Origin of the sequence: Virgibacillus sp. W0181, assembly GCF_051846915.1 — a bacterium.
Taxonomy (GTDB): Bacteria; Bacillota; Bacilli; order Bacillales; family Amphibacillaceae; genus JBPYCR01.
This window is the reverse complement of the sequence record NZ_JBPYCR010000015.1, coordinates 1-57,671: the sequence shown is the minus strand read 5'-3', so window position 1 is coordinate 57,671 and position 57,671 is coordinate 1. Positions and strand designations below refer to the sequence as shown.

The window sequence follows — 57,671 nt, the reverse complement described above, 5'->3', positions numbered from 1 at the left end:
TCAATTTCATCATGCTGACCTCCCTCATTTATTACTATAAAGTATAACGTTACGTTAGAGTCAATTGTAAAAAAATTTTAAGAAAAATTGTATGAATAGTAATCAAGCGCTTGTCCTAAATAAGATTAGTTCTATATTATGCAGGATGGAGAGTAGTTTTGGAGTGGCGAAAGAGTGCTAAAAATATGTTCACTTCTTGGGCTTTTCGCTAGAATAGAAAATGTGGGCGTTCTTGGTTTATCGAGTCAGATTGCTGAAAAAATCTTACGTTGTTGACCGCTAACGTGCAAAAAAGCTGGTGATTACCAGCTTTAATGTCATTTATTAATTTATACGGAGCAACATAATTATTATTTACCTTGATATGCTTCTTTTAATTTTTCGATGTCAAATTTTTTCATTTGGAGAAATGCCTTTGTTAATCGGTCCATTTGTTCTTTCGTCCCATTTGCCATCATTTCTCCCATAGCGGTTGGCCAGATTTGCCAAGAGACACCGTAAGGGTCTTTCAACCAGCCACACTGTTCAGCATTTGGGTCGGAGGATAGCTTTTTCCAGTAATAATCAATCTCTTCTTGATTTTCGCATCGAACTAATAGAGAAATGGCTTCATTAAACTGGAAGGCATGTGGCCCGGCACTGTCCATAGCGGCAAACCATTGCTTCTCAAGCGCGAAATCTGTAAACATCAACGTTCCTTCCTTGTCCGGTTTCATGCCAACAGGATAACGAGCGATTTCACCTCGACTTGAATCATTGAAAACAGAAAGATAAAAGTCACTGGCTTCTTCTGCTTTACCACACATATCTTGAACATACATCATTGAGGGTACGATAAATGGTCGTACCTCACCTTCTGGGTTTGTGAGAATCAGCTGCCATGTCAGACCATACTTATCCTGTATCCATCCGTAGCGTTTACTGAACGGATATTCTTGAAGGGGCATAAGGGCTGTACCGCCCTGCGACAGCCTTTCCCAGAGTTGATCTAATTTTTCTCGCGCGTTCTCATCTCTTGAAGGATCAAAATTGACAAAAAAAGAAATTGAAGGATTAAATTGAAAATGTGGCCCTCCATTTATAGCCATGAATGAATATCCCGCAAGATTAAACGTAACGATATCGCTATCTCCAGATGGTGTGTCTTGAACAGTTGCGAAATTGGTGACTTTTGAATCCGGAAAAATAGTTGTATAAAATTGTGCAGCCTCTTTTGCTTCTTGATCAAACCATAAATGCGGCATAATTTTTTGTTTCACCATTGGTATTTCCTCCTTTAAGCTATGAATAATATCCTACTTGAGCTGCTTCAATTGCTCTTCCAGACGGTTCCAAGTTTCGGAAATGCCTTGTAGCATACCCATGTCCATAACCTTTTTGAGTTCTTCCGCAGAGACATATTCAGCACGATTAACTAGTTTTGTCTGATCGCCCAGATCGATGAATTTCAACGTAATTTCAGCGGCTGGCATAGTCTCGTCAATATTTCCATCTGCATCCGTAAAATAATCAGTGTAAATAATCGTCTCTGGCTCAATAATATCGTTGTATATGACTTTTCCCCAAGACTCCATACCGTAATATTCCCCTTGATCCCGATCAGTACATTTCATACAGAAATGCCACATACCACCCGGTCGGAAATCAATATGACAAACCGGGAGTTCCCATCCAATAGGTCCCCACCAAACTTTTAGATGTTCAGGCTCTTTAAACATATTGAAAACGAGATCGCACGGTGCATCGAAAACACGTTCCAGTACTAGCACTTTGTCGCCTTCAACTCTAGAATTTAATTCGTTATTTGACATTTTACTCCTCCATTCGATTGTGTAACCTTTCTTTACTCTTAATTTTTTCCAAAGGTATAATCATCATCATCGTCTTAGGTGCATTCTCAAAGGTGAAGATAACTAATGTGCATTCATTAATTGGTTATTAATTCAGTGTTTTTTCTCCTGTAATACATTTAGATAATCGTCCAGGCGATCCATCCGCGCTTCCCACACCCGTCGATAAGAATCGAGCCATTTATCTAGCTCTTTAAACGTTTCCAGTCTTAACTTGTATATTCGACGGTTTGCTATTGGCTCAACTTCAACAAGGCCAGCTTCACTCAAAACACGAAGATGCTTTGAAGTTTGGGGCTGGTTTAGTTTTAATTTACTTGCAATTTCCCCCACTGGAAGCGGCTCTTCAAGAAGAAGATCAATGATATCAAGACGATTTGGTTCCGCCAGGGCACTAAATGTTTTCGCGTTCATGTTGATTCAACTCCAACCATTTTCATTTTACATAAATCCATTAACGTATGTTGTTACATGAAATTATCACATCCGATTCTTTGACTTAGTCACACGTTGTTGTTTACACAATTATTCCATATCGGGAATATTCCCGTCAAGTTATATTTATATTTTTCAAAAAACAATATAGTATTTTCCGAATCCTTAAAAACCCGCTTCAAAACAACCTAAGCTAGGTAGCTAATCCATAATCTTTATCAATCTTCTTTAAGATGTAATGATACCGGGGCTGACTTAAACAGAGCTATCATAAACGGAAAGAGGGGAAGTTTGTTCAAAAAAAAGCGCCACGATGTTCTCAATCGTAGCGCTTTCCATCTACTTCAAGTATCCTAGTTTTATATGATGTATTGCAGATTTCTTAAAAAACCATTAACGTTAATATAAAAATGATTGTAGAAAAAAATAAAACTAAGTAGCTGTTTTCAACCTTGTATTATAAAGTATTTTTTAATGAAAATTGATTTTCACAGAAGAAAACTTTTGCTCGGTCTTCTGATAAGCAATAAAGAAATAAAATCTATTTAATTTCTATTGCTTCATTGCTTAAGTATTCTCTAACAACATGAATAGGAATCCCTAAATCCCGAGCTTGAATTATTAAATCTACCCATTCTTTATCCAGTTCTTTTGCACTAATCACGATCGCCTCCTGAAAGGCAGCCCAGCTATCATCGTTGGAAAAACATTAGACCTGAGGCTTTGCGTCCCAATCTTTCGAGAGGTTTGCCTTTTTCTGAATAGTGTAATTAATTTGATAGTAATATATTACCACACTCCATTACCGAATTGTACTTTATAAAGAAAAGTTTATTAAATTATATTATTTATCCCCTTTTATAAAATTTACTTTATAAAAGGGCGTGTAACAATGGTTTCAGTTTAATATTTTGTATAGTTCCGGAAATCAAGTCTTTAAAAAATTCACATGCAAAATAGACTGTTATATATCCTCTATTTGAACGACTGATATCCAGATTATTAAAGAGTGTATGTTAAATATACGCGTTATTTTTTAGGCTCTAATTGTTAAAAGTAAAATATTATGAGGGTGGTTTATATGGGAGTTAAAACGCAAAAAATTGATAAAGTATTCGAACGAACTACAAATAAAAGCCAAATACATGAAGCCGTTCTACTTGTAGAAAACATGGAAGGAGATTTTTCATACAGCAAGGGGTACGGGGGGAAGGATGTTGATTCCCCAATCCTTATGGCAAGCATCACAAAGCTGTTTACCTCTACCTGTATTTTTATTTTGAAAGAGCGGGGTAAGCTGTCACTTGACGATGAAGTAACAAAATACTTTAAAGAAGAAACATTGGGTAACCTACATATTTACAAGAACCAAGATCATTCCACAAAGCTTACACTTTCACATTTATTACGTCAAACAAGCGGATTGCCGGATATCTTTGAAGAAGGTAGTAATAATGCAAAAAAACGTGCAATCCATCAGGACATGGAATATGATTTTGATGAAATGATAACGATGACCAAAGGTTTAAAACCGCATTTTGCACCTGACAGAGGAAAAAGAGCTCATTACGCTGATATAAACTTTGATATGCTCGGAAGAATAGTTGAAACAGTTGCTAATTCAACATTAGATGATGTATATAAGCAATTAATATTCGACCCTCTAAAGCTAACAAATACTTACCTTCCTAAGAGTGACCATGATTTTGTTCCTAAAGTTTATTATAAAGACAGTTCCTTTTACCGCCCAAAATACGTAAGAAGCTCTCGTGCCAGTGGAGGTGGTATTTCTACTGCTCGTGAATTAATGATATTTATCAAAGCTTTCTTTAGTGGAACGTTATTTAATAAAGCTGTTTTTCATGAACAAAATGTAATGAACAAGTTGCAAGCTTCCATGTTTCCGATTCATTACGGTGCTGGATATATGAGAATTCCACTAAATGGGATTGGGACATTTTTTATGGGGAGAGGGGAATTGGTTGGACATTCCGGTTCATCAGGTTCATTTGCATTTTATTACCCTTTAAAAGATTTGTTTTTTGTTGGAGATGTCAATCAAATGGCAAATCCTGCACTTCCCGTAAGATTAGTGATGCAACTTGCTCTTTCGATGAAATCATAAAGACACTAAATCAAAAATAGAGTAATTTTTATTGTTAAGTAATATTGAATGATTTAACATTGAATAAAGAGCGAATCTCAAAGCAAATCTATAAAGCGATTTCAATCAACGGCAATTTGGGCGAAATTGAGATTATAAAGGGGACGATTTCATTAAAAGATATATTATATTTTCTATTAGTTTTTTAACTTTGTTTGTATTATTTCAAGTTCTATCCGGGTATTTTATGACACTTTTTTATACTCCAGATATGACAAGTGCTTGGAGTAAGAGTGAAAGCTTACCTACCAGTGTTGTTATTAAAAGAAGTTCTTCTCTTTCAACCGTAATTTTAGCCTTTCTTGCAGCAACAATAGCTTATTTTGCTCCTAGGTTATTTATTAAAGGTAATAACAAATAACTATCCCCAATAGGGGGCACTAGCTGCACAAGGAAAGAGTATGCAAAGCGACTAAGATAAGAGCTTCTTTCTTTACTGCAATTATAACACTCGTTATTTTCATAGTTTTATCTTTAGCAGAATAGAGGATATCTTGCTTTTGGTCGAGTTTATTACTTGTTTTTTATTTTTACTATGGCCAAATATATCCATTCACGAAACAGTTATTTTGGTATTTCATCAAGGAAAAATAAATATATCTGAAAGGATGTCTTAAATGAAAGCTTTTGTATATGAGCGTGGAGAGTTTTTAGTTAAAGATGTTGGCGAACCGCAAGCCGGAGCTGGCGAGGTTGTTATTCGCATGCGAGTTGCTGGATTAAACCACCGAGATTTGTTTGCACACAACCAACGAGGAACAGGTGCCGAAACGCTTGCCATTGGTTCGGATGGCGCGGGAGTGGTTGAAAGTGTTGGCGAAGGTGTAAATCGGTTCCAAACCGGTGATGAAGTAATGATAAACCCGAGCCTTGGTTGGTACAACAATGCTGCCGCACAGCCGGATGATTATGGCCTTTTTGACGGGACCATTGCGGAAAAGGTTGTCATTAATGTCGAACAACTTGAACGTAAGCCCGCATACCTCACATGGGAAGAGGCTGGTGTCTTGACGCTCTCTGCTTTAACAGGATATCGGGCAATGTTTACAAAAGGGCAACTGAAAAAAGGAGAAACGGTATTTATTCCTGGTGCAGGAAGTGGAGTCGCAACCTACCTTATTCCTTTTGCGAAAAAGCAAGGTGCACGGGTCATTGTGACATCACGCAGTCCAGAAAAACGTCAGGCAGCCAAACAAATTGGTGCAGATGTTGTACTAGATACAGCAAGTGATTGGGTTGAGGCGTTGAAAAATGAAACTATAGATTTGGTTATCGACAGTGTCGGACAGGCCACATTCAATCGTTCACTAAAGGTGCTAAAAAAGGGTGGCAAAATGGTTATTTTTGGTTCATCGACTGATGATGTGTCCGAACTGAATTTACGAGAATTTTTCTACGGTCAGTACCAACTGTTGGGGTCCACTATGGGTAGCCAAGAAGAACTTCACGAGATGCTTGCGTTTATGAAAGACTCTCAATTACATCCTGTCGTCGATCGAACATTTACTTTGAACGAGGCTAAAGAAGCACTGACATATCTAGAAGACGGTAAGCAATTTGGGAAAATAGCCATCGATTTAAAGATAGATTAAACAATATGCAGACATGATTGAAGAATAAATTATTAGAAAACTTGGCTTATCGCCAACCCTTTATGGCGAAAGCCTTAGTTGCACTTATGCAGTAATAAAGTTATATACTTTCTTATCTGCTAAAAAAGGCTTAAAGACAGCATTTCTTTAAGCCATATGAAACTGTTGATATACATTACGTTTGGCCATTTTTCGATCTGTGGCAACTTGCTTAATTGCGTCCTTACTTGTTAATTTATTATTTTCCATATAATAGTATACATGATCTTGTACCGATAAGTGACTCCACCACAGACTGTCCTCATTTGATTGATCTTGATTAGACCCTTCTACAACAATGCAAAATTCACCTTTTAATTCCGTTTCCCGGGACCAGGAAAGTAGCTCGTCCATCGTTCCGCGTACATATTCTTCAAACCTTTTTGTCAGTTCACGGCCAATGACAGCTTGTCTGTTGCCAAATACCGCTTGTAACTGTCCCAACGTATCCGTCAAACGGTACGGCGATTCATAAAAAAGCAACGTTGCTTTCATTGTTTGTAAATTTTCCAACGCAGCTATTTTTTCTTTCTTTTTCCGTGGCAAAAATCCATGAAAAAGAAATTCTGTTGTTGAAAGGCCTGATGCTACCAAAGCACACAGTGCTGCATTTGCTCCGGGTAAGGAAATAACCGGTATCCGCTCGCTGATCGCTGCTTGAATGAGCTCATTGCCCGGATCGCTTATAGTTGGCATTCCTGCATCACTGACTAATGCTATGGACTCACCGTTCGCCAAGCGATCAAGTAAATCGTGTTCACGAGATGCTTTACTATGCTCATGATAACTTACGAGCGGTGTATGAATATCAAAATGCCGCAGTAAATTTTTTGTGTTTCTAGTATCCTCTGCAGCAATCCATTGTACCGTTTTTAACACAGTTAAAGCCCGGTACGTAATATCCTCCAGGTTCCCGATAGGTGTTGGCACGACATAGATCGTCCCTGTACTATTTTGTTGATCAAAGCTCTTCTGAATCTGCACGGTGAATCACATCTTTCAACATATTTCGAATCAGGTGTAGCTTTTCATTTCGGGAAAGACGTTTGATCTGATACTCCTTTTGCATAGCGGCTTCTTTTGTTGGAAATTTTTCTACATAAACAACTTGGAATGGCCCACGCCCTCGCGTGTACTTCGCCCCTTTTCCATGTTCGTGCATTTCGAGTCTTTTTTCGAGATCATTTGTATAACCCGTGTATAATGAATGATCTTTACACTTCAATATGTAAACAATATGTTCTTGATTAACCATATATTATGTCCCCAGCCTCTTTTGTATATGAGTCATTTTCATTATAAATTATTAGCGGTGGCAGCAATTTCAAGTCTGTTTTGCCGTCCCGTACAGCTTCGATTAGCATGGTGTTTGCTTCACGACCTTCCTTTGGGTAAACGAACCGCAACCGCTTAGGTTCTAAGTTGTATTTTCTAAATAACGTGATCATATCAACCAATCTTCCCGGCCGATGAACGATCGAAACTTTCCCGCCTGGCTTTACGTGCAGCTTGCATGCTTTTACTACATCTTCCAATGTACACAATACTTCATGCCTGGCGATCGTAAAATATTCATTCCGATTATGCTCGGTTTTAGCCGGGGAACGAAAATATGGTGGGTTACAGGTAATAACATCAAACGAGCTGTGCCCCAATACCGGCTTCATTTCCTTTAAATCGCCATGTACGAAGGTAATCTGTTCCGCTAATTTATTTAACCGCACACTGCGTTTTGCCATATCATTTAACCGCTCTTGAATTTCGACACCGGTTATGTGTGCATTTGTCCTGCGTGATAAAAAAAGAGGAACAGCGCCATTCCCACTACATAAATCCAATATCTTCCCTTTTTTAATTGGTATATTAGCAAAGTGCGCAAGTAAAACGGCATCAAGCGAAAAAGAAAAAACCGAGTCACTCTGAATAATTTTCATTGATTCATCGGCGACTAAATAATCCACTCGTTCATCATCCAGCAACTTTATTTGCGTTTTAAATCCTTTTTCACTGTTTTCGTTACCCTTCATTTATTTCATTCAACTCCGATTCCCCGATGTAGCGCTCGGGGACCTTATTGATTTTATTCCGTTAATGTAATCAAAAAAATGGCTCCATATACGTATGATCATACATGGAGACAGTCAGTCACAGCTTTCCATTATTTTGTTTTACTAATATTGAAAAACTCAAGACAGAATAAGCAATCAGCATCTCTACGCGGGCTGCCAAATTGCATATTGCAAATGTGAAAGCCTTCTTCATAAAGACGGGCTAAATTATCATATCCTTCTCCCGGTATATTAACTTGAGCATCCTCGTCTTGTTCTGCACCTACATTACCATTGGCCTCATCGCTTTTTAGATGATTGCGCAAATGAATGTTTTCCATGGATAGGCGGTGATTTTCTTCGAGCAAATCGCTTAATTTTCCTTTTAGGTCCCCCAATTGCTCGTATAATTCACCTATTTGGGTTTCCATGTCCGATACTTGATCAAATATTTCCCTCTTGCTCACTCTAACTCACCTCATTACTCTGTGGCTTGCGTCGAGATAACTTTTTCCTCTATCAACTCGTCTAACGTATATTCGATGACGCGTTCATTTTCCGTCATTTCTATTTGAATAATTTTTTGAAGAATATTCAAACCGACTACTTTTCCTTTTCCATAGGAAGTATAAATAAAATCTCCCAAATCCGGCAATTCCCTTTTTGCAGCTTCATAGTCGTCATTCTCATACTTTAAGCAACACATTAGACGTCCGCATAACCCTGAAATTTTGGCAGGATTTAACGAAAGATTCTGGTCTTTGGCCATCTTGATGGACACAGGTTCGAAATCTCCTAAAAAGGTGGAACAGCAGAGCATTCTACCACATGGACCAATTCCTCCAAGCAACTTCGCTTCATCCCGAACACCAATTTGTCGCAATTCAATTCTCGTTTTAAACATCGCTGCCAAGTCTTTCACAAGATTACGAAAGTCAACGCGTCCATCGGCGGTAAAATAAAAAATAACTTTATTCCGATCAAAAGTATATTCCACATCTACCAGATTCATATCTAGTTCATGTTTAATAATTTTCTCCTTACATACTTCCAATGCTGTCTTTGCTTTTTCCTGATTTTCCGCTACATCATGTTTATCCTGTTCTGTAGCTATTCGAATTACTTTCTTTAAAGGAAGAACAACATCTTCCTCATCAACCTGTCTATTTGCAATCACAACTTTCCCAAATTCCACACCACGTACCGTTTCTACAATTACGTAATCATTTAAGGAAATATTGTGATCAGCCGGATCAAAATAATAAATCTTGCCCGCTTTTTTAAAACGGACGCCAATTACTTCAATCACGATATAATCACCTCTATATATGAAGTGTAAGTTGTTCCATCACTAAGGTGGAATTTACACGTTGTTTTAATTTCTGTTTTGCTTTTAATAAAATGGTTAAAGCAGTAAGCAGTCTCTTTTCTGAGAAAATGGGAACCGCTTTGTGAAGCACTTCGTCTTGAGATGTAAAAACTACCATTGATTCTTCTTTTTCTATATGAAAATATAAAAGATCCTTAAAAGCGATCATTAATAAATCAAGTCCTTGCTGCAGCTGTTCTCTATCCTTAAAATGAGGAAGCCAATGCTGATGAAGAAATAAGTATATGTCATCAGTTCGAGTTGAGGATATTTCTATCCATTGTACCATTAATTTTCTCGCTTGAGCAAACCAGTCAGCTTTATTCCAACTAATTGCTTCTTCGAGATTATTTGTTAATGCACTAAAAAAAACAGCATCGTCCTTTGTAATTCCGGCATCCATCAGCTGCTGTTGAAATAAAGATGGGTTTAATGGTTGTAAATCAATCGCTTGACAACGGGATCTAATGGTCGGAATAATTGATTGGCTGTTTTCGGTCAATAGGATTGCCGTTGTTTTTTTATTTGGTTCTTCCAGAAACTTCAAAATACGATTAGCCGCTTGCAATGTTAGCGTATCCGCAGCCTTAATTACATAAACCTTTTGCACCGATTCTAACCCTGAATATTTAAACTCGGCTTTTAATGCATTTATTTGTTCGTTTCTTATAGCCATTGTTTCGGAAGGCTCGATCCAATGAACATCCGGATGATTTTTGGATGCAATGCGCTTGCAGTTTCTACATACTTGGCAAGGCTCTACTCCCTCTCGATCCAAACAGAATAACGTTTTGGCCAGCAGAAAGGCAATGGATTCTTTGCCTGTTCCTCGTCCCCCCTGAAGCAAGTAGGCGTGGGATATACGATCTTTTTTTATGCTATTTGTTAATATTTTTCCTGCCAGTTCTTGACTTACCATCATGTCCGACCAGGTTTTCATAGCTCAGTCACCGTTCCCATTCTTAACTGCAACTTTCTTACGTATATATATTAATCAACAGACCTTTAATTTCTCCAATAATCCCTAGAAGATCTACTGTCTTCTTTTCTTGATTCATCATTTCTTCCGTTAATTCTACTAATTTATCGTCTACTTCTTTTACAAGTGCCAGTTTATTCTGGCCATCCATTGTGAAACGGTGCGATTGCTCTAACTGCAGCCCTTTATATACCGTTTCTTGCAGAAAATCTTTAATCATACGCTTAAATTTAGCCAAATCCCGAAAAGATCGAAAACGAGCTAATTTTTCTCCTTGCACAGTTATATCTTTCATGAGGCCTTGCAATTCTTCTTGTTTTAATTGATACGTTTGGGACTGAACCATACGCATAAAGTCTTGTTTAGGATCTGTGACAGACCGTTGTTGCTTTGTATCCATTTGTGATCGCAGCTCTTGACTTATTTTCATGACGTTCAGTCCCTTCCTTACATAATTTCTATTATTAAAAGCGGAAAAACGATTCAATCGGAAGAATAAATACCGTTGCTCCACCGACTTCTACTTTTACGGGTTTTGGAATATATGAATCGGCATTTCCTCCCATTGGTGATATTGGTGCTACCATCTGTTCGCGCTGAGAACAATTATCTTTAATAACGGATAAAGCCTCATCAACGTACTCGTTTTGACAACCAATCATCAATGTTGTGTTCCCTTCCTTTAAAAACCCACCAGTAGTCGCCAGTTTTGTCGTTTGGAAATTCTCTCCGCTTAGTGCATTAATCAAACGATTTGAATCTTTGTCCTGTACAACAGCTATAATAAGCTTCACTATTTTTGCCTCCTTTTCTTTTTGTTACTTACTAATATATTCAACAATATTATTCCATGCGTCTGCAACTACTTTATCAAGTTGCTGATCTGCATTAATCGTTTTAATCCGTTCTGGGAATCGTTCCCGAAGCTTGCTGTACCCTTCATAAACCATCTGATGGAAAGAGAGGGTTTCCATATCCAAGCGGTTTCTTTCTCGGTTATTATTTGAAGCTATTCGTTGCAGCCCTTTTTCTGGTTTAATATCGAAGAACAGTGTTAATCCGGGCATGCATTGTTGAATGGCAAATTGATTAATTGTATATACCTCATCCATTCCAATCCCACGTGCATACCCTTGATATGCAAGGCTACTGTCAATAAATCGATCACATAAGACTATTTTACCATTTTCTAAAGCGGGTAATACCTTTTCAACCAAATGCTGTCTTCTCGCTGCTGCATATAACAATGCTTCTGTTCTTTTTTCCATCTCTGTATGAGATGTATCCAAAATAATATTTCTTATTTTCTCGGATATCTCAATCCCGCCGGGCTCTCGTGTTGTTAAAACGTCATAGCCAAGCGCTTGGAGTTTTTCGCTTAATAAATGGAGAATGGTTGTTTTACCGGCTCCTTCGCCACCTTCAAGTGTTATAAAATTGTTGCCCACTGATTCTTCTCCTTCAATTAAAAATCATATTTACTGTATTTTATGACCTTTTACGTTAAATAAAGATTAAAAAGTTTAGTGTGTTGAATTAACTTCATAAAGGTATGTACTTTCTATTATAGCATGGTTCGGCCAAACATTTAATTGTTCCCATTTCTTTTTCACAGTTTTTTTATAAGCTGGCTACGTCCGAGTAGTCCAAAATGGTAAAACACCTATTTCCTTTATTAATCAAAAAACCTTTGCAAGTTAGCTTACAAAGGTCAAAGGTGCTTATTTGATTTATCGGAACTGGATAAAACGGTTTATAAATATATGGATGGACCAAAAAAATAAAAGCTATGAATATAATGTTGGTTGATTCATATTTTTTAATTTACTCAAGTAATAGCGGTACTTTTCTTCTCTTGGCTCTGTATGAATCATATTTCTTTCACATTCACAGCAAATAAATAGTTTGTATAAATGAATGCCATTTTCTTTCTTTTCTTCACATATGCCGCAATATTCCATTTGCTTCCCCTCCTAATCGTTTAGTACATAGTTTTTCCTAAACGACTGGAGTCTATACATAAAATCTTGGAAACAACGAAAATTTTTATCTCCAATAAATAGATTGGATACGCTCAAGCATTTATACAAGGAAAATTTGAATAGCAGCAAGCGAGCTGACACCGAAGATTCCCAGGAACCCAGAGATTAATACAGTAAACAGATTAATAGGAATGTGCAATCCGATCGATCCAGCAAAAACGTTAAAGAAAAACAAAAATAATATTCCGATCCCGATCTTTACAGAACTGTGTGCAATAAACCGCATCGGCTTTACAGGCGCCCCGATAAATAATAATAGAATAATTAACCCGACCATAATAGATATGACGATAGTGGAATTCATAGCTTCAGCCTCCTTGAACTTGTCCGTTATCTAGTACATATGAACAAACGTTGCAAAAAAGAACCAAAAGCTAGAAAACTTCGAAAAACGATGCGGGTCTCAATATCGAATTGCACTTACTTTACGGTGTCGTGCTTCACGTAATAAAAACATATATTTTGCTTGTTCAAAACTCACGCGATGAAGACTACTGTCTACCGGATCAATGCTTTGGTCTATAATCGACTGCATTTTTTTCCATTCTGCTTCCACAGTAATAATGGCATACAATAATTGCTTATCGACATCCGTCTTTTTCACCTTTTTACTCATCGAATCACCAACTTATTAAGAAAAGCGCAAGCGCCCTGGTAAGCCCCGACAAGCTTAAGCAAGAAATCGGAGTGGCGGTTTTGCCACGAAGAGTTATTGCTTAAGACCTCGAGGGGCTGGGCGCTGGAGCTAGACAGCTATGCGCCAGAATTTTATACTTTCTAACCTTATTAGAAAACTTGGTTTTAGCCAATTTATGCGAAAGCTTCGAATGTTGTTTTGAATCCAAATTTTTCACCGATTCACAGGAGCGTCATTTTTTGAAACTCGGTATCCCTCTAAAAATAGTAATTGTTGAGTTGAAGCTGAAAGGCTGGCTTTGTTTCACTCGAACAGAGCAGCTATACATCCCGCCGTCCTTCAAGTGATTTCGCCAGCGTTACTTCATCTGCATATTCCAAGTCGCCGCCTACAGGCAATCCATGCGCAATTCTAGTTGTACGAATACCCGATGGTCTGACTAGACGAGAGATGTACATTGCCGTTGCTTCTCCTTCAATGTTCGGATTGGTTGCCAAAATAATTTCCTCGACCTTTTCGTCTTTTAGGCGATGAAGCAAGTCAGGAACATTTATATCATCGGGGCCAATTCCATCCATCGGTGATATGGATCCATGCAAAACATGGTATCTGCCGGTGAATTCTTTCATCTTCTCCATGGCAATGACGTCTTTTGGATCTTCCACTACACAAATAATCGATTCATCACGTGTCCCGTCCTGGCAGATGGAACAAACCTCCTGGTCAGTAATATGACCACAAATAGAACAGTGCGTGAGTTCACGCTTTGCACTTACGAGCGCTTTGGCAAATTCGAGCACATCGTCTTCTGCCATTTCAATTACAAAAAAAGCTAATCGGACAGCCGTTTTAGGGCCAATTCCCGGCAACTTCGTAAAGCTGTCGATTAGTTTGGAAATTGGTTCTGGATAGTACATCCTGTCTGCCTCCTAAAACATTCCAGGCATATTTAACCCTTTCGTATACTGCCCCATTGTTTCATTTGTTTTTTCGTCTATTTGTTTCATCACATCATTTACTGCTGCTAAAACCATATCTTGTAGCATATCAACATCATCTGGATCAACAGCTTCTTCATTTATATTCACATCGATAATTTCCTTCGCACCATTAGCAGTTACGGTAACCATTCCACCACCAACAGAAGCCTCAAAGTTCATTGCTTGCAACTCTTCCTGTGCCTTCATCATTTTTTTCTGCATTTTCTGCATCTGTTTCATCATGTTACCCATGTTTCCGCCTTTCATAGTACATCCTCCTTATATATTATGTTTTCCTTTTATAAATAATGCCCCATTATACTACAATGTGTATACATTATTGCTTTGGCTGCTTAGAACATACACAAATGTCTTCTTTCCAATTCATGAAAAACATCCTTCTCAACGAACGGACTATTGCAAATTTGATTAAAACGTCCGGTTGATACAACATTCCTTCTTAGTCGCGAATTTCTAATAAATCATCACCGACTAGCTTGCGGGCTTCATCGATAAGCGGGTTGCCTTCTTGTTCTTCATTTGTAGCACTCTCTTCTTGTCTGTTAATATATTCCGATCGTAACTGCTGCCAAGCGTTTTCGGGGATCGGAAAAATCGTTACACTCTTTCCAAGTACATTCCCGAGCACCGATTCAACCGTATTTCGATTATCCAAAAATAAAGAACAATGAATTTCATATTTGAACGCAACGACGAGCCCGCCCTCTGAAGCGGCTGCTGGTTTACTATCCTGTATAGTTGCATGTGCAGGAGCATTCGTCGATTTTAGCTGCGTTAAAAAGTTCGCCCAAACCGCGGTTACTTCTTGTAAGGCGGACTTTTCCGCTCCTTCTAAAACAGGTCTTATCCGCTCATAAGGGATCTTGTAGCTGTTTTTTGTCTGCTGTTTCGGTGGCTGCCTTCTCGGCTGCTGAACAGGTGTCGACTTTGGCGCTTGTTGTAATGTTTGAATTTCCTTTTCCAGCTGTGTTAGCCGATTTGTTAACCGTTCTACCACCTCTGGTTCTATCGCCACATTCGTTGATTGTTGCTCTTTATGCTGTTCTTCATATTGATTGGTGATCGTCAACAGTACGATTTCGATAAAAACTCTTGGGCTGTTCGTCCATTTTATTTCCTGCAAACATTCATTCAATTGAACAATCGCTTGCTGTATCCATGTAACCGAGATTTGTTCGGTTAACTTTTCAAACGTATCATCAAGCACGGCTCGTTCCAAATGTTCTGCTAATGCCGGCGCCGTTTTATAAAATAAAACATCACGCAAAAAGTAAATAAGATCATATACAAAACGGCTTGGATCTTTCCCGTTCTGAATGAGGTCATCAAACAATTGAAGCGTCCGCTGAACATCCTGTTCATACATCGCTTGTACAATATCTGTTAATACTTTTTGTGACACACCACCGGTTACGGCAAGGACATCTTCCAGTTCTATTCGATCCGTACTGTATGAAATTGCTTGATCCAGCACACTAAGTGAATCACGCATTCCACCTTCAGCTGCCAGAGCAACAGCTTCCAACGCATCGTTCGCTACTGATAAGCCCTCTGCTTCAACGATAACCTTTAATCGCTCAATAATCGTCTTATTCCCGATTGGCTTAAAGTCAAATCGCTGGCAGCGGGAAATAATCGTTAACGGAATTTTATGCGGCTCTGTCGTTGCCAAAATGAACACGACGTGTGCGGGCGGTTCTTCCAGTGTCTTTAATAATGCGTTAAAAGCATTGACGGATATCATATGTACCTCATCAATAATATACACTTTGTAAGGGACTGAACTGGATGCATATTTAACTTTATCCCGTATTTCCCGGATATCATCTACACTCGTATTCGATGCCGCATCAATTTCAATGACATCGGAAATTGAACCATCCAAAATCCCTCGACAAGCAGCACATTCGTTACAAGGCTCTTCTGTCGGCGCCTGTTCACAATTAATCGTTTGCGCAAATATTTTTGCCGCACTCGTTTTTCCGGTTCCGCGTGGCCCCGAAAACAAATACGCGTGGGAAAATTTGTTTTGCGATATGGCATTTTGCAGTGTTCGTGTTATATGTGATTGCCCAACAACGTCTGCAAATTTCCTTGGACGCCACACACGATATAAAGCTTGATAGCCCATATGACGTAATCCCCTTTTTTTGCAGCATCTACCCGATCAACGAGTAAGTATAGTACGAAATATAACTTACTCATCGACTATATCCAAGTGACCAAGCACCTGTTTATCATCTCTATTTGCTTTGCTTTTCATTTCTCTCTATTATATCCTATTTCAAGGGTGAATGTGAACCTTCACCCACACTTTCACAAAACAGTTATTAATAATACAATCGTCACGCCTCTGCTTTTCGTGACAAAAAAGGGTTAATGTATTTTGCCACCTTTGTTGTATGTTGTTCGAATGTAATAGTAACGTCCAAGCTGCATTTTATAAGAGGTGTTTAAATAGTCAAAGTTGTTTTCATTCTTGCGCCATTTAATTTAAAAACGTTTCCTCTTTTTCCGGCTTCTCATATAAATCAATTCGTTCCTGGACATCTTCATTTTTATCGGTGTCCCACCACTTAACAATCATGTAAATATTACTTACTTCTTCGAATGAAACAGGTTTTCCATCTTCACCTTCAATTGTTCCTGTCATCTGTTCCGAAATATTAGTTCTCCCTGATACGGAACCAGCATGAATTCGATTATCTACACCGTTTTTAACAACATGCGTATTAAAACTAAAGAAATCTGTGAAATATTCTTCCTCCTTCATGTTCAGTTTTCCATTTCCTATCTTCTTTCCATCTTGAGTGAACATTAATTCATAGCCGTTCAATTCCCACGTCTCACTTTCGCCTGTTAGTGATAAATAATAATTTGTTTTTGATTGCGGACTACTACAAGCCGATAATATGAACAATATAGGGATCAGAAGATATAGTTTTTTCAATTGAAGCACCTCTTTATTTGATTCTAATCTTTATCGCTAAAAAAAACATGTTCCGCATGAATGCCTTTTCCAATTGTTAAAATACCATACGAATAATAAGCTTGCCTTCTTCTATCCGTAGGGGAACCAGGATTAAAAATCAAAATATCGTTTTCATACTTCAAAACAGGGATATGTGAATGGCCAAAAATAATACAATCAACGTCCTGTTTTTCAAAAGCAGCCCTAGCTCTTTTTTCTGTTGTCAGCTTTTGGCCATGACCATGTGTAACACCAATCTTAAAGTCGTTTAAATGTAAAATCTCTTTTTCCTTGAAATGCTGCTGAATGTCTATACCGTCCACATTTCCGATAACACCTTCTACCTTCGCATACGTTGAAAGTTCTCGGTAAACATCCATCGTTTGCCAATCGCCTGCATGAATAATGAGATCAGTTGCTTTCAATTCCGTGATGAGCTGATTTGGGAGTTTTTTCGCTTTATTGGGCATGTGCGTATCAGCTATTACAACAATCTTCATAAAGTTAAAGCCACCTTTTTAAAAACGTGATAGGGGATTACTCTTTTGTTAAATTCAACACAAGACTGCTGTGCACTTTTATTCTAATACAGTTTTCGTTTTCGCATAAAATATAAAGCTCGCTAATTTAGCGTAAGCTAGCAGACAAAATCCAACATAGACAGCTACCCTATGGAAGGAAAAGTAACTTTGAAAATGATATAATAAACAAAGCGGAATCGTTTAACATATTATTGTACATGATACGACTAAACTTAAAAATAAAGAGGGATGGCTATGTGGATTAAAAATTTTTTCATCGGATTATCACAAAACCAAATGCTGAATAAAGCAGCCAAAAGATACGGCTTTAAATTAGGGGCGCAATCGGTTGTTGCTGGAACAAATGTGGAAGAAATGGTCGAAAGCGTCAAACAACTAAACGCACAAGGAATTTCAGCGACGATTGACAACCTTGGGGAATTTGTTTTTGAAAAAGATGAAGCAATCGAAGCGAAAAAACACATTCTATCTGTCATCGAATCGATTAATCAAAACAATATCGATGCTCATATTTCGCTGAAGCCAACACAGCTTGGTCTTGATATTGATTTTGGCTTCTGCTTACAAAACTTGCGGGAGATTGTTTCTAAAGCGCATGAATATAATATCTTCATTAATTTTGATATGGAGGATTACGACCATTTGCAGCCGTCCTTTGATTTAATCGACGAGCTTGCCCAAACGTATGATAATATCGGAACAGTCATTCAGGCGTATTTTTTCCGGGCGATAAATGATATTAAGCAATATAAACACTTCCGACTACGGATTGTAAAAGGCGCCTATAAAGAATCACCTGAAGTTGCCTATCAAGATAAAAAAGAAATCGATGAAAACTTTCTTCGCTTAATCGAATATCATTTATTAAACGGGAAATTTACTTCCATTGCAACCCATGATCATCATATTATTAACCATGTGAAAAAATTCGTTGAAGAAAACCAGATCCCAAGAGAAAAATTTGAATTTCAAATGTTGTACGGTTTTAGAAAGGACATGCAGCTGGATCTCGCCAAGGAGGGGTACAATTTTTGTACGTATGTACCATTTGGCACGGATTGGTATGGCTATTTTATGCGTCGGCTTGCCGAACGTCCGCAAAACCTCAATCTCTTTTTTAAACAAGTATTCAATAAAAAGACGAATACCATGATCGGGATAGGACTTGGAGCATTTTTACTTGGTCGGCTAAGCAAGAGGAACAAATAAAAAGACGACCGAATGCAGCTTAAGGATAGAAACAACCTATACTAGGTGAATCCGCTACTTAATTGGAATGCTTATGACATTGTTAATAGCACAGAATGATGTACACCCCTGAATTTCTGCCTCAGGGGTGTTTTTTATAGTTATAACTTTGTAACCATTTCTAGTAAAATATTAGGCAAACAGTAGTCCAAACACAAACGAAATCACAGTTCTTTTCAGACAAAGATTCTTCCTATGTTTTATGTTAAAAAAACAATCCAAACTTCTACTGTTATCACACCGGTTAATAGCAGCATGTTTTTATTGATTTAAAAGTCTTGTAATAAAACCAAAACCATCTTTATCTTTCACTAGAAAGTCAAAGCCAAAATATGCTGCACTACCAAGTAAAATTGCCCAAAATGCGATGCTTGCCGTCATTAATACTGAAGTTTTTGAACGTGTTCCACCAAATGAGACAGCCAAAATTGCCGTTACATGACTACCTACAAAAAACGGGCCAATGAATGCTAAACCTGCCAAACCATATTTTCCCCAAATTTTCTTAGCACGTTGATGGCCTTTGGATTCTGACTTTTCATCACTAGCTTTTTTCTTTCTACGCCAATTACGAACCCAATCTATAAATACAATCACTAAACCTACCGTTAATAAATTCCCTAAAAAGGCAATAACAATAACTGGGACTGCTGGAATGCCGCCAATAATTGCGACAGGTACGATCATTGCTACTTCAAAAAAAGGAATTGCAGCTAATAAAAAAATAATAAAATACGTCCAAATCAATTTCCCATATCCTCCTTATGACTATCAACACATCTACTTGCAAAGTCCATTGATTTTTAAAAATTAGCGTTTTTTCATGATTATGGCCTAACCGTACATGAAAAACCATCTACCTTTATTTGTTTACAACCTAGTTTGTTAATACACTCTCATTTTTTACCAGCATTGATTTTTCAATACGGAGGAAATAAAATTTACCTTTCTCTACTCCCAGCTAGACTTGTAATTGTCCGACTCCAATCGTTTCCTGAACTCCTCTGCAGCACTGTACCCTTGTTGTTGTAAGTACCAATTATTCGCCGCTGCTTCAATTAACCCGGCCACATCTCGACCTGGCTGCAGCTGAATTTGAATATGCGGAACTTGAACATCCATATATTCCGTAAATTTTGTTTCCATTTCAAGCCCATTATTTAATGTATTGCTCTTCCACGTAGTCAGTTCAATATCCAAAGCAATGCGAGTTTCATCCTGAAATGCTTTTCTTCCATATTGACGGACTACATTTAACAGTCCAACACTGCGCAAAGCAAGAAACTCCCTATTTTTTCCATTATGTGTACCAAGTAATGTTTGGGGGCTTAACTTTTTAATAACAACGATATCATCGGCAACAAGGCGATGTCCTCTACCGATTAACGTATGTGCCGTTTCACTTTTCCCTAGTCCCGATTTTCCTCGTAGAAGAATACCGATACCGAAAACATTGATACAGACCCCATGAACCGCTATCTCGGGTGCCATATTTTTAATCAAATAAGCATCAATTTTTTTAATAAATTCATAGTTATGTTCATCCGTCCGCAATAATGGTATGTTATTTTTCGTACAATATTTTGTTAAATAAACAAGACCACTTTGGTCATCTGTAACAATAATACATGGGGGATGATATTTCACTATATTACTAACGCGCCGTTCACATTGTTCATCCGTTAGATTATCCAAATAACGAATTTCATCTTCACCAAGAACGTGAACATGTTCCTTCGGCAAAAAATCCATATATTCAATAAACTCCAACCCCGGCCTGCGTGTTTGTGGTTGCATAATAACATCATCTAGTTCATTTTTAGCTGTTAACACTTCCAGAGAAAAAGTTTTTACTAAATCGTTAATTGTAATTTGTTTCATATCTTGCACGCTCCATCCTGTTCGCTCACTATTAATGTAACATAATAAGCAAGAAACCGCTTGCCTATTTAATTGTTTTATTGTCGAATATTTCTTTTAGATAATATAGGATATGAATATAAGGAAAAAATTTTGAACAATTGGAGACAAACATTATTCTTTTTAAAATACGTGATAAAATAAGGTAAACAGCAAATTAAAGGAGTTTATCATTAATGAAAAAATTATTGATTCTATTAGGTATAATCATCCTAGTATTTACAGCTGCTTGCTCTTCAGAAGAAAGCGAAGAACAAAACCATCCTGCTACGGAAGTAACAGGGGATACGCGTGAGGAAACATCTTCCCTAAAAGAACTGCCGCCATTTCTAGATGCAAAGTCGGAGGAAATGCAAATATTGTACCAAGCCGTCGCTCAGAATCAAAAACTGTTGGAGTCCATTCCTTGTTATTGCGGATGTGGCGACGAATCCATTGGACATAAAGATAATTATGACTGCTTTATCCATGAAAATAACGACGATGGTTCACTCGTTTGGGATGACCATGCTACAAGATGCCAGGCTTGTCTCGACATTGCAGCAGAGTCCATTATCGAATCCAGTAACGGAAAATCTGTGAAGGTAATCAGAAACATGATTGAAGAAAAGTATAAAGAAGGATACGCGGAACCTACACCAACTCCAGAGGTTTAATTGCTTTTTATAAAATAGTAAAATCCTTGCCGGAATATACCCGACAAGGATTTTATACATTTATGTAACCGTGCACCCATCTCTGATGTGACGTCCCTAAGCGTTACTTAAGTTCATGGCTCGATTCAGGGAGCCCTGCGGCACACAAGAATAACCACTTACTGCTGCTTCCTTCCGGACCTGACAGAATTCATGGGTTCCTGTTGCGCAAGATCTGAACGTCAACACCAATCCCTTAAGGCAGCCTTAAGGTCGCCTCACCTCGGATGGGAATTCAACCTTGCTATAGCGGATTGCAAGTTATAGGGCACCGCTAATTCCCCATCTAGCACGGCAAGACCCATTATAACGATTTTTAAAGCAGATTGCAATTGTAAATAAAGGGAAATCCGGTTAATCTTATGTAATTCACTTCCAGATTACAAAATGTGAAAATAAACGCAAATATGAACATCAAATTGCAACTGAATTTGGTGTTCCTTTTTTATTGTTATAATGGTGTTTATGGGGGGGTGTTGTTGAAATTGCATATGTAATTCATTTAAAATAACAAGTGTTCAAAAAATATTGAATGACTGTTATTAAGGGTTTTAATTATGTGTAATCTAACTGACATTATAAGATGCAATTTCCTATGAAATTTAATGAACAATTAGTAATAATTAAACGTACACAAAAGAAAAAGAGCTTGAGAATACCCAAGCCCTAAACTATAATTTCTTATTAAACAATCGCGTCCGTTAGTTTAACTGCTTAATGGGTGACAATTTATATTTTTAATTCACGAAAATGAATTATGTAGAAAAAGCTGAATGTTTTTCATGAATGTTAAAACACTAAAAACAAGAACCCATATACGTACAGGCCAAGAAAGACACCCCAAATTAGTTCTCTGTCTCACTATCGAAACTACAGTGGAAATTAATATAATTAAATTGGGTAACAACAAAATAAGGTTAAAAAACTCGCGTGCTGCATCTTCGTCCATATTGCTTAACAAGTAGAATGCTGGTGCAATAAATGTGAACCAGAAGAAGAAAAACGAACCCAACATACCATCATCACCACTAGACGAGCTAGAATAACCAGAGCCTGACATTGGCATATCCCCGCAATTATAACAAACCTCATAACCACGAGGCACACGACTATCACAAGTTGGACACACAAATCCTTTTACTTGTTGTATGTTACGAGCTGCTTCTGCGTTCTTTTTATAATGACTCAATTTCTCACCTCCTGATATCTAATTATTCAATTCAACTAACCTGCCCTGTTTATTTAAGCGTAAAGCGTCATGAACCTTATATTAACTCTATTTTCATCTTTACGCATTAATCAAAATACCTTTGTTTCTTATAGCAATTCACAGGAAAATCACAAAACTGAAATATTTATAACTGTTACTGTGAAAAAGAGTGTTATTTACTATGTGAATTTGAAACCAAACGGCGACAATACCAAATATACCAATAAAAATATCGCAGTGGATTCTATTGCGAATATCACTGCGATATCATTTGCGGAAGACTAGTTTGCACCTCTGAAGTAAACCCGTTAATATATAGGCCTAGTGGTTTTTTTAGATAAATACTAAAAATCGCATAGATTAACACGGCTATTATAACTCCAACAGAGACATAAGTCATCCAGTTCGTAAAAATCATTTTAACCTCCCTTTCCTCAACATAATGGCTCGATTGTTGAACATTCTTTTTAACACTTTAAATACAGTTCCCTTTCCGCTCGCGCAATTGTTTAAAAAAGTCCTTCAACAAAAAACTGCATTCCTCTAACAATACGTCTTTTGTTACTTCCACTTGATGGTTAAAGCGATTCTCATTCAGTAAGTTCATTAATGTCCCGGCGCAACCTGCTTTTGGATCAGGTGCCCCGTAAACAACACGTTTGATACGAGATTGAACAATCGCACCGGCACACATTGGACACGGCTCCAATGTGACATAAAGTGTACAATCCTCCAACCGCCAACTTCCAACTTTCCCATTAGCCTCTTCAATAGCGATTAATTCAGCATGGGATAACGTTCGTTGCGTACATTCACGTACATTGTATCCCGAAGCAATTTTTTCACCGTTATATACAATGACAGCTCCAATTGGAACTTCGCCTATGGAACGTGCTTTTTTTGCCTCTTCTATAGCCGCTTGCATCCATTGCTCATCCATTTATATCACAACTTTATCTAATAATTTTGATTCGTATACATGATTAAACTACATGACTAGAGGAACAAAATCAATCGTTTAGGAATATCCTATCAACGAGACTCATAAATTTTAAGTAGAAGACTATTCATAAGGAGGGATTTATATGCAAATTCACGTTATAGAACGAGGCGATACATTATTTGCCATTGCCAATACATATGGCTCTTCTATTGATGCAATTACAGAAGCGAACGAATTAAGTACGCCGAATTTAGTCGTCGGGCAAACACTTGTCATTCCAATCGTTGGCCAATTTTATTTTGTGCAGCCTGGAGATCGTCTATATTCCATCGGTCTGCAATTTAATATAACTGCCGAGCAACTCGCTCAAATAAATAATATTCAACTGAATGCGCCTCTTTCACCCGGACTACGGTTATACATCCCCCCTCAACCGAAACGAGCGATTACTTCTTTAGGATATATAGAACCGCTGGGAGGCAGTGTTTCTACTACTTTAGAAAATGCTGCCGAAAAAAATACGCCATTCCTGACTTATTTAACGGCATTCAGTTATCGCGTTAATCGAGACGGAAGTTTAACCCCTCCTCCATTAAATCGCTTCAAACAAATTGCAGAGGCAAATAACACTGCATTATCCTTAGCTGTCAGTAATCTGGAAGAAGGGGCTTTCAGCACGGAATTAGCCCATATTATTTTAACGGTTCAAGCCGTGCAAAACAACTTGCTCGACAATATTGTAAATACTGCGGTATCGGTTGGTTTTGATGAAGTGCATTTTGATTTAGAATTTATCCCACCGGATGACAGGGAAGCATACAATAACTTTTTACGTAAAGCAAAAAAACGGCTACACCAAGCAGGATTAAAAATGTCAACCGCGTTAGCACCAAAAACAAGTGCAACTCAGCAAGGCATCCTTTATGAAGCACACGATTACCAAGCACATGGGGAAATTGCCGATTTTGTTGTATTAATGACATATGAATGGGGTTATAGCGCGGGGCCTCCTCTCGCTGTATCACCGATTAACGAAGTACGAAAGGTCGTTAACTACGCATTGACAGAGATACCTGCGGAAAAAATCTTATTAGGCCAAAATTTATATGGCTATGACTGGACGCTGCCATTTGTTAAAGGTGGCGAATTGGCTAAAGCATTAAGTCCGCAACAGGCAATTGCTCTAGCTCGCCAGCAAAATGCAGCAATTGAGTACGATCCTGTTTCCCAAGCACCTTTCTTTACGTATTACGACGCTGAGGGGAAGCAGCATGAAGTATGGTTTGAAGATGCTCGTTCCATTCAGGCAAAATTCAACTTAATCAAAGAATTGGACCTGCTTGGTATTGCTTATTGGAAGCTCGGTCTCGCCTTTCCGCAAAACTGGTTGTTGTTAAGTGATAATTTTAATATTACGAATTCAAAATAAGGAATGTGAAACATTTGATTGAATAAATAAGATTGGAAAAGGCAACTGTTTTCATCCAGCAGTTGCCTTTGTTCATTTTACAACAATTAACATCGTAAATTTTACCACAACGGATCTTCATGTTTACTTAACTGTATAATGTAAGGATAAATGAGAGCCAAAACCAAAATTATGTTTGCTCCCAACCCTAAAATCCATGGAAAAGATACGTTAAATAAGATCATTATAGGAATCGGGAGCAAACTAAACAGCGCATCTCGCATTCTAACCTTTTTTGATAAGTAATTTTTTTGCTGACAATACGGACATCTTAACTGAAGCATGTTCTTCAATGTATCCGTATATGTCCAAGGTGTATGACAATGTTGGCAAGTCGGCAACATGAGCACCTCCACGATTCTTTATTCCTTTCCTAGCTCAATGGAACGGTCTCTTGCACTTTTTACACATTCGATAATCGTTTGGTGAAAATCATATTTATCCAACGTTTTAATTCCCGCTTCGGTCGTTCCTTTCGGGCTCGTAATATTTTCCCGCAATTCTTCTACCGGCTCTTTCACCTGCTGTAGCATTTCACCCGCACCGACTACTGTTTGTGTGATCAAGGCCTTTGCTGTTTTTTGATCCAAACCGGACTCTATAGCCGCCTTTTCCATTGCTTCCACTAAATAATAAATATATGCCGGCCCACTGCCGGAAATACCGGTTACAATATGCATATCTTTCTCAGCAACGGTTGTAGCTGTCCCAATGGCTGTAAATAACGCATTTGCTTTTTCCAAGTGATCATCTGTTGCATATTTCCCTTTGGTTACCGCTGTTGCAGAATGACCAATCGTAGCTGATGTATTCGGCATCGCTCGAATTACCGGTACATCTTGATCAAATAAGGATGCAATGTAATCCGTTGATATACCTGCGATAACAGAAATAATGAGCTGGTTTGGTTGAACATATGCTTTAATCGATTGTACCGCTTCTTGTAAATCATACGGCTTCGTTGATAGTATAATCGTATCTGCACCCATAATAACTTCTTCTTTATTCATCGTGCCATATATATTGTATCGTTTTTTTAGCCCGTCAAGTCGCTCTTCATTATCTTTATTTGTAACAAAAATTCGTTCCTTCTGAATAAACTCCTTGTTTAACAATCCTGCAATGATCGATTCGGCCATGGAACCAGCGCCAATGAAAGAAATTTTATCAAACATGTTTACATATCCTCTCTTCATATAAAAAAGTTAATTTTTTTGTAATCTAAAAAACCTCACTCCATCCTTCATAAAAAGGACGGAATGAGGTTAACATCCGCGGTACCACCTAAATTGACATCATGATCATGATGTCCACTTTAAATTTGTTAACGCAGTTCGCTGCGGTTAGTGTTTATCTAACGGCTCCCAGGTAGGTTCAATCATGTGTTCACAAAGGGATCTTTCAGCCGATGAATCCCATTCTCTTTTGCTATGACATAATTTACTGGCCCGTTCATTACCTGCTTTTAAAATTTAATTATAGTAATTTGAATATATGCTGTTGAAGTAACTTTGTCAAGTCATTTCAAATGATGAATAATTGTAAATTTGTTTGTATTCGCTGTTCATCTCGCTTTTTTGTGTTTTTTACAATTTTTATTAATTATAACAAAACCCTAGATGAAGAAACAATGTCTTGTCTTCTATCCAGGGTAAACGTATGTAATAGTATGTTGTTTTAAATGGAGGAGGTAGAGGGATTCGAACCCCCGCGGGCTTTGACACCCCTGTCGGTTTTCAAGACCGATCCCTTCAGCCGAACTTGGGTATACCTCCGTAGCAACATTTTATAATATACATTAATATTTTTTTGTTGTCAATCATTTTGAGGAAGAATAGCGTAAGCGTGCTAATTAGAATTGGAACGCCTACGCTTATCCCCTCAAATGGATATCGAGTCCCCTTTTTCCACCCGAGATATTCCGTAAATTACTTGATGACTTCTTTTCCGCCCATATATGGACGCAGCACATCGGGAATGACGACCGATCCATCCTCTTGCTGGTAATTTTCTAAAATTGCTGTTACCGTACGACCAACAGCCAAGCCGGATCCATTCAACGTGTGAACATATTCCAGTTTTCCATTGTCTTCTCTGCGGTAACGAATACCCGCTCTTCTCGCCTGAAAATCCTCAAAATTTGAACAAGAAGATATTTCTCGGTATGTTTCCTGTGTCGGAATCCATACTTCAATATCATACTTTTTCGCTGCTGTGAAGCCTAAATCTCCTGTACACATACTCATCACCCGGTAAGGTAGCTTTAACAGCTGTAACACCTTTTCTGCTGTTTTTGTGAGTTGTTCCAGCGTGTCATAGGAATTTTCCGGCTTAGAAAAGTGTACAAGCTCTACTTTGTTAAACTGATGCTGGCGAATAAGCCCGCGAGTATCTCGTCCGGCTGATCCCGCCTCAGACCGGAAACAGGCGCTATACGCAGCATATTTCTTCGGCAATTGCACTTCTTTAAAAATTTCGTCACGATGGAAATTAGTTACCGGAACCTCCGCTGTCGGAATTAAAAAATAATCCCAATCCGCTATTCGAAAAGCATCTTCCTCAAACTTTGGCAACTGACCTGTACCAGTCATACTCGTGCGGTTCACAATATAAGGCGGCAACATTTCCTCATAACCGTGCTCATCAACGTGTAAATTTAGCATAAAATTGATGAGCGCGCGCTCCAATCTTGCCCCTAAACCTTTATAAAAAACAAAACGACTACCAGTTACTTTTGCCGCCCGTTCAAAATCAAGAATATCCAAGTCAGAAGCAACGTCCCAATGTGGCTTTGCATCGAATGTAAAGGCAGGGATATTCCCCCAGTTCCGTACTTCTACATTATCTTCTTCGTCCTCTCCAATTGGTACACTCTCATGCGGAATGTTTGGAATGGAATACATCATTTTGTCCAGTTTTTCCTGTACTTCGGTAAGCTCTGTATCGAGTTGTTTAATCTTTTCACCAACGCTACGCATTTCCTTAATCGCTTCGGTTGCATCCTGTTTTTCTTTTTTTAACATGGATATTTGCTTTGAAGCTTCATTACGACGCGCTTTCAAGCTCTCCGTTTCCGCGATCAAACTTCTTCTTCTTTCATCATATGCACTGAATTTATCCAGTTCCGACAAGTCTTCCCCTCTGTGGGCTAATTTTTTAGTTACTTCATCAAAATTATTACGTAAAAATTTCATATCCAGCATATAAAAACTCCTCCTCATTATGATTACTTATCCCGTTTTTAAAATACGTTTCTAAAAACACAAAAACTCCCGCCCTGAAAATAGGGACGAGAGTTGTTTTCCCGCGTTGCCACCCTGATTGAAGATTACTCTTCCGGCTCATAGTTGGTAACGGTACATCACCGGGTTTATTTACTCGCCTTCCATAAACCAGTTCAGGGACGGATTCGTCGTATACTCCTGTCGATTTTCACCTGCCATCGACTCGCTGAAAGAAATAATACGAGTACTGTTTCCCTTCAATACTTTTCATCTGTCATTATAATAGCCAATTTACATCAAAGTTTCAAATGGAAGCTGTAAATATAAGAAAAGCGCAAGCGCCCTGGTCAGCCTCAGGCATAGCCTAAGCAAGAAATCGTAGTGGCGGTTTTTGCCACGAAGAGTTATTGCTTAAGACCTCGAGGGGCTGGGCGCTTAAGCTAGACAGCTATGCACAAAAATTTATACTTTCTTACCTTTTAAATACATCAAGACTTCCAGAGTTAAAACCAACCTTTTACCATATCGATAATGCTAGAAAACAATCCCCCAAAAAAACTACCGATGGAACCAAGCATTAGCATGAACCAATTTTTCTTATCAACTGCTTGATTTGTAACAATATCAATTTTATTGTTATTTGGTTTGTCGATAATATACCCGTTACCTGCTTCTCCTGCATATGCTAGCGTTGCTTCGCCGACTTTCTCTCCCTTTTTAATCGGCGCTTGCAGTTCACCTTCCGCATTTAGCTTGTCTTCATTATAGTTATAATTTAACGAATAATTTTCTTCTTCACCTTTTTTAATTGGAGTTTGATATGCATCTTTTAAAGTAATTTCTACCTGATCTGCTTTTCCTTTTGCAACCGGAAGCGATGCATGATCTTTTAATTGATAGCCTGCCGGAAATAATTCCTTCGACTCAAAATTGTCAAAGCCATAATCCATTAATTTTACAGTTTCCTTAAAACGTTCTTCTTCACTTCCTGTTTTCATAACAACAGATATTAGACGTTTTCCGTTACGTTCTGCTGTCCCGGTAAAACAATAACCAGCTTTTTCTGTAAAACCTGTCTTCAAGCCATCAATACCTTCATAAAAATGAGGTTTTAAAAAAGTAGCATCATGAGGAAGCATCCAATTCCAGTTGCGAATGGTGCGACCATCGAATTCGATTTCAGGAATACTGGATATTTCCAATGACTCCGGATAATCATTAACTAAATGATAGCCAAGAAGTGCTGCTGATTCTGCTGATAAAAGATTCGTATCATCCGGTTTTGTCCCTTCCGGATAATGTTCACCGAGCGATTCATTATCCAACCCGGTAGAATTTACAAATTTGTAATCAGGCAAGCCCATTTCTTCCGCTTTCGCATTCATCATCTTGACAAACTCGCCTTCCGACCCTGCAATCAGCTCGGCAAGTGCCATCGTCGTTGCGTTGTCAGAATTAATAGCCATGGCATTATATAAATCTTTAACTGTATAATCAATATCCTGACGCAATCCAATACCTGAAAATGCGTTGTTTCCGGATATTTTATGTAACACATCACTGATTTCCGTCGTCGTCTCCCACGTAATAGTACCTTCTTCAATTGCTTCCCATACGAGATATTCTGTCATCATTTTCGTCATGCTTGCTGGAGGTAATGCTTCATCGGCATTTTTTTCGTATAAAATTTTCCCACTATTTGCATCTACTAAAATAGCTGATTCAGCATTTAAATCAAGTGTTTCTGCAGCTTGAACAATGGTTGGCTGAACGATGAATGAAGTTAAAAGTAATATTAAAAAACTTGCGTATACACTTTTTAATATATTATGTTTCAATCTATTTACCTCCGCTTATTTCCTTATTGAATGTCTTTCTAAAATTTTTCTTATTCTTTTTAATACACACTTTGATATTTTACCACAAAATTGTCATTTAAAAAATCTTCTTTTTTATGAAGGTAATTTTTCCCATTTAATATTTATGGCGTTCTGATCGTGCAAATAGAATACAATCGTCTAGGAATCACCATTTAAAAGAAGATATATAAATGTATTTTGTGCAAAAAGATAGGGATTAGCCGCTCCTAATCCCTTACCTTCTGGAATGTTGTCCAATTTTCAACAATTATATTCGATAGTTTGGTGCTTCTTTCGTTATTTGTACTTCATGCGGATGACTTTCGCGCAATCCTGCATTAGTAATGCGGATAAATTTAGCATCGTTTCGTAAGCTCTCAAGCGTCGGTGTTCCACAATATCCCATGCCTGCCCGTAGGCCGCCAATCAGTTGATTAATCGTGTTTGCCAAGGAGCCTTTATAAGCAACTCTGCCTTCAATTCCTTCAGGTACAAGCTTTTTCACATCATCGGTTTCCTGGAAATAGCGATCTTTAGAGCCTGCCTTCATCGCCCCAAGGGAACCCATGCCACGATAAACTTTGTACTGTCTTCCTTGAAATATTTCCATTTCGCCCGGACTTTCACTAACACCGGCAAATATACTTCCAAGCATAACTGCGTGAGCGCCTGCTGCTAACGCCTTTACAATATCCCCGGAATACTTAATTCCACCATCAGCAATGATTGGGACTCCGTACGGTGCTGCAGCCTCAGCACAATCATGAACAGCTGTAATTTGTGGCACGCCAATGCCAGCGACTACGCGGGTTGTACAAATTGAACCAGGACCGATTCCTACTTTGACGATGGAAGCCCCTGCCTCAATTAAATCCTTCGTTGCTTCAGCTGTTGCCACATTACCGGCAACAATAGTCAATTCCGGATACAATTCTCGAACATGCTTCACCTGGTCCAGTACACCTTTGGAATGCCCGTGAGCGGTGTCGATGACAATGACATCCACACCTGCTTCAACAAGTTTTTCAATTCGTTTTAATGAATCTCCGGATACGCCTACTGCTGCTCCAACAATTAATCGACCTTGGTGATCTTTTGCAGCATGTGGAAATTCAATTACCTTTTCTATATCTTTAATTGTAATTAATCCTCTTAGCACATTTTCATCGTCAACAAGCGGCAATTTTTCAATACGATACTTTTGTAAAATCTTTTGTGCCTCATCCAGCGTTGTTCCAACTTCTGCTGTCACGAGGTCTTCACTTGTCATTACTTCCGATATTAAAATCGAATAATTCTCAATAAAACGTAAATCACGATTTGTCAAAATACCAACGAGCTTTTTATCCTCAATATTATTGACAATTGGAACACCTGAAATACGAAATTTCCCCATTAAATGTTCAGCATCGAATACTTGGTGTTCCGGAGTGAGGAAAAATGGATTCGTAATTACGCCACTTTCCGATCTTTTGACACGATCGACCATTTCCGCTTGTTCCTCAATTAGCATATTTTTATGAATAACACCGAATCCGCCCTGCCTTGCCATGGAAATTGCCATATCCGCTTCCGTTACTGTATCCATTCCTGCGCTAATAAAAGGAGCACTTAATTTTAAATTCGGTGCCAAATCTGTACTCACACTGACATCTTTTGGCAACACCTCTGATTTTGCAGGTAAAAGCAGAACGTCATCAAATGTTAATCCTTCTTTGGCAAACTTCCCCTCCATATTCATCCTCCTTGTATTTTGATTATGTGCTAAAAGTGATAGATTTCTTCTATTTTGGCTAAACTAATACTATTGGTTATTCATTTTAACATGTATTGTATTGTAAATTACAATACGTCATCATGTCCTTTTTTTCAACTAGTGAAGCGCTTCCGTCAAAAAGAAAGTGGATTCAAAATATTGTAAAATTAAGAAGGTTGTTTATGGAGAAAGAGAAAATAAATGCATTTATTACGTATTTACAATCACAGCAGACATCCCGGCAATATTTATTTCACTGTTACCGAAATCGCGACCGCAAAGATGCGGAAATAAAAAGTTATGAAAACAGCAGTGCATTTATGTATTATTTACAACACGGTATGCAATTTTATGAAACGGGGAAAAAGATGGATCCGCTCATTCAGCCGATTTTGTTTTTTTACGGGCTGACTCATTTAATTAAGGCGCTATTGTTATCAACACGCCCGGATTATCCCGAATCCACCTCTATTCTGGCGCATGGGGTTTCCACTCGAAAGCGAAAAAAGAAGCAATACACTTTTTTGCAAGATGAAGTAAAAACACAACAGAACGGGTTGTTTCCTTACTTCACCAAGCATTTATATAACGGAAACCAGCAACTGCACGGTAAATGGAAGATGGAAAGCCTATTTGCTGTCATTCCCGAAATGAATCCAATGATGCAATTTGCAAACCGTGAAAAAACAATGATTTCCACTGGAAAAATTGGCGCGGAGGTCTTGGAATTTCCATTAACGATTCTTGACCAATATCATTTAACCGAAGAGGCGTTTATAATGCGCATAAGGCCTTTTCTACCGACCATTAAACAGCAATCGGTTACAAAAGATGCGATACAAATCGTACTAGCATCACCGATTAACTATCTAAAAGGTCCTTTTAAAATTAACATCGACGATGAATTCGTCTGTTTTCCATTTACGCGCAACGTGTATTTTACCGGTCCAGAAACAATGATCCATTATTTATTACTATACAATTTAAGTATGATTTGCCGTTATGAAACAGAATGGTGGGGGGATCTTCTCAATACAAAACCGGAAATGGATTATCCGTTTATCACACAATTTCTTCGTATAACCGGAGAAAAAATGCCTCTTTTACTCGGCGAAGAACTACTGGAACAGTATAATTTTGATTAAAAGTAGGAAGTGCCTTTATTCTTCCAGTACTTCTTCAATGTATATATCCTTCTCTTTTTCCAACATGATAATTTCTTTATTATCAGCAAGTTGTACCATTGGCCTTGTCGGTTGTTTTTGATTAATAAATACGATTTCCCCCTGTCTATGATCAGACAGTTTCACTGGAGTGCCAACGGTTAAGTTTGTTAAGTTTTCAATGAAGAGCAAAACAACTTTCGGGTCAAGTTTGGAAAATTGTTTTCTTTGCAATTGTTCAATTACCTGAAAAGATGACTTTTTACCCTTATATACCCGTTCACTCGTCATTGCATGATAGATATCGCAAACCGCAATAATTTGTGCATATACGTGAATTTTATCGGCTTTTAATCCATGAGGATAGCCGCTTCCATCATATTTTTCGTGGTGCTGCAAAATAGCTAGCTTTGCTTGAGTGGAAAGAGTTGGGATCTTTTCAACGAGCCGGAATGAATAAACTGGGTGATTTTTAATTTCTGCATATTCCTGTTCTGTTAAAGAACGATCTTCTTGATAATAGTTGTTTATTTTTGCCATGCCGCTATCACTTAAAAGTCCGGCTAGGCCAATTTGAATACACTCATTTTTAGGAAGGTTCATTTTTTTTCCGATATAGGCTGAAAGCAAACTTACCGCTACACAATGATGATAAACGTAATCCGCTTTTGTGGAATAATGCTGTAAACGAAAAACAGCTGATCCTAATTCGTCCAAACGATTGAGTAATGGAACCATTATTTTTCGGATAGCGGGCATATCAATCGGCAAATTGTTTTGCCAATGGTGGAAGTTGTCTTTAAATTCTTGTACAGCAAATAAATAGTGTTCTAGAGCAGAGTTGCCTTCCACCTTCTTTGGGCTTTTTTCCGCTTCTTTTATTTCTATTACATCATCTGGCGTAAAAACTTCCCCGTTTGCTAATTTTGAAGATACATGTGCGGTTTTAATTAAAAATTTATGTAGTACTTTAATATGTTGTTCGGTTAGAACTGTGTTTTTAGGGACAATTGGTCGGCTTGATGGGCCAATTACATCTTTTAATAAAATACAGCTGGGAATTAATTGACTTGTTTTTACTTGCAAGTGGCATCCCCCCTTTAAATATTGTAAATAATAAAATTGCTACTCATGGAGTATACTCGTGTTCCTTTAGTAAAGTAATGAGCCTTCGATAAACAAATCTTTTCGGTGGACGAGCTTTACTGTAAAAACTTAATTAACCGTTTTGTAGTCTTGCATATACCATTCATTAGTGTGGTGTATCATTTCAGTTGTTCGCATGATAATTCAATACCCTAATTTTAAAAAAGAAGATGATCCTGGAGTCAGTAAATATTTCTGCTACAGAATCACCTTGTTGTCATTAACTTCTGTTATTCTTCTGTTTCATCAGTTTCCTGTATTTCTTCTGTTTTGTCAGTTTCTAGCTCTTCTACGGCTTCTATTTCTTGCTCTTCTTCTTCACTTGCAACTTTCGCTACAGTTGCGACCTCTTCATCTTCTTGTAGACGAATAAGACGAACCCCTTGCGTATTGCGACCAGTTTGGGAAATGCTGCTGACCGGAATTCGAATTAATACACCGGCTACAGTAATTAACATCATGTCTTCTTCTCCGGTTACCGCCTTTACGGCAACGACATAACCCGTCTCCTCTGTTAATTTACACGTGAAAATACCTTTTCCGCCTCGGTTCGTTCTACGGTATTGGTCTTCCGGCGTTCGTTTCCCTACCCCTTTATTCGTAACATGAAGGACTTGCATATCCTGTTTCAGGATTTCCATAGAAACTACTTCATCATCTTTACGCAGTGAAATACCGCGCACACCGGCAGCTGTACGTCCCATTGAACGCACTTGGTCCTCTTCAAAACGAATTAAGTATCCTTGCTTTGTCGCGATCATTATATCTTTATTTCCATCTGTTAATCGAACGGAAATTAATTCATCATCTTCGCGCAATCCGACAGCAATTAAACCGCCTTTACGTATATTGGCAAATTGTGAAAGAGCCGATCGTTTGGAAATACCGTGCTTCGTTGTAAAAAACAAATACCAATCATCTACAAAGTCTCTGACTGTAATTACGGCATTAATCCACTCTTCTCTTTCAACTTGTAATAAATTAATGATCGGCAACCCTTTTGCTGTACGGCCAAATTCCGGTATTTCGTAACCTTTTGCTCGGTATACTTTACCTTTATTCGTAAAGAACAATACCGTATCATGCGTGGTGGTGGAGACCAAATGTTCCACAAAATCATCATCATTTGTTCCCATTCCCTGGATTCCCCGGCCACCGCGATTTTGGGTCCGATACGTCGATGAAGGCAATCGTTTAATATAGCCATGATGGGTTAACGTAATAACAATATTTTCTTCTGGTATTAAATCTTCATCTTCAAAGAAGTCGGCACCGCCCATAACAATTTCCGAACGACGGTCATCATTAAATCGTTCTTTGATTTCTGCCAATTCTTCCCGGATGATTTCTAGTATTTTTTCTTCATCTGCCAAAATAGCTTTTAATTCTTGAATTAGTGCTTTTAATTCGCTATATTCCGTTTCTATTTTCTCACGTTCTAATCCAGTTAAACGTTGGAGACGCATATCTAAAATGGCTTGTGCTTGCTTTTCACTTAACTGAAAACGTTCGATCAAACCATTTCTGGCAATATCCGTCGTTTTGGAATTTCGAATAAGAGAAATTACTTCGTCCAAATGATCTAAAGCAATCCGCAGCCCTTCCAATATGTGAGCGCGTGCTTCTGCCTTGCGCAACTCAAATTCGGTCCTTCTTCTAATAATTACTTTTTGGTGATCGAGGTAATGCTGCAAACACTTTTGAATTGTTAGCACCTTTGGCTCACCATCTACAAGTGCAAGCATATTAATACCGAACGTCGTTTGCAGGGCTGTATATTTATATAAATTATTTAGCACGACATTTGCATTTACGTCCCGTCGTAATTCCATAACAATTCGCATGCCTGTCCGATCTGATTCATCGCGTAAGTCAGTTATGCCGTCAATTCTTTTTTCACGGACATGTTCTGCAATTTTTTCAATCAGTTTTGCTTTGTTTACTTGATAAGGCAATTCAGAAACAATAATTGTCGATGTACCGTTTTTATTTTCTTCGACATGCACTTTTGCACGGATCGTAATAGAACCGCGACCTGTTTCGTAAGCTTTTCGTATCCCACTTCTTCCTAGAATAAGTCCCGCTGTTGGAAAGTCCGGTCCATGAATATAATTTTCCATTAATTCATCAACAGAAATATCCGGGTTTTTACTCAACGCAAGAACGGCATCAATTGTCTCTCCTAAATTATGCGGCGGAATGTTCGTAGCCATTCCGACTGCAATACCAGAGGAACCATTGACAAGCAAATTCGGAAAACGTGCTGGGAATACGATCGGTTCTCTTTCCGCTCCATCATAATTATCTTGATAATCGATTGTATCTTTATTTATATCACGCAATAATTCCATGGACAGTTTAGACATTTTTGCCTCTGTATACCGCATTGCTGCAGCTGAATCACCGTCAACGGAACCAAAATTTCCATGTCCGTCAACAAGCAAATAACGATGACTAAAATCTTGTGCCATTCGAACCATCGCTTCATAGACGGCTGAATCCCCATGCGGATGATACTTACCGATAACTTCACCGACAATTCGGGCTGACTTTTTATACGCTTTATCTGCATGCATACCAAGATCATTCATTGCATATAATATTCTCCGGTGTACAGGCTTTAACCCATCACGTACATCAGGAAGTGCACGGGACACGATCACACTCATCGCATAATCGAGAAAGGAAGTCCGCATTTCTTCACTTATATTTATTTCTTCTACATTTGGTCGTTCTTGCTTCACTATGAGATTACCTCCTAATCAACGTCAGTAATTGAATGTGAGACGTTAACTTTTTCATCACTTCCATGGATAAGCCGGCCCAATGTTCTCACATGTACCAACTTTTACACATCAAGATTTTGGACATATTGAGCATTGCCTTCAATAAAATCTCTGCGCGGCTCCACTTTATCACCCATTAAAATATTGAACACTTCATCAGCGTCAATTGCATCTTTCAATTTTACTTGCAGCAATGTTCTCGTTTCGGGATCCATCGTTGTTTCCCATAATTGCTCGGCATTCATTTCCCCTAGACCTTTATACCGCTGAATCCCCGGTTTTGGGTTCTTGGGCAGCTGCTCGAGAATTTCTTCCATCCCTGCTTCATCATAAGCATAATGGGCTGCTTTTCCTTGTTGTATTTTATACAAAGGTGGTTGCGCAATATATATATATCCGTGTTCAATTAACGGTTTCATATAACGATAGAAAAACGTCAGCAGTAATGTACGTATATGTGCACCGTCCACATCCGCATCTGTCATAATAACAATTTTATGGTAACGGGCTTTTGTAATATCAAAATCTTCGGCTATCCCTGTTCCAAGTGCTGTAATCATCATTCGAACTTCATTATTTGATAGAATCCGATCAAGCCGAGCTTTTTCCACATTTAGTATCTTACCGCGCAACGGTAGGATCGCCTGAAAATGGCGGGATCGACCTTGTTTAGCTGAACCACCAGCCGAGTCACCTTCCACAATATACAGTTCACTTATTTCAGCATCTTTTGATGAACAGTCGGCTAGTTTCCCAGGAAGATTAGATATTTCCAACGCACTTTTCCTTCGCGTTAACTCACGCGCCTTGCGAGCCGCCATTCTGGCACGGGAGGCCATCATTCCTTTTTCTACGATTGTTTTGCCAATCGACGGATTTTCCAGTAAAAACTTAGAAAATTCTTCGCTGAACACTTGATCCGTTACTGTTCGGGCATCACTATTCCCAAGCTTCGTTTTTGTCTGACCTTCGAATTGCGGATCGGTATGTTTAACAGAAACGATCGCAGTCATTCCTTCTCGGACATCATCACCTGTTAAATTTTGGTCATCTTCTTTAAATAAATTACTTTTACGAGCGTAATCATTAATAACCCGTGTTAGTGCAGTCCTGAAGCCAAATTCATGTGTTCCACCCTCATACGTATGAATATTGTTGGCAAAGGAATATAAATTGCTCGCATACCCAGCGTTATATTGTATCGCTACTTCCACTGAAATATCTTGTGCTTCTCCTTCTGCATAAATCGGTTCATGCAGCACATCCTTCGTTCGATTCATATACTCGACGTAAGATCGAATGCCGCCTTCATAATAATAATGAACGATTTCTTTATCTGTTCGCTTATCTTCGAATGTAATCGTCAATTTTTTATTTAAAAAGGCCAATTCTCTTAATCGATTAGCTAAAATATCATAGTCATATTCTGTTGATTCCGTAAAAATTTCTGGATCCGGTTTAAAGTGGATAGCCGTTCCAGTATGATCGGTTTCTCCGATAACTTCCAAATCGCCTTTTACAATTCCTTTTTCAAAAAGAAGATGATGAATTTTTCCATCCCGATGGACAAATACTTCCAATTCAGATGACAAGGCATTTACTACTGATGCACCAACACCATGCAAACCACCGGATACTTTATACCCGCCACCGCCAAATTTACCACCTGCATGCAGTACCGTCATAATGACTTCTACTGCTGGTTTACCACTATCTTCATGTGTGTTTATTGGAATTCCGCGTCCATTATCTTTTACGGTAATACTATTATCTTCTTCGACTGTAACGTGAATGTGATCACAATAGCCTGCCAGGGCTTCATCAATACTGTTATCGGTAATTTCCCATACGAGATGGTGCAGTCCTTTTTCATTTGTTGTACCGATATACATGCTTGGACGTTTTCGTACCGCTTCCAACCCTTCTAATACTTGTATCTGATCGGCATCATATGTTTGTTCGACTATTTTATCTTCCATTATGAATAATCACCTGCATTTCTTTTAAACTTAAATAATAAGATTTGCTCCCTTTCCGTAGAGCAATTAAAACCCTCTAATCATAATAGTCTGGTGTGCTAAGCGTTAAAATCGTGTTTGATCTTTTCTTTAATGTCGGAACAGATAACGTACTGTAATAAAAAAAATCATCTGTAATTACGACGGATTTTGCATCTTTTTTAGCTCCTTTAATTTGTTTTCGTTCCTTCGCAGTATCCATCATTTCTTTAATGATCGATGAGGATTGAATCAGATTACGATCTATGATCGATATAATATTTTTTGATTGCAATACGTAATCATTACCGATATGAACAAACATGACTTCCCTCCTGACATGTGTGGGCTTACGTCTTAACAGTACCGTTGTCTACATGGAATAACTCCGCTTTTTCTAAAGTTTCATGATGGATTCCATCCACACTTGTCGTTGAAACAAACGTTTGCACCTTCCCTTGAATCGTACTTAGCAAATGTGATTGTCTATAATCATCAAGTTCACTTAATACATCATCCAATAGCAATACGGGGTATTCACCAACTTCATTGTAAATAAGTTCTATCTCTGCCAATTTAACTGATAAGGCTGTTGTTCTTTGTTGACCTTGAGAGCCATAAATTTTTACATTTTTGTTATTAACCAAAAATGTAAGATCATCTCGATGCGGGCCGATCAATGTTGTCCCGCGATCAATTTCACTTTGCTGTATGGATTGAAATTTATTTATGTAAGCTGTTACTATTTTCTCCTTATTTGCCTCTTCTGATACTTCAATCGTCGGGTTGTATTGGATTTCCAATTGTTCAAGTTGTCGACTTATTTGCAAATGGATGGGACACGCCCATTTTCGTAACAGTTTTAAAAAAGTAAATCGTCTGTCCAGTAAAATGACAGCTTGGTCAATGAGTTGTTCAGTTAAGATATGCAGCATCGTCGTATCCGTATCCCTCTGCCGTTGTAACTGTTTCAACAAATGATTCCGCTGTTTTAAAATTTTTTGATATTGTCCTAAATGATAAATATATGTCGGCTGTATTTGTCCCAGCTCCATATCAATAAAACGCCTACGAAGCTGTGGAGAACCTTTTACCAACGTTAAGTCTTCCGGTGCAAACATAACAATATTCAATGCACCTATATATTCGCTCAATCGTTTTTGTTCAATTCGATTGCGCTTTGCTTTCTTTCCTTTATCATGAAAAATCATCTCAAGTGGAAAAGTACGTTCCCTTTTACTGATGGTTCCTTCAATTTTGGCAAATTCCTTTTCCCATTGGATCAACTCTTTATCTCTTGGTGTTCGGTACGAACGAGTAAAAGCCAATACATAAATTGCTTCCATCAAATTTGTTTTACCTTGTGCATTTTCACCGATGATGACGTTTATTTTATCATCAAAAGTAATGTCGAGCTTTTCATAATTTCGGTAGTTGCGTAATTTTAATTGATCTATGTGCATGCAGATTCCTCATTTTTGCACCTATTTATCGTATGCATGTTGTTATTCTTCTTTTACAACAATGAATTTGCCGGCTTCTCCGATATCAACCACATCGTTGGGGTATAGTTTCCTTCCACGACGTTGTTCTAATTCCCCATTCACATGTACGCCATGATCGTGTAAAAACCCTTTAATCATGCCGCCGGATTCAAAGATATTTACTAACTTTATTAATTGACCCAACGTGATATATGCAGTATCTATAGGGACTCTTTCCATTTTATCACCATATTCCTTACAGAGATTGTTCAAAACATCTGGTTAAAATCGCTTTGATCTTCAGTAGTGGACTGAAGATTTCCGTATAGTTAATGCTCCATCTGAGATGGGATTATTTAAACCCGTTAATAAGTGATAAAAAAACGATACATAGGTTAAATCATCTATATTCCTATTTTACTAAAGTTTTGTCGTTTAGGAAAGGTAATACCCTTATTTATTAAATTATCGCTTAAATTGCCTATAAACTGCTTTTTTGAATAAAGATCAAATAAGAAAAAAGCAGTTCTTCGCTATATCTCCAAAGAACTGCTTTTCTTTATTGAAAAGGTCAGAAAGTATAAAATTTTGTTCATAGCTGTCTAGCTTAAGCGCCCATCCCCTCGAGGTCTTAAGCAATAACTCTTCGTGGCAAAAACCGCCACTACGATTTCTTGCTTAAGCTTGTCGGGGCTGACCAGGGCGCTTGCGCTTTTCTTAATTATTCCCCGCTTTAAAATGTTCGTACTGGGAGAATCAACTGGAGAACGGTGGTATCCTCTTGTGCCGGTGTAATGATAAATGGTCGCATCGCTCCGGTAAAGTTAATTTTTACTTCTTCGCATTCAATTGCCTTCAACGCATCGAGCATATATTTTGAGCTAAACGAAATTTTTAAATCTTCACCATCAATCGATTGGGCTTTAACTTCTTCAGAGACGTTTCCAATCTCCGGTGACTGACTCGTAATTTCGATAATGGAGTTGTCTTTTGTTTCCAATTGAACGACATTATTCTCGTCCTTGGAAAGTAACGAAGCCCTGTCAATTGTGCTTAATAATTCTTTCGTATGTACATGAATAACTGTTTTACTTTCATTTGGAATCAATCGGGATGTTTCCGGATAATTACCGTCGAGTAATCTGGAAAGAAAATATAAGTTCTTTGTATGAAATAGTATTTGATTGTTCATCAAACTTATTTCGACAATTTCTTCGGAATCATGCAATATTTTATTCAATTCATTAACGCTCTTTCCAGGTACAACAATACTTGAAAACTGCAGGTCTGTTTCCTGAATAGGCACGTTTCTTGAAGCGAGTCGATGACTATCCGTTGCAGTAAAGCTTAAATTATTTTCACTCAGCTTAATGTTTATTCCTGTAAGAATAGGCCTGGTTTCCATTGTTGAAACAGCAAAGGCAGTTTGTTTAATTAAATGTTTTAATAAATCCGCTTGAATTTCAAAGCTTTCTTCTGTTTGAAATTTTGGCAGCTGTGGATACTCCTCACTGTGCTGACCATTCAATGTAAATACAGCTTTTCCGGAGCGAATCGTTACTATTAATTGGTTGTCAACTTCTATTTCCACCATAGATTCAGGAAGTTTGCGCACAATTTCGGGAAAGTAAGGCACTTGTAAAACAACGCTACCTTCTTCTATTTTATCAACGATAATTTCTCCATTTTCTTCAGCTGGAATAATCGATTGAATAGAAATATCAGAGTCGCTACCTGTTAATGTTATACCTTGTTGTTTAGCTTCTATTTTCATGCCAGTCAAGATTGGGATGACAGTTCTTGTTGAAATAGCTTTTGTAACGTCCTGAATACTTTTTTGTAAATAGGACCGTTGAATAATGAATTTCATGAATGAATCCTCCTTATTTGGAATTCATATATTATATTATTATTATTAATATAGTAGTAATAGTACTAGGGCCTGTGTGTATGTGGATAACGGTATTAAACGACTCTTACATAAAGTTTTCCACATGTAGATAAGTTGTGTGTAACTTTGCTGTGTTTTTCACGTTATTCACATGTTGATATTTATAGACTATTTAACTTTTCTTTTATTTCTTCAAGTTCGATAGACAATGTTTCATCACTATCAAGCGTTTTGCTTATCTTTGTATGGGCATGAATGACAGTTGTATGATCACGACCGCCGAACTCTTCTCCTATTTTAGGCAATGATAGATCCGTTAGTTCTCTTGCTAAATACATCGCTATTTGTCTTGGAAAGGCGATTGATTTTGTTCGTTTTTTTGCTAAGAAATCTTCAAGCTTTACCGCATATTTTTCCCCAACAGCTTCCTGTATATCGATGACCGTAATCTTTTTTGGACGGTTGTTTGGAATAATATCCTTTAACGCATCAACCGCAAGCGCCGTGTCAATATCTTGATTAATAAGGGAAGAATAGGCAACGACACGAATTAAGGCGCCCTCCAGCTCGCGAATATTTGTATCTATTTGATTCGCAATATAAAGCATTACTTCGTTTGGGATGTCGATGAGCCCTTCTGCTTTTGCTTTTTTTGTTAAAATAGCGATTCTTGTTTCTAAATCAGGAGGCGTTATATCCGTTATCAATCCCCACTCAAATCGAGAGCGCAGACGATCTTCCAACGTTGGTATTTCTTTTGGTGGCCGGTCACTGGAAATAATAATTTGTTTGCTTTCTTCATGTAGTGTGTTAAAAGTATGAAAGAATTCTTCCTGAGTTTGTTCTTTTCCCGCTAGAAACTGGATATCATCAATAAGTAATACGTCTACATTTCGATATTTATTGCGAAAATTTCCTGCTCTATTATCCATAATGGAATTAATAAATTCATTTGTAAATTTTTCCGATGATAAATAAACAACATTTGCACGTGGATTGTGTTCTTGAACATAATGTCCGATCGCATGCATTAAATGGGTTTTTCCAAGTCCTACTCCACCGTATATAAAAAGAGGGTTGTATGACTTAGCGGGTGCTTCGGCAACTGCTAGAGATGCTGCGTGAGCAAAACGGTTCCCAGTACCGATAACGAATGTGTCGAAAGTATACTTCGGGTTTAACATCGTGCGCTGTGATTGAGTTTCCTGTTGTGACTGTTTCCTTGCTTCATCTTTTGCTTCCTTTGTACTTTCTTTTTCCTTTATTTCTCCTGTTTCTGGAATAACAAATTTGGCGTTTAAATGAGCGCCTGTTAATTCGTATAATATATCGGAGATTAGTTCGGTATATCTCCCTTCCAACCAGTCTTTTGCGAATTCATTTGGTACAGATACAATAAGGGTATCCCCTTCAAGGTTGGAAGCCTTTGTATTTTTTAACCATGTTTCAAAGCTCGGTTTACTTATTTTTTTTTCTACTTTTTTGAGTGCTTCCAACCACAACTCTTCAATATTTTGCAAAGTGATTCCACCTTTTTATCATAATCAATAAAATGAAAGGTATAAAAAGCCTCTCTCAATCTTTCATAATTGTTTGCTTATGAGGAAGATGAAATGGCTATGAATGTACACGTGACGGTATATGTTCATGGACTTATTATAATTACTATTTATATTATCTTACCTGGATTTTAAATAAACAAAAGGGTAATAGATTTGAAAATAACCTGTGTATAAAAATAATAAGGGACAAACAAGGTTAAAGCGAATTATTAACATTATCCACGAAAATGGGGATAAGTGTTTCAACAAGAGGTGAATAATTACTAACAGTTTATCCACAGGCTGTGGGTAATTACAAAATTAAACAGACTTATTAACACACTAAAACATAATAATAATACCAAATAAACCGCGGTATTGCAATTGTATTTTACACTTGTCCACATAATTCGCGGAATGTAGACATTTTTTATCAACAGCCTATGATTTTGTGCAAAACTTGTCGATAATTACTGTGAATAATTCTAAAGGCAGAATCATATACTAATTAGGTTGTTGATAAATTTTAGATTGAAACGAAGTTCGGACTGTTGATAAAATGGGAGTTGACAGTTGCTATGTATTTTACGTATAATTATCAAGAATGTTTACGTCGTATATATTTTATTTATTTTATAAAGTATAATATGATATAGAAAGGCTTAATGATTAAGGAAAATGAGGGTTTATTTATATAGAGCAACTGCATTTTCTATGTTTTAATCCTTAGGGAGGTGCATGATCAATGAAAAGAACATTTCAACCGAATACTCGCAAAAGGAAAAAAGTACACGGTTTTCGCTCTCGAATGAGTACGAAAAACGGGCGCAAAGTTTTGGCTCGTCGTCGTAGCAAGGGACGAAAAGTATTATCAGCATAGGCCACTGAATAGTTTTCTCAGTGGTCTTTTTCCACTTTATTTTACTTTCCATATCGTTTTAACATTTAGAAAGTAAAATAAAAGGGTAAAATAGTAGAAAAACGAACGAGCAAGGATGTACATGGAAATTGTTGGTGATATAGTTGAAAAAAACGTATCGAATTAAGCGAAATGAAGAATTCCAATATGTTTTACAGCATGGAAATTCGTTTGCCAATCGGCAACTCGTGATTTATTATATGGATAAGCCTGATCAGGATCATTTCCGCATTGGTCTGTCTGTAGGGAAAAAATTAGGGAATGCGGTTACAAGAAATCGAATAAAACGCTATTTACGACAGGCCTTTCATGAATTAGAGGACGAAATTAAACCAACAGTCAATATTGTAATTATTGCTCGTCACCCTACAGTAGATATGAACTTTCATCACATAAAAAAGAGCCTTTCGCATCTATTATTTAAAACTAGGTTAAAAAATAAATAATAATTTACATATAAAGAGTATGTTTAAAGAGGAAGATAAGATTTATAAAGATATTCAATCCAAAAAAGGTCAAAGCGATTTTTGTCGGATTTTTGAATACTATCTTTAAATAAAATTACGATTTCGATTTACGATGGCAAAATGTTGCCAATGTTAGGAGGAAGTTGGTTTGCGTAAAAAGGTCTTTTTTATTTTGACCTTAATTGGTTTACTAGTCCTGCTTTCCGGATGTATGGACATTAATGAACCAATTAATAGCGAAAGTACCGGAATTTGGAATACGTATTTTGTGTATCCCATGTCGCAAGTGATACTTTATTTTGCGGATTTATTTAATGATGATTTTGGTTTATCGATTGTTGTTGTAACAATAATGGCACGTCTTCTGCTTTTACCATTGAATATAAAGCAGTTGAAAAGTTCAAAAGCGATGCAGGATATTCAACCAGAGTTAAAAGAAATTCAAAAGAAATATAGCTCCAAAGATGCGAATACTCAACAAAAATTACAGCAAGAGACAATGGCTTTATTTAAGCATCACGGTGTTAATCCGCTTGCTGGTTGTTTGCCGATATTTGTGCAAATGCCGATTTTAATAGCGATGTATCATGCAATTATGCGTACAGATGAAATATCTGGCCATACCTTTTTATGGTTTGCACTTGACTCACCGGATTATATACTCCCAATCATTGCGGGAGCTGCTACATTTTTACAGCAGAAGCTTATGATGGCGGGCAGTCCTGCTGCACAGAATCCTCAAATGGTAGCCATGCTTTATGTCATGCCGATTATGATCACTGTTTTTGCATTTTTCTTCCCTGCAGCTTTAGCATTATATTGGGTTGTAGGTAATATATTTATGGTTGGCCAAACGATGTTAATTCGTAAACCAATGATGAAGAATGCCGGTACAGGAGGAGACGAAAAGTGAGAGAAGTAACTGCTAGTGGACAAACGTTGGAAGAAGCAGTCCAGTCAGCATTAGAGCAGTTAAACACAACGAGAGACCAAGTAGATATTCAAGTTATTGATGGCGGGAAAAAGGGTTTTTTGGGCTTATTCGGATCACGTGCAGTAGTGAAAGTAAAACTTGCAAAAAATAGTATAGAAGAAACAGAAGCTTATATTACAAATGTAGCAAAAAATATGGGTGTAACTGTAGAAATAAAAACAACTGTTAAAGAGAAACAAGTGACATTTGAATTAAGTGGAGATAAAATTGCTTTACTCATTGGTAAGCGAGGACAGACACTTAATGCCTTGCAGTATTTGGTGCACCTCGTAGTGAATAAAGATGCAAAACAATTTTATACAGTCACGTTGGATGCAGAAGGTTACCGTAAACGGAGAAGGGAAACGTTAGAAACATTAGCGGGGAAAATGGCGGAAAAAGCAACCCGTTTAAATAATAAAGTTGCGCTGGAGCCCATGCCGGCTTTTGAAAGAAAAATAATTCATAGCGCACTGCAAACTAATAAAGCTGTTTCCACATATTCCGATGGTAAAGAACCGCATCGTCATATTGTAATAAAACCATCATAAATAATTTACTTTTTGTTAAACCTTGGGAAACCAAGGTTTTTTATTTATTTTTCTATACGAGGGGTTATGTGTATAAAAGTAGATATTATAGGAGATATAATGATTCACATGTGGATAATGCAGCATGATACAACAATTAAATAATTAATCATTCACATTGTGGATAACTTTATTTTTTTGTTGAATTATGATATTCTTGTTTGTTAGTGACTGGAAAAATAATTGATTTAATAAGATAAAACAATCTTAGACAAATTACCTTATATATAGGTTAGAAAGTATAAAGTTTTGTGCATAGCTGTCTAGCTTCGACGTACAAATGTTTTCGGTGGGACGAAAGCGTAGCTACAGTCCCAGGACCTGGCATTGTAAGCCTGCCAGTCCAGCCCCTCGATGTCTTAAGCAATAATTCATCGTGGCAATAACGCCACTACGATTTTTTGCTTAAGCTATGCCTGAGGCTGACCGGGCCGCTTGCGCTTTTCTTAAAAGATAAGAATGTATAAAATTTTTCGTGTAGCTGTCTAGCTTAAGCGCCCAGAAACTAGGCGACTTCCTGCAGCGCCTTGCGATAAAGAAGACTTGCCGATTGGCTTTAGACAGAGGCTTAGTCGCCCTTATGCCCTCGGGTGAAAGTCATCATCTATTCGGTAAGACAAAGGAGGGCCGACTAAACACGGCCTCCCGCGCCAACGTCGGCATACCCCTTTTGCAGGGGCATGATTCCTTTATCTTAGGGTATGGGAATGTTCGATTAAAACCGCCACTTTGCGTGGCGACATCGAACCACCAGCTTTGAGCTGGCGCAGTCGCTACGTTTCTAGGCAGGGCGCTTGCGCTTTTCTTTATGGAGGTGAAAGGAATGGATACTGATACGATTGCTGCGATATCAACACCGTTGGGGGAAGGGGCAATAGCGATTGTTCGGCTGAGTGGTGAAAGAGCAATTGCTATTGCGAATGACATTTTTCAAGGACAAGATTTAACCAATGCTCCTTCTCATACGTTTCATTATGGAAAAATAATGGATCCATTAACAAATGAACTGGCAGAAGAAGTAATGGTATCGGTCATGAAGGCACCGAAAACATTTACAAGAGAAGATGTTGTGGAAATTAATTGCCACGGCGGACTTGTTTCCGTAAATCGTGTGCTAGAAATTGTACTTCAAAAGGACGTGCGCATGGCTGAACCGGGAGAATTTACGAAGCGAGCATTTTTAAACGGACGAATTGATCTGTCACAAGCAGAAGCGGTTATGGATATGATTCGGGCGAAAACGGATAAAGCGATGAATGTTGCGCTACATCAAATGGATGGTCGTCTGTCCCGACTTATTGGTCGTCTACGTCAAAATTTGTTGGAAACTGTTGCACACGTAGAAGTAAATATTGATTATCCGGAATATGATGATGTGGAAGAAATGTCACAAGAGTTGATGAAAGTGAAAACAAAGGAAGTTTATGAAGAAATTGAAAAGCTTTTACAAGTGGCAGAACAAGGAAAGATATTGCGGGAAGGTTTAAAAACAGCCATTATTGGTCGACCGAACGTAGGTAAATCATCATTAATGAATGCGTTTGTCCAAGAAAATAAAGCAATCGTAACAGACGTTCCTGGAACGACTCGAGATACGATAGAGGAATATGTCAATGTACGTGGCGTTCCACTGAGGTTAGTTGATACAGCCGGGATTCGTGAAACAGAAGATATCGTGGAAAAAATCGGTGTGGAGCGTTCAAGAGAAATATTGAAGGAATCTGATTTGATTCTGTTTATGCTGAACTATAATGAAGAATTAACTAAAGACGATATGGCAATATTTCAAGCAATGAGCGACTTAACGTATATCGTCATTATAAATAAATCGGATTTAAAACAAAGACTGGATATTGATCAAATAAAAGAGCTTGCCGGTAATCATGCAATAATTACTACATCAATTCTTCAAGAAGAAGGTCTTGATGAACTGGAAACTGCAATGGCAAAACTTTTTTTTGCAGGTGATATCGAAACAGGTGATTTAACGTATGTATCCAATGTTAGGCATATCCAGTTGTTGAAGCAGGCAAAACAATCACTTACCGATGCGATGGAAGGCTTGGATCTTGATATGCCTCTGGATATTGTACAAATTGATGTAACCCGTACGTGGGAGATTCTAGGGGAAATCATTGGCGATACGGCAAGTGATGGATTAATTGATCAACTCTTTTCTCAATTTTGTTTAGGGAAATAATAATACTCGTTTATTATATAAAGTTTGTTCAGATTCGTTTCAATGGAATTCGGTACAAATAAAGGTAAAAGAAAGGATGAATAAGATGACGTACAATGCAGGGAAATATGATGTCATTGTTATTGGTGCAGGACATGCCGGTTGCGAAGCTGGAATTGCCGCAGCACGCATGGGAGCCAAAACATTAATGCTCACATTGAATTTGGATATGATCGCATTTATGCCGTGCAACCCATCGCTCGGCGGTCCAGCAAAAGGGATTGTCATACGTGAAATAGATGCCCTCGGCGGCGCTATGGGTAAAGTTATAGATAAAACGCATATTCAAATGCGTATGTTAAATACAGGAAAAGGACCAGCTGTTCGTGCTTTGCGTGCGCAAGCTGATAAACCTCTATATATACAAGAGATGAAAAAAGTAATAGAAGAACAGGAAAATTTAACACTAAAACAAGCAATGGTAAATGAACTAATTTTGGAAAACGGTGTATGTAAGGGAGTATTAACAGAAACAAATGCAGCTTATTATGCTGATTCAGTCATTATTACTACCGGGACATTCATGCGCGGAAAGGTGTTAATTGGGGATTTGGAGTACGAAAGTGGTCCGAATAATCAGCGTGTATCAATTAAATTGTCTGAAAACCTAGAGGAGCTCGGATTTGATTTAACTCGTTTTAAAACTGGAACACCGCCACGAGTTCATAATAAATCTATTGATTACTCAAAAACGGAAATCCAGCCTGGTGATGACAAGCCCCAAGGTTTTTCGTATGAAACAACAAACTTTATTACGGATCAAATTCCTTGCTGGTTAACTTATACAAATGAATTTACGCATGAAGTCATTAACGATAATTTGAAATTGTCCGCTATGTATTCCGGAATGAAACGGGGAACTGGACCGCGCTATTGTCCGTCTATTGAGGATAAAATAGTTCGCTTTAATGATAAACCACGTCACCAGATCTTTCTAGAACCGGAAGGGCGGAATACAGAAGAAGTATATGTCCAAGGATTATCTACTTCGTTGCCTGAATCTATTCAGGAAGAAATGATCAAATCTGTAGCAGGTTTGGAAAATGCACAAATAATGCGTGCCGGTTATGCGATTGAATATGATGCGGTCGTTCCAACACAGTTGTGGCCAACATTGGAAACAAAAAAGATTTCCGGGTTGTTTACAGCAGGCCAAATTAATGGAACGTCTGGTTATGAAGAAGCAGCAGGGCAAGGAATGATGGCTGGAATAAATGCTGCAGCAAAGGTATTAGGGAGAGACCCGTTTGTGCTCGATCGTTCACAGGCATATATCGGTGTATTAATAGATGATTTAGTTACAAAGGGTACGCGCGAGCCTTATCGTTTGCTGACTTCTCGTGCAGAATATCGCCTATTGCTGCGACATGATAATGCCGATATGCGACTAACTGCCCTTGGATATGAGCTTGGTATAATATCTAAAGAAAGATATGAAAAGTTTATCGCGAAAAAAGAAGCAGTCGAAGCAGAAAAGAAACGTCTGGCATCAATTATTATTAAACCAACAGAAGCTACACAAAATACGTTGAAAGATGCAGATAAACAGCCTTTAAAAGAAGCAGTAAAAGCGTATGATCTTTTGAAACGTCCGGAAATTAGCTATACATTGCTGGAATCTCTTTTAGAAGATCCCGTTGATTTGCCATTGGATGTGAAAGAACAAGTAGAAATACAAATTAAATATGAAGGTTATATTAAAAAAGCGTATGATCAAGTGAATCGGATGCAGAAAATGGAAGATAAACGTATTCCGAACAATATTGATTATGACGCTATACACGGCTTGGCTTCCGAAGCAAAAGAGAAATTAAAAAGTGTTCAACCATTATCCATTGGTCAAGCATCAAGAATTTCCGGCGTAACACCAGCTGACACATCCATTTTGGCTGTCTATATTGAACAAGGAAATGTAGCTCGGGCAGCAAACTAATAGATGGGAGATAAGTCGATGAATGTGCAGCGATTTGTTGAAGCATTGCATGAACAAGGAATAGAGCTTACAGAGGAGCAAATAAATCAGTTCGAATTATATTTTCAAACATTGGTCGAATGGAATGCAAAAATGAATTTAACTTCGCTCGTTTCAAAAGAAGATGTATATTTAAAACATTTTTATGACTCCATTTCATCAGCTTTTTATTATGATTTTACAAAGCCTTTGCATATTTGTGATGTGGGTGCCGGTGCAGGTTTTCCCGGTATCCCACTCAAAATATGTTTTCCACACGTACAAATCTCAATTGTTGATTCATTAAAAAAGAGAATTGGTTTTCTGGAGCATTTGAGAAAAATACTGAACTTGGAAAAAGTATTTTTTTATCATGACCGCGCAGAAAATTTCGGACAAAACCCAGATTTCCGCGAGCAATTTGATGTTGTAATGGCAAGAGCAGTTGCTCGATTAAGCGTACTAAGTGAACTTTGTTTACCATTGGCTAAAGAAAATGGCGTTTTCATTGCGATGAAAGGCGCCCAATCAAAAGAAGAATATAAAGATGCACAAAAAGCACTTCAAATCCTTGGAGGGGAAACAGCTGAAATAAAATCTTTTCATTTACCCGTCGAAAAAAGTGAACGAACAATAGTAATTGTAAAAAAATGTAAAAAAACACCGAAAAAATATCCGAGAAAAGCAGGAACGCCTAATCGTGATCCTATTAAATAATGGACTATTTGAAGTGCACTATAAATAACTCGATTATTTACTCTTACAAAGCTTTTTGTGGTAATATAAGTATAAAAGCAATAATGGAAACTGAAAATCTACATAATAAAACAGAAATTTTAATAGATTTGTTTTTGATTACCAATAAGGAATTATGGTATTCTTCATTGATGGACATATAAAGTGTCGAATTACTATATATTTTCTTTGATTATAGTTGATGAGAGTCAGATATTTTTAAATACGCTAAGAACAATTATTTAGTTAAATTTATATAGCATAGTAAACGTAATAGACGTTACTTTGGAATTTTTAATACTTTGCTTAAAAGATGAATGATTGATTGACACATATTAATCAGATGATTTTCCTTATTTATAAATTTTATGTACATTTAATTACTTGTACACAAAAGCCGTATTTAATTATTGTATATTCTTTTATAGACTGTAAGCAGTTTAAAATACAAAGTCCATTGTTTCACGTGAAACAATTATTAACGCTTTTTCACGTGAAAGAGGGGATAGGTTTTATTCAAAGGTAAAATGGAGTTTATAGGTGGTGTATCTTGATGTTAAATTCTTTTAACCGAATATTTGGCACTGGAACTGGTGATAAATCAGATGATGCGATTAGTAGTGATGGGAAATTTCATGCAGATGAAGTAGTCCAGCTTCCAGTACAAAAAATTGGCCCTAATCGATTTCAGCCCAGGTCCGTTTTTAATGAAGAAAAAATAATGGAATTAGCGCAAACGATACATACACATGGGATGATTCAGCCGATCATAGTTCGGAAAGCAGAAGAAGAAGAATTATATGAATTAATTGCAGGAGAACGCAGATTAAAAGCTGTACAGTTGTTAGAGTGGGAAGAAATCCCTGCCATCATTCGTGATATGACAGATACGGAAACAGCGTCTGTTGCATTAATAGAAAACTTACAAAGAGAAGAGTTGACCGTGATTGAAGAGGCAGCGGCATATGAACAACTTTTACAGCTGCATGGGTTGACTCAGGAAGCATTAGCACAACGACTTGGAAAAAGTCAGTCTACCATAGCGAATAAGCTCCGGTTGTTAAAGTTACCGGAAGAAATCCGTGAAGCATTGTTAAGTAAAAGCATTACGGAACGACATGCGCGAGCGTTAATTTTGGTCAAAGACCCTGAAAAACAAATTGCGGTTTTAAGAGAAATCTTGGAAAATGATTTAAACGTAAGTCAAACGGAAAAAAGAATAGAAGCACTTGACAATCCAAAACAAGAGAAAAACAATAAAAGACCACGCTTAAAAGGGATCAATAAAGACATTCGGATTGCAATGAATACGATTCGGCAATCATTACACATGGTCTCTGACACTGGTTTGGATGTTGAATCAGACGAACAGGAACATGAAGATTACTATGAAATAACGATTAAAATTCAAAAAAATAAGTAACTATGTTGTACAATCTATCAATAATTAAATTATAATTATATAGGATTAATAGATGTATATTGGTTTTTATAAAAAAATATTTGATCTCATAACAATTGTTTAATATACTTTATGAAAAAAATCCCCATCTTGCAGACTTAAGATGGGTCATTTTCTTCCTTATTAATATTCATATTGCGATTGTTCAACAATATCTATCTTTAGGGAACTTTATATCAAAATAAATGGTAGAATAGTAATAACGAAGTAATTATCCTTACGTAACGAAATAACGCAAATTAATAAAAGAATTCTTAATTGATGCAGTAAAATGCTACAGAAGTTTTAAGTTGGGTAGGTGAAAAAATGGGGAAAATTATAGCTGTGGCAAATCAAAAAGGTGGAGTAGGAAAAACAACATCAACAGTTAATTTAGGTGCATCACTTTCAAAGCTTGGTAACAATATTTTAATTGTTGATATAGATCCACAAGGAAATGCTACTAGCGGAGTAGGAGTAAATAAAGCAGACGTGGACAAGTGTATATATAATGTATTGGTAGAGGATTTGTCTGCAGAAGAAGTATGTGTCCCTACAATAATACCAAATTTGGACATAATTCCGGCTACGATCCAACTGGCTGGAGCAGAAATAGAACTTGTGCCAACAATATCACGGGAAATCAGATTAAAAAAGTCATTAACAAGCCTGAAAACAACGTATGATTATATTTTAATAGATTGTCCGCCATCGTTAGGTCTATTAACAATTAACGCTTTAACATCAGCAGACAGTGTACTTATACCAGTTCAATGTGAGTTTTATGCTCTGGAAGGACTTAGTCAGTTATTAAATACGATTCGTCTCGTTCAAAAACATTTAAATAAAGAACTAATGATTGAAGGAGTCTTGCTAACAATGTTGGATGCTCGTACAAACCTAGGTATCCAAGTGATTGAGGAAGTGAAAAAGTATTTCCAGGATAAAGTTTATCAATCGATTATTCCGAGAAATGTCCGACTAGGTGAAGCTCCGAGTCACGGAAAGCCGATAACTGCTTATGATCCAAAATCAAGAGGTGCAGAAGTATATCTTGAACTAGCAAAGGAAGTGATGGACAGTGGCGAAAAGGTTAGGTAAAGGTATTAATGCTCTTTTTCCTGACATAGAGGATACGGATGATGAATTGATTCAAGAAATACAAATTACAGAATGCAGGCCGAATCCATATCAACCGAGAAAGACCTTCCATGCGGATGCCATTGAAGAATTGAAAGAATCTATTTTGGAATATGGTATCATTCAGCCATTAGTAGTTCGTAAAAGTATTAAAGGCTATGAAATTGTAGTAGGGGAGCGACGTTATCGCGCTGCTAAAGAAGCAGGATTAGAGACAGTTCCTGTAGTTGTCAAAGAACTGACAGATAGTAAAATGATGGAATTGGCACTTTTGGAAAATCTGCAGCGTGAAGACTTATCACCAATTGAAGAAGCACAAGCGTATACAAATTTAATGACAGAGTTAAAAATAACACAAGAGGAATTATCCAATCGACTCGGTAAGAGCCGGTCCCATATTGCAAATATGACCCGACTCCTTTCATTGCCGGAGCAGGTTATCGCTCATATCAATAATGGGGAACTTTCCATGGGACATGGGAGAACATTATTAGGTTTGAAGGATAAAAACACACTTAATACTGTCGTAAAAAAAATCATTAAAGAAAATCTTAATGTACGCCAGGTAGAGAAACTCATCGACGATTTAAATGAAAAGCCCAAGAAAAAACCAAAACAAGTTAAAAAGGATGTTTTTTTAACTGAAAGAGAATCTATTTTAAGAGAAAGATTAGGTACAGGTGTTAACATTCTTCGAGGAAAGAAAAAGGGCAAAATTGAAATTGAGTTTTACACAATCGAAGACCTTGAACGGATTATTCAAGTGTTAGAAAGATAAAAGAAGCTGACTATTGAAGATGTTTAATCTTTATAGTCAGCTTTTATATTGAGTGTTATAATGGTTAACTAGGTATTGTAGCGATTATTATATGCGTAAGGAGGGTTAATTTGATATATTTCGATCAGGCAGCATCTTCTTTTCCTAAACCAGATCAAGTAATTCAAGAAATGGTAGAGAATATGAAGGAATATGGGGCAAATCCCGGAAGAGGGGGGCACCAGCTTGCCATTAAAGCGGATCAGATCATTACGGAAACACGGTTGCTTGCCTCAAAATTGTTTGGGGTAACGAATAGCAACAAATGTCTGTTTTATCCAAATGCTACGATTGCAATCAATCAAGCTTTGAAGGGAATAAACTGGAGCAAAGGAGACCATATTATTGCTACATCGGTAGAGCACAATGCAATAAGAAGGCCACTTGAATATTTAATGGATTCCTATGGAGTAGAAGTATCCTTTATTAAATGGACGGGAAATGATAAGTGTTTTTTAGATGAACTTACAAATTCTATAAAACAATCAACTAAGTTAGTTACAATGACACATAGTTCCAATGTGACAGGCTCCGTATTACCTTTAAGTGAATCAATGCAAATAGCCAAAGAGAGCGATTTATGGACGCTTGTAGATGCTTCGCAAACAGCAGGACACATGCCAATACATATGAAAGATTTAGGAATAAGCATGTTGGCATTCCCTGGACACAAAGGGTTGCTAGGACCACAAGGAACAGGCATGCTACTTGTTGAAGGGGATATTGACTTGATACCCATTCACCATGGTGGCACAGGTGCACGTTCCGAAGACCCAAGACAACCGGCAGTTTGGCCGGATAGGCTGGAAAGTGGTACGTTAAATACACCGGGTATAGCAGGGTTACATGCAGCGCTCACTCTGTATGAACAGCGGAAAAGTATAAATGTTCCACGTGAAACAATTTTAATTAACCGGTTAGTAGAAGGCCTAAAAAAAATAGATGGCATTACTTATTACGGTCCTCTAGAAGGAGAGGAACGGATGCCGGTTGCTGCATTTAATGTGTTAAACGTTTCATCACAGGAGATAGCAATGGTGCTCGACAGCCATTATGATATAGCTGTGCGTGGTGGGCTTCATTGCAATCCTCTGGAACATCAAACGATTGGAACAACAAAACAAGGTGTTATACGGGCAAGTGTAGGTGTATACAATACGGAAGAAGAAGTAGACATATTTTTACGTGCGATAAAAGAAATAGTAACGGGTTACGAAAATTTATAAAACATCGTGAGGTAGACGCTAATGGTTTTATTCGGAACATTGGTCAATGGAGCATTTATTATAGTAGGGAGTGTACTTGGGTTATTTTTTACAAAAATACCTGAGAAGTATAAAGAGACGGTAATGCATGGGATAGGACTGGCGGTTATCCTCATCGGGTTACAAATGGCATTTGCAACCGAATCAATTCTAATCGTTTTGATCAGTTTATTAACGGGAGCGATCATTGGCGAATTTCTACAAGTGGAGCAGTTTCTTAACCGATTTGGCACATGGATTGGGAGCAAGTTTACAACAGAAAATAGCAAGTATAGTGTTTCTCAAGGGTTCGTAACTGCATCATTAATCTTTGTTATTGGCGCGATGTCGGTTATTGGCGCGCTGGACAGCGGGATTCGCGGGGATCATCAAGTTTTAATTACGAAATCGATCCTCGATGGTTTTACAGCACTCGTTCTTACAACGACACTTGGGTTTGGTGTTATATTATCTTTTTTTCCGGTTGTTTTATACCAAGGCACTATTGCATTGCTCGGTACACAAATTGACAGGTGGATACCAGAGCAAGTATTAAACGGATTGATTGTTGAATTGACAGCTGTTGGTGGACTTCTAATTGTTGCAATTGGCTTGAATGTTCTAAAAATTATGCACGTCCGAATTGGGAATCTGCTCCCGTCCATTGCAACAGTAGGTATTGTATATTTTGTTTTTCATATTATTTAAGATGACAACTAATAGAAAGTTTTAAAGGGGAGTCCGAACGATATACAGTTTATATCAGTTCGGGTTTTTCTTTAAAAGATAAAAATGTATATAATTTTATGCATAGCTGTCTAGCTTCGATGTACAAATTTTTTCGATGGGACGAAAGCGAAGCTACAGTCCCAACATCGAACCACCAGCTCCCGTCTGGCGCAGTCGCTACGTTTCTAGGCGGGGCGCTTGCGCTTTTCTTAGCAGATAAGAAAGTATATAACTTTATTACTGCATAAGTGCAACTAAGGCTTTCGCCATAAAGGGTTGGCGATAAGCCAAGTTTTCTAAAAAGATAAGAATGTATATAATTTAACCCCTACCACGGTGTCGTTTCCTGTGGTATTTTTAATGTATGAAGAAAAACATTTTAAAACAAATTTTCTTTGACGAAAATCAACATTGGGAGTCATTTAA

Annotated in this window: 57 protein-coding genes, 1 tRNA gene, 1 other RNA gene, 1 riboswitch and 2 other annotated features (1 of these 62 running past the window's edge); of the genes, 18 read left to right on the top strand and 41 right to left on the bottom strand. The window is 37.7% G+C overall.

Going from position 1 to position 57,671, the window contains the following annotated elements:
* The 5 genes from ACLIBG_RS08515 to sinI form a co-directional block, all read right to left on the bottom strand.
* A protein-coding gene (locus tag ACLIBG_RS08515; RefSeq protein WP_439312340.1) for a MerR family transcriptional regulator crosses the window boundary here: on the bottom strand, positions 1 to 10 show its 5' end (the start). The gene continues 743 nt to the left of window position 1, outside the view; the window shows 10 of its 753 coding nt (coding positions 1-10); its start codon is at positions 8 to 10; the stop codon falls past the left edge of the window.
* Between the two features lie 340 nt (positions 11 to 350).
* Entirely contained in the window at positions 351 to 1,262 is a 912-nt protein-coding gene (locus ACLIBG_RS08510) for a VOC family protein (protein ID WP_439312339.1), read from the bottom strand.
* Positions 1,263 to 1,295: 33 nt separating this feature from the next.
* Positions 1,296 to 1,811, bottom strand: a complete 516-nt coding sequence (locus ACLIBG_RS08505; RefSeq protein WP_439312338.1) for an SRPBCC domain-containing protein — start codon at positions 1,809 to 1,811, stop codon at positions 1,296 to 1,298.
* Positions 1,812 to 1,943: 132 nt separating this feature from the next.
* Positions 1,944 to 2,264 (bottom strand): ArsR/SmtB family transcription factor, encoded by a 321-nt coding sequence (locus tag ACLIBG_RS08500; protein WP_439312337.1) that lies wholly within the window; start codon positions 2,262 to 2,264, stop codon positions 1,944 to 1,946.
* A 562-nt stretch (positions 2,265 to 2,826) separates the two neighbouring features.
* On the bottom strand, positions 2,827 to 2,949 hold the full coding sequence (gene sinI / locus ACLIBG_RS08495; protein WP_439312336.1) for a DNA-binding anti-repressor SinI: 123 nt from the start codon (positions 2,947 to 2,949) through the stop codon (positions 2,827 to 2,829).
* Between the two features lie 12 nt (positions 2,950 to 2,961).
* A riboswitch (cyclic di-GMP riboswitch) is annotated at positions 2,962 to 3,047 on the bottom strand.
* Positions 3,048 to 3,366: 319 nt separating this feature from the next.
* Here sinI and ACLIBG_RS08490 point away from each other — a divergent pair.
* Positions 3,367 to 4,410 (top strand): serine hydrolase domain-containing protein, encoded by a 1,044-nt coding sequence (locus ACLIBG_RS08490; protein ID WP_439312335.1) that lies wholly within the window; start codon positions 3,367 to 3,369, stop codon positions 4,408 to 4,410.
* Positions 4,411 to 5,066: 656 nt separating this feature from the next.
* On the top strand, positions 5,067 to 6,041 hold the full coding sequence (locus tag ACLIBG_RS08485; RefSeq protein WP_439312334.1) for a zinc-binding dehydrogenase: 975 nt from the start codon (positions 5,067 to 5,069) through the stop codon (positions 6,039 to 6,041).
* A 147-nt stretch (positions 6,042 to 6,188) separates the two neighbouring features.
* On the opposite strand, the gene rsmI is transcribed toward ACLIBG_RS08485, so the two are convergent.
* From rsmI to ACLIBG_RS08400, 17 genes are all read right to left on the bottom strand, one after another.
* Entirely contained in the window at positions 6,189 to 7,064 is an 876-nt protein-coding gene (gene rsmI, locus ACLIBG_RS08480) for a 16S rRNA (cytidine(1402)-2'-O)-methyltransferase (RefSeq protein WP_439312333.1), read from the bottom strand.
* Entirely contained in the window at positions 7,042 to 7,335 is a 294-nt protein-coding gene (locus ACLIBG_RS08475; protein WP_439312332.1) for a GIY-YIG nuclease family protein, read from the bottom strand. The genes rsmI and ACLIBG_RS08475 overlap by 23 nt, the downstream gene beginning before the upstream one ends.
* The gene (locus ACLIBG_RS08470) at positions 7,328 to 8,107 is read right to left on the bottom strand and encodes a tRNA1(Val) (adenine(37)-N6)-methyltransferase (RefSeq protein WP_439312331.1); all 780 of its coding nucleotides are present in this window, start codon (positions 8,105 to 8,107) and stop codon (positions 7,328 to 7,330) included. The genes ACLIBG_RS08475 and ACLIBG_RS08470 overlap by 8 nt, the downstream gene beginning before the upstream one ends.
* A 131-nt stretch (positions 8,108 to 8,238) precedes the next feature.
* The gene (yabA, locus tag ACLIBG_RS08465) at positions 8,239 to 8,595 is read right to left on the bottom strand and encodes a DNA replication initiation control protein YabA (RefSeq protein WP_439312330.1); all 357 of its coding nucleotides are present in this window, start codon (positions 8,593 to 8,595) and stop codon (positions 8,239 to 8,241) included.
* Positions 8,596 to 8,609: 14 nt separating this feature from the next.
* Positions 8,610 to 9,437, bottom strand: coding sequence for a PSP1 domain-containing protein (locus ACLIBG_RS08460; RefSeq protein ID WP_439312329.1), 828 nt, complete (start codon positions 9,435 to 9,437; stop codon positions 8,610 to 8,612).
* A 13-nt stretch (positions 9,438 to 9,450) separates the two neighbouring features.
* Entirely contained in the window at positions 9,451 to 10,437 is a 987-nt protein-coding gene (gene holB, locus ACLIBG_RS08455) for a DNA polymerase III subunit delta' (protein WP_439312328.1), read from the bottom strand.
* Positions 10,438 to 10,474: 37 nt separating this feature from the next.
* Positions 10,475 to 10,906 carry a YaaR family protein gene (locus ACLIBG_RS08450; protein ID WP_439312327.1) on the bottom strand — a complete coding sequence of 144 codons (432 nt, stop codon included), beginning with the start codon at positions 10,904 to 10,906 and terminating at the stop codon, positions 10,475 to 10,477.
* A gap of 34 nt (positions 10,907 to 10,940) precedes the next feature.
* Positions 10,941 to 11,270: a cyclic-di-AMP receptor gene (locus ACLIBG_RS08445; RefSeq protein ID WP_439312326.1), complete on the bottom strand. Its 330-nt coding sequence runs from the start codon at positions 11,268 to 11,270 to the stop codon at positions 10,941 to 10,943.
* A 24-nt stretch (positions 11,271 to 11,294) separates the two neighbouring features.
* A complete protein-coding gene (tmk, locus tag ACLIBG_RS08440; protein WP_439312325.1) occupies positions 11,295 to 11,924 on the bottom strand; it encodes a dTMP kinase in 630 nt (209 codons plus the stop codon).
* A gap of 339 nt (positions 11,925 to 12,263) precedes the next feature.
* Positions 12,264 to 12,437, bottom strand: a complete 174-nt coding sequence (locus ACLIBG_RS08435; protein ID WP_439312324.1) for a sigma factor G inhibitor Gin — start codon at positions 12,435 to 12,437, stop codon at positions 12,264 to 12,266.
* A gap of 121 nt (positions 12,438 to 12,558) precedes the next feature.
* The gene (locus ACLIBG_RS08430; protein ID WP_439312323.1) at positions 12,559 to 12,822 is read right to left on the bottom strand and encodes a pro-sigmaK processing inhibitor BofA family protein; all 264 of its coding nucleotides are present in this window, start codon (positions 12,820 to 12,822) and stop codon (positions 12,559 to 12,561) included.
* A 99-nt stretch (positions 12,823 to 12,921) separates the two neighbouring features.
* The gene (locus tag ACLIBG_RS08425; protein WP_439312322.1) at positions 12,922 to 13,134 is read right to left on the bottom strand and encodes a YaaL family protein; all 213 of its coding nucleotides are present in this window, start codon (positions 13,132 to 13,134) and stop codon (positions 12,922 to 12,924) included.
* Between the two features lie 341 nt (positions 13,135 to 13,475).
* On the bottom strand, positions 13,476 to 14,072 hold the full coding sequence (gene recR, locus ACLIBG_RS08420; protein ID WP_439312321.1) for a recombination mediator RecR: 597 nt from the start codon (positions 14,070 to 14,072) through the stop codon (positions 13,476 to 13,478).
* Positions 14,073 to 14,084: 12 nt separating this feature from the next.
* Complete coding sequence (locus ACLIBG_RS08415; RefSeq protein WP_439312320.1) at positions 14,085 to 14,402, bottom strand: YbaB/EbfC family nucleoid-associated protein; 318 nt, start codon at positions 14,400 to 14,402, stop codon at positions 14,085 to 14,087.
* Positions 14,403 to 14,595: 193 nt separating this feature from the next.
* Entirely contained in the window at positions 14,596 to 16,287 is a 1,692-nt protein-coding gene (gene dnaX / locus ACLIBG_RS08410) for a DNA polymerase III subunit gamma/tau (RefSeq protein WP_439312319.1), read from the bottom strand.
* 357 nt (positions 16,288 to 16,644) lie between these two features.
* Positions 16,645 to 17,106, bottom strand: coding sequence for a hypothetical protein (locus ACLIBG_RS08405; RefSeq protein WP_439312318.1), 462 nt, complete (start codon positions 17,104 to 17,106; stop codon positions 16,645 to 16,647).
* A gap of 23 nt (positions 17,107 to 17,129) precedes the next feature.
* Positions 17,130 to 17,627 (bottom strand): metallophosphoesterase family protein, encoded by a 498-nt coding sequence (locus ACLIBG_RS08400; protein WP_439312317.1) that lies wholly within the window; start codon positions 17,625 to 17,627, stop codon positions 17,130 to 17,132.
* Positions 17,628 to 17,903: 276 nt separating this feature from the next.
* On the opposite strand from ACLIBG_RS08400, the gene ACLIBG_RS08395 reads away from it, so the two are divergent.
* Complete coding sequence (locus ACLIBG_RS08395) at positions 17,904 to 18,878, top strand: proline dehydrogenase family protein (RefSeq protein ID WP_439312316.1); 975 nt, start codon at positions 17,904 to 17,906, stop codon at positions 18,876 to 18,878.
* 300 nt (positions 18,879 to 19,178) lie between these two features.
* On the opposite strand, the gene ACLIBG_RS08390 is transcribed toward ACLIBG_RS08395, so the two are convergent.
* Positions 19,179 to 19,664 (bottom strand): small multi-drug export protein, encoded by a 486-nt coding sequence (locus tag ACLIBG_RS08390; RefSeq protein ID WP_439312315.1) that lies wholly within the window; start codon positions 19,662 to 19,664, stop codon positions 19,179 to 19,181.
* A gap of 204 nt (positions 19,665 to 19,868) precedes the next feature.
* Positions 19,869 to 20,798 (bottom strand): HPr(Ser) kinase/phosphatase, encoded by a 930-nt coding sequence (gene hprK / locus ACLIBG_RS08385; RefSeq protein WP_439312314.1) that lies wholly within the window; start codon positions 20,796 to 20,798, stop codon positions 19,869 to 19,871.
* A 215-nt stretch (positions 20,799 to 21,013) separates the two neighbouring features.
* On the opposite strand from hprK, the gene ACLIBG_RS08380 reads away from it, so the two are divergent.
* Positions 21,014 to 21,493, top strand: coding sequence for a PCYCGC motif-containing (lipo)protein (locus tag ACLIBG_RS08380; protein ID WP_439312313.1), 480 nt, complete (start codon positions 21,014 to 21,016; stop codon positions 21,491 to 21,493).
* Between the two features lie 68 nt (positions 21,494 to 21,561).
* Here the strand turns inward: ACLIBG_RS08380 and ffs are convergent.
* The 3 genes from ffs to tadA all read right to left on the bottom strand — a co-directional run bounded on the left by ffs (position 21,562) and on the right by tadA (position 23,682).
* Positions 21,562 to 21,827: signal recognition particle sRNA large type (gene ffs, locus ACLIBG_RS08375), an RNA gene on the bottom strand.
* Between the two features lie 447 nt (positions 21,828 to 22,274).
* The gene (locus ACLIBG_RS08370) at positions 22,275 to 22,721 is read right to left on the bottom strand and encodes a hypothetical protein (RefSeq protein ID WP_439312312.1); all 447 of its coding nucleotides are present in this window, start codon (positions 22,719 to 22,721) and stop codon (positions 22,275 to 22,277) included.
* Positions 22,722 to 23,217: 496 nt separating this feature from the next.
* Positions 23,218 to 23,682 (bottom strand): tRNA adenosine(34) deaminase TadA, encoded by a 465-nt coding sequence (gene tadA / locus ACLIBG_RS08365; RefSeq protein WP_439312311.1) that lies wholly within the window; start codon positions 23,680 to 23,682, stop codon positions 23,218 to 23,220.
* Positions 23,683 to 23,827: 145 nt separating this feature from the next.
* Between tadA and ACLIBG_RS08360 the strand changes: the two genes are divergently transcribed.
* Positions 23,828 to 25,114, top strand: a complete 1,287-nt coding sequence (locus ACLIBG_RS08360; protein ID WP_439312310.1) for a LysM peptidoglycan-binding domain-containing protein — start codon at positions 23,828 to 23,830, stop codon at positions 25,112 to 25,114.
* A 101-nt stretch (positions 25,115 to 25,215) separates the two neighbouring features.
* Here the strand turns inward: ACLIBG_RS08360 and ACLIBG_RS08355 are convergent, their stop codons facing one another.
* The 6 genes from ACLIBG_RS08355 to guaB form a co-directional block, all read right to left on the bottom strand.
* Complete coding sequence (locus tag ACLIBG_RS08355; RefSeq protein WP_439312309.1) at positions 25,216 to 25,497, bottom strand: TIGR04104 family putative zinc finger protein; 282 nt, start codon at positions 25,495 to 25,497, stop codon at positions 25,216 to 25,218.
* An 18-nt stretch (positions 25,498 to 25,515) separates the two neighbouring features.
* Positions 25,516 to 26,328, bottom strand: a complete 813-nt coding sequence (gene proC, locus ACLIBG_RS08350; protein ID WP_439312308.1) for a pyrroline-5-carboxylate reductase — start codon at positions 26,326 to 26,328, stop codon at positions 25,516 to 25,518.
* Between the two features lie 72 nt (positions 26,329 to 26,400).
* Positions 26,401 to 26,618: a binding site (T-box leader), on the bottom strand.
* Between the two features lie 217 nt (positions 26,619 to 26,835).
* Positions 26,836 to 26,928: transfer RNA gene (locus tag ACLIBG_RS08345), tRNA-Ser, on the bottom strand.
* Positions 26,929 to 27,081: 153 nt separating this feature from the next.
* Positions 27,082 to 28,356, bottom strand: coding sequence for a serine--tRNA ligase (serS, locus tag ACLIBG_RS08340; RefSeq protein ID WP_439312307.1), 1,275 nt, complete (start codon positions 28,354 to 28,356; stop codon positions 27,082 to 27,084).
* Between the two features lie 79 nt (positions 28,357 to 28,435).
* Positions 28,436 to 28,647: a binding site (T-box leader), on the bottom strand.
* A 233-nt stretch (positions 28,648 to 28,880) separates the two neighbouring features.
* Positions 28,881 to 30,215, bottom strand: a complete 1,335-nt coding sequence (locus ACLIBG_RS08335; RefSeq protein WP_439312306.1) for a D-alanyl-D-alanine carboxypeptidase family protein — start codon at positions 30,213 to 30,215, stop codon at positions 28,881 to 28,883.
* A 289-nt stretch (positions 30,216 to 30,504) separates the two neighbouring features.
* Positions 30,505 to 31,971 (bottom strand): IMP dehydrogenase, encoded by a 1,467-nt coding sequence (gene guaB, locus ACLIBG_RS08330; RefSeq protein ID WP_439312305.1) that lies wholly within the window; start codon positions 31,969 to 31,971, stop codon positions 30,505 to 30,507.
* A 203-nt stretch (positions 31,972 to 32,174) separates the two neighbouring features.
* On the opposite strand from guaB, the gene ACLIBG_RS08325 reads away from it, so the two are divergent.
* Positions 32,175 to 33,137, top strand: a complete 963-nt coding sequence (locus tag ACLIBG_RS08325; protein WP_439312304.1) for a YaaC family protein — start codon at positions 32,175 to 32,177, stop codon at positions 33,135 to 33,137.
* Between the two features lie 15 nt (positions 33,138 to 33,152).
* On the opposite strand, the gene ACLIBG_RS08320 is transcribed toward ACLIBG_RS08325, so the two are convergent.
* The 8 genes from ACLIBG_RS08320 to dnaA all read right to left on the bottom strand — a co-directional run bounded on the left by ACLIBG_RS08320 (position 33,153) and on the right by dnaA (position 43,979).
* On the bottom strand, positions 33,153 to 34,241 hold the full coding sequence (locus ACLIBG_RS08320; protein WP_439312303.1) for an HD-GYP domain-containing protein: 1,089 nt from the start codon (positions 34,239 to 34,241) through the stop codon (positions 33,153 to 33,155).
* A gap of 290 nt (positions 34,242 to 34,531) precedes the next feature.
* Complete coding sequence (gene gyrA, locus ACLIBG_RS08315; RefSeq protein ID WP_439312357.1) at positions 34,532 to 36,997, bottom strand: DNA gyrase subunit A; 2,466 nt, start codon at positions 36,995 to 36,997, stop codon at positions 34,532 to 34,534.
* Between the two features lie 152 nt (positions 36,998 to 37,149).
* Positions 37,150 to 39,066, bottom strand: a complete 1,917-nt coding sequence (gene gyrB / locus ACLIBG_RS08310) for a DNA topoisomerase (ATP-hydrolyzing) subunit B (protein WP_439312302.1) — start codon at positions 39,064 to 39,066, stop codon at positions 37,150 to 37,152.
* 76 nt (positions 39,067 to 39,142) lie between these two features.
* The gene (remB, locus tag ACLIBG_RS08305; protein WP_439312301.1) at positions 39,143 to 39,409 is read right to left on the bottom strand and encodes an extracellular matrix regulator RemB; all 267 of its coding nucleotides are present in this window, start codon (positions 39,407 to 39,409) and stop codon (positions 39,143 to 39,145) included.
* A gap of 25 nt (positions 39,410 to 39,434) precedes the next feature.
* Positions 39,435 to 40,547: a DNA replication/repair protein RecF gene (gene recF, locus ACLIBG_RS08300; RefSeq protein ID WP_439312300.1), complete on the bottom strand. Its 1,113-nt coding sequence runs from the start codon at positions 40,545 to 40,547 to the stop codon at positions 39,435 to 39,437.
* 42 nt (positions 40,548 to 40,589) lie between these two features.
* The gene (gene yaaA, locus ACLIBG_RS08295) at positions 40,590 to 40,808 is read right to left on the bottom strand and encodes a S4 domain-containing protein YaaA (protein ID WP_439312299.1); all 219 of its coding nucleotides are present in this window, start codon (positions 40,806 to 40,808) and stop codon (positions 40,590 to 40,592) included.
* Positions 40,809 to 41,301: 493 nt separating this feature from the next.
* On the bottom strand, positions 41,302 to 42,438 hold the full coding sequence (gene dnaN, locus ACLIBG_RS08290; RefSeq protein WP_439312298.1) for a DNA polymerase III subunit beta: 1,137 nt from the start codon (positions 42,436 to 42,438) through the stop codon (positions 41,302 to 41,304).
* A gap of 182 nt (positions 42,439 to 42,620) precedes the next feature.
* A complete protein-coding gene (gene dnaA, locus ACLIBG_RS08285; RefSeq protein ID WP_439312297.1) occupies positions 42,621 to 43,979 on the bottom strand; it encodes a chromosomal replication initiator protein DnaA in 1,359 nt (452 codons plus the stop codon).
* Positions 43,980 to 44,745: 766 nt separating this feature from the next.
* Here dnaA and rpmH point away from each other — a divergent pair.
* From rpmH to ACLIBG_RS08225, 12 genes are all read left to right on the top strand, one after another.
* The gene (gene rpmH, locus ACLIBG_RS08280; RefSeq protein ID WP_439312296.1) at positions 44,746 to 44,880 is read left to right on the top strand and encodes a 50S ribosomal protein L34; all 135 of its coding nucleotides are present in this window, start codon (positions 44,746 to 44,748) and stop codon (positions 44,878 to 44,880) included.
* A gap of 143 nt (positions 44,881 to 45,023) precedes the next feature.
* Entirely contained in the window at positions 45,024 to 45,365 is a 342-nt protein-coding gene (gene rnpA / locus ACLIBG_RS08275) for a ribonuclease P protein component (protein ID WP_439312295.1), read from the top strand.
* 169 nt (positions 45,366 to 45,534) lie between these two features.
* The gene (spoIIIJ, locus tag ACLIBG_RS08270) at positions 45,535 to 46,299 is read left to right on the top strand and encodes a YidC family membrane integrase SpoIIIJ (protein WP_439312294.1); all 765 of its coding nucleotides are present in this window, start codon (positions 45,535 to 45,537) and stop codon (positions 46,297 to 46,299) included.
* On the top strand, positions 46,296 to 46,910 hold the full coding sequence (jag, locus tag ACLIBG_RS08265) for an RNA-binding cell elongation regulator Jag/EloR (protein WP_439312293.1): 615 nt from the start codon (positions 46,296 to 46,298) through the stop codon (positions 46,908 to 46,910). The genes spoIIIJ and jag overlap by 4 nt, the downstream gene beginning before the upstream one ends.
* 862 nt (positions 46,911 to 47,772) lie before the next feature.
* Positions 47,773 to 49,149, top strand: a complete 1,377-nt coding sequence (gene mnmE / locus ACLIBG_RS08260) for a tRNA uridine-5-carboxymethylaminomethyl(34) synthesis GTPase MnmE (RefSeq protein ID WP_439312292.1) — start codon at positions 47,773 to 47,775, stop codon at positions 49,147 to 49,149.
* A gap of 85 nt (positions 49,150 to 49,234) precedes the next feature.
* Entirely contained in the window at positions 49,235 to 51,121 is a 1,887-nt protein-coding gene (gene mnmG, locus ACLIBG_RS08255; protein ID WP_439312291.1) for a tRNA uridine-5-carboxymethylaminomethyl(34) synthesis enzyme MnmG, read from the top strand.
* A gap of 18 nt (positions 51,122 to 51,139) precedes the next feature.
* Positions 51,140 to 51,856, top strand: coding sequence for a 16S rRNA (guanine(527)-N(7))-methyltransferase RsmG (gene rsmG / locus ACLIBG_RS08250; RefSeq protein WP_439312290.1), 717 nt, complete (start codon positions 51,140 to 51,142; stop codon positions 51,854 to 51,856).
* A 571-nt stretch (positions 51,857 to 52,427) separates the two neighbouring features.
* Positions 52,428 to 53,297, top strand: a complete 870-nt coding sequence (noc, locus tag ACLIBG_RS08245; RefSeq protein WP_439312289.1) for a nucleoid occlusion protein — start codon at positions 52,428 to 52,430, stop codon at positions 53,295 to 53,297.
* 345 nt (positions 53,298 to 53,642) lie between these two features.
* Entirely contained in the window at positions 53,643 to 54,416 is a 774-nt protein-coding gene (locus tag ACLIBG_RS08240; protein WP_439312288.1) for a ParA family protein, read from the top strand.
* Entirely contained in the window at positions 54,397 to 55,233 is an 837-nt protein-coding gene (locus ACLIBG_RS08235) for a ParB/RepB/Spo0J family partition protein (protein WP_439312287.1), read from the top strand. The genes ACLIBG_RS08240 and ACLIBG_RS08235 overlap by 20 nt, the downstream gene beginning before the upstream one ends.
* A gap of 110 nt (positions 55,234 to 55,343) precedes the next feature.
* Entirely contained in the window at positions 55,344 to 56,498 is a 1,155-nt protein-coding gene (locus ACLIBG_RS08230; RefSeq protein ID WP_439312286.1) for an aminotransferase class V-fold PLP-dependent enzyme, read from the top strand.
* Between the two features lie 21 nt (positions 56,499 to 56,519).
* Positions 56,520 to 57,224 (top strand): DUF554 domain-containing protein, encoded by a 705-nt coding sequence (locus tag ACLIBG_RS08225; protein WP_439312285.1) that lies wholly within the window; start codon positions 56,520 to 56,522, stop codon positions 57,222 to 57,224.
* Positions 57,225 to 57,671 lie beyond the last annotated feature (447 nt).

Bases quoted from the DNA above. Each gene is read 5' to 3' on its own strand.
- ACLIBG_RS08450 (WP_439312327.1), bottom strand. From the start codon at position 10,906: ATGAAAATAAGTCAAGAGCTGCGATCACAAATGGATACAAAGCAACAA.
- mnmG (WP_439312291.1), top strand. From the start codon at position 49,235: ATGACGTACAATGCAGGGAAATATGATGTCATTGTTATTGGTGCAGGA.
- ACLIBG_RS08510 (WP_439312339.1), bottom strand. From the start codon at position 1,262: ATGGTGAAACAAAAAATTATGCCGCATTTATGGTTTGATCAAGAAGCA.
- ACLIBG_RS08490 (WP_439312335.1), top strand. From the start codon at position 3,367: ATGGGAGTTAAAACGCAAAAAATTGATAAAGTATTCGAACGAACTACA.
- holB (WP_439312328.1), bottom strand. From the start codon at position 10,437: ATGAAAACCTGGTCGGACATGATGGTAAGTCAAGAACTGGCAGGAAAA.
- ACLIBG_RS08360 (WP_439312310.1), top strand. From the start codon at position 23,828: ATGCAAATTCACGTTATAGAACGAGGCGATACATTATTTGCCATTGCC.
- ACLIBG_RS08395 (WP_439312316.1), top strand. From the start codon at position 17,904: ATGTGGATTAAAAATTTTTTCATCGGATTATCACAAAACCAAATGCTG.
- serS (WP_439312307.1), bottom strand. From the start codon at position 28,356: ATGCTGGATATGAAATTTTTACGTAATAATTTTGATGAAGTAACTAAA.
- ACLIBG_RS08400 (WP_439312317.1), bottom strand. From the start codon at position 17,627: ATGAAGATTGTTGTAATAGCTGATACGCACATGCCCAATAAAGCGAAA.
- ACLIBG_RS08415 (WP_439312320.1), bottom strand. From the start codon at position 14,402: ATGAAAGGCGGAAACATGGGTAACATGATGAAACAGATGCAGAAAATG.
- hprK (WP_439312314.1), bottom strand. From the start codon at position 20,798: ATGAAACAAATTACAATTAACGATTTAGTAAAAACTTTTTCTCTGGAA.
- ACLIBG_RS08380 (WP_439312313.1), top strand. From the start codon at position 21,014: ATGAAAAAATTATTGATTCTATTAGGTATAATCATCCTAGTATTTACA.
- ACLIBG_RS08430 (WP_439312323.1), bottom strand. From the start codon at position 12,822: ATGAATTCCACTATCGTCATATCTATTATGGTCGGGTTAATTATTCTA.
- guaB (WP_439312305.1), bottom strand. From the start codon at position 31,971: ATGGAGGGGAAGTTTGCCAAAGAAGGATTAACATTTGATGACGTTCTG.
- ACLIBG_RS08425 (WP_439312322.1), bottom strand. From the start codon at position 13,134: ATGAGTAAAAAGGTGAAAAAGACGGATGTCGATAAGCAATTATTGTAT.
- remB (WP_439312301.1), bottom strand. From the start codon at position 39,409: ATGTTTGTTCATATCGGTAATGATTACGTATTGCAATCAAAAAATATT.
- rsmG (WP_439312290.1), top strand. From the start codon at position 51,140: ATGAATGTGCAGCGATTTGTTGAAGCATTGCATGAACAAGGAATAGAG.
- proC (WP_439312308.1), bottom strand. From the start codon at position 26,328: ATGTTTGATAAAATTTCTTTCATTGGCGCTGGTTCCATGGCCGAATCG.
- ACLIBG_RS08240 (WP_439312288.1), top strand. From the start codon at position 53,643: ATGGGGAAAATTATAGCTGTGGCAAATCAAAAAGGTGGAGTAGGAAAA.
- ACLIBG_RS08355 (WP_439312309.1), bottom strand. From the start codon at position 25,497: ATGTTGCCGACTTGCCAACATTGTCATACACCTTGGACATATACGGAT.
- gyrA (WP_439312357.1), bottom strand. From the start codon at position 36,997: ATGCGGACTTCCTTTCTCGATTATGCGATGAGTGTGATCGTGTCCCGT.
- ACLIBG_RS08470 (WP_439312331.1), bottom strand. From the start codon at position 8,107: ATGAAGGGTAACGAAAACAGTGAAAAAGGATTTAAAACGCAAATAAAG.
- tadA (WP_439312311.1), bottom strand. From the start codon at position 23,682: ATGGATGAGCAATGGATGCAAGCGGCTATAGAAGAGGCAAAAAAAGCA.
- ACLIBG_RS08225 (WP_439312285.1), top strand. From the start codon at position 56,520: ATGGTTTTATTCGGAACATTGGTCAATGGAGCATTTATTATAGTAGGG.
- mnmE (WP_439312292.1), top strand. From the start codon at position 47,773: ATGGATACTGATACGATTGCTGCGATATCAACACCGTTGGGGGAAGGG.
- noc (WP_439312289.1), top strand. From the start codon at position 52,428: ATGTTAAATTCTTTTAACCGAATATTTGGCACTGGAACTGGTGATAAA.
- ACLIBG_RS08435 (WP_439312324.1), bottom strand. From the start codon at position 12,437: ATGGAATATTGCGGCATATGTGAAGAAAAGAAAGAAAATGGCATTCAT.
- ACLIBG_RS08485 (WP_439312334.1), top strand. From the start codon at position 5,067: ATGAAAGCTTTTGTATATGAGCGTGGAGAGTTTTTAGTTAAAGATGTT.
- gyrB (WP_439312302.1), bottom strand. From the start codon at position 39,066: ATGGAAGATAAAATAGTCGAACAAACATATGATGCCGATCAGATACAA.
- ACLIBG_RS08325 (WP_439312304.1), top strand. From the start codon at position 32,175: ATGGAGAAAGAGAAAATAAATGCATTTATTACGTATTTACAATCACAG.
- dnaN (WP_439312298.1), bottom strand. From the start codon at position 42,438: ATGAAATTCATTATTCAACGGTCCTATTTACAAAAAAGTATTCAGGAC.
- yaaA (WP_439312299.1), bottom strand. From the start codon at position 40,808: ATGGAAAGAGTCCCTATAGATACTGCATATATCACGTTGGGTCAATTA.
- recF (WP_439312300.1), bottom strand. From the start codon at position 40,547: ATGCACATAGATCAATTAAAATTACGCAACTACCGAAATTATGAAAAG.
- recR (WP_439312321.1), bottom strand. From the start codon at position 14,072: ATGTACTATCCAGAACCAATTTCCAAACTAATCGACAGCTTTACGAAG.
- rpmH (WP_439312296.1), top strand. From the start codon at position 44,746: ATGAAAAGAACATTTCAACCGAATACTCGCAAAAGGAAAAAAGTACAC.
- ACLIBG_RS08475 (WP_439312332.1), bottom strand. From the start codon at position 7,335: ATGGTTAATCAAGAACATATTGTTTACATATTGAAGTGTAAAGATCAT.
- dnaX (WP_439312319.1), bottom strand. From the start codon at position 16,287: ATGGGCTATCAAGCTTTATATCGTGTGTGGCGTCCAAGGAAATTTGCA.
- ACLIBG_RS08500 (WP_439312337.1), bottom strand. From the start codon at position 2,264: ATGAACGCGAAAACATTTAGTGCCCTGGCGGAACCAAATCGTCTTGAT.
- ACLIBG_RS08505 (WP_439312338.1), bottom strand. From the start codon at position 1,811: ATGTCAAATAACGAATTAAATTCTAGAGTTGAAGGCGACAAAGTGCTA.